62 protein-coding genes and 1 other annotated feature (1 of these 63 running past the window's edge) are annotated in these 57,671 nt (G+C 37.1%); of the genes, 55 read left to right on the top strand and 7 right to left on the bottom strand.

Annotated elements, in window-relative coordinates; genetic code table 11:
* The 6 genes from coxB to QBK89_RS10120 all read left to right on the top strand — a co-directional run.
* A protein-coding gene (gene coxB, locus QBK89_RS10145; RefSeq protein WP_284140932.1) for a cytochrome c oxidase subunit II crosses the window boundary here: on the top strand, positions 1-536 show its 3' portion. 517 nt of this gene lie to the left of the window's left edge; the window shows 536 of its 1,053 coding nt (coding positions 518-1,053); its start codon lies beyond the left edge, outside the window; the stop codon is at positions 534-536.
* A 51-nt stretch (positions 537-587) separates the two neighbouring features.
* Entirely contained in the window at positions 588-2,444 is a 1,857-nt protein-coding gene (gene ctaD, locus QBK89_RS10140; RefSeq protein WP_284140931.1) for a cytochrome c oxidase subunit I, read from the top strand.
* Positions 2,444-3,067, top strand: a complete 624-nt coding sequence (locus QBK89_RS10135; RefSeq protein WP_284140981.1) for a cytochrome c oxidase subunit 3 — start codon at positions 2,444-2,446, stop codon at positions 3,065-3,067. The genes ctaD and QBK89_RS10135 overlap by 1 nt, the downstream gene beginning before the upstream one ends.
* A 3-nt stretch (positions 3,068-3,070) precedes the next feature.
* On the top strand, positions 3,071-3,391 hold the full coding sequence (gene ctaF, locus QBK89_RS10130) for a cytochrome c oxidase subunit IVB (RefSeq protein ID WP_284140930.1): 321 nt from the start codon (positions 3,071-3,073) through the stop codon (positions 3,389-3,391).
* Between the two features lie 171 nt (positions 3,392-3,562).
* Entirely contained in the window at positions 3,563-4,474 is a 912-nt protein-coding gene (gene ctaG, locus QBK89_RS10125) for a cytochrome c oxidase assembly factor CtaG (RefSeq protein WP_284140929.1), read from the top strand.
* Between the two features lie 54 nt (positions 4,475-4,528).
* Positions 4,529-4,984: a DUF420 domain-containing protein gene (locus QBK89_RS10120; RefSeq protein WP_284140928.1), complete on the top strand. Its 456-nt coding sequence runs from the start codon at positions 4,529-4,531 to the stop codon at positions 4,982-4,984.
* Positions 4,985-5,101: 117 nt separating this feature from the next.
* Here the strand turns inward: QBK89_RS10120 and ytvI are convergent, their stop codons facing one another.
* Positions 5,102-6,160, bottom strand: coding sequence for a sporulation integral membrane protein YtvI (gene ytvI / locus QBK89_RS10115; protein ID WP_284140927.1), 1,059 nt, complete (start codon positions 6,158-6,160; stop codon positions 5,102-5,104).
* 226 nt (positions 6,161-6,386) lie between these two features.
* Entirely contained in the window at positions 6,387-6,755 is a 369-nt protein-coding gene (locus tag QBK89_RS10110; RefSeq protein ID WP_284140926.1) for a YugN family protein, read from the bottom strand.
* A gap of 249 nt (positions 6,756-7,004) precedes the next feature.
* On the opposite strand from QBK89_RS10110, the gene QBK89_RS10105 reads away from it, so the two are divergent.
* From QBK89_RS10105 to coaD, 7 genes are all read left to right on the top strand, one after another.
* Positions 7,005-8,069, top strand: coding sequence for a CAP domain-containing protein (locus QBK89_RS10105; protein ID WP_284140925.1), 1,065 nt, complete (start codon positions 7,005-7,007; stop codon positions 8,067-8,069).
* 207 nt (positions 8,070-8,276) lie between these two features.
* Entirely contained in the window at positions 8,277-8,663 is a 387-nt protein-coding gene (gene ylbD / locus QBK89_RS10100; RefSeq protein WP_284140924.1) for a spore coat protein YlbD, read from the top strand.
* 7 nt (positions 8,664-8,670) lie between these two features.
* Positions 8,671-8,904: a YlbE-like family protein gene (locus QBK89_RS10095; protein ID WP_284140923.1), complete on the top strand. Its 234-nt coding sequence runs from the start codon at positions 8,671-8,673 to the stop codon at positions 8,902-8,904.
* 60 nt (positions 8,905-8,964) lie between these two features.
* Positions 8,965-9,405 carry a YlbF/YmcA family competence regulator gene (locus QBK89_RS10090; protein ID WP_284140922.1) on the top strand — a complete coding sequence of 147 codons (441 nt, stop codon included), beginning with the start codon at positions 8,965-8,967 and terminating at the stop codon, positions 9,403-9,405.
* An 87-nt stretch (positions 9,406-9,492) separates the two neighbouring features.
* Positions 9,493-9,768 carry a YlbG family protein gene (locus QBK89_RS10085; RefSeq protein WP_284140921.1) on the top strand — a complete coding sequence of 92 codons (276 nt, stop codon included), beginning with the start codon at positions 9,493-9,495 and terminating at the stop codon, positions 9,766-9,768.
* 360 nt (positions 9,769-10,128) lie between these two features.
* Complete coding sequence (rsmD, locus tag QBK89_RS10080) at positions 10,129-10,710, top strand: 16S rRNA (guanine(966)-N(2))-methyltransferase RsmD (RefSeq protein ID WP_284140920.1); 582 nt, start codon at positions 10,129-10,131, stop codon at positions 10,708-10,710.
* Complete coding sequence (gene coaD / locus QBK89_RS10075; RefSeq protein WP_284140919.1) at positions 10,703-11,200, top strand: pantetheine-phosphate adenylyltransferase; 498 nt, start codon at positions 10,703-10,705, stop codon at positions 11,198-11,200. The genes rsmD and coaD overlap by 8 nt, the downstream gene beginning before the upstream one ends.
* A 55-nt stretch (positions 11,201-11,255) precedes the next feature.
* On the opposite strand, the gene ylbJ is transcribed toward coaD, so the two are convergent.
* The gene (gene ylbJ / locus QBK89_RS10070; protein ID WP_284140918.1) at positions 11,256-12,467 is read right to left on the bottom strand and encodes a sporulation integral membrane protein YlbJ; all 1,212 of its coding nucleotides are present in this window, start codon (positions 12,465-12,467) and stop codon (positions 11,256-11,258) included.
* 248 nt (positions 12,468-12,715) lie between these two features.
* On the opposite strand from ylbJ, the gene QBK89_RS10065 reads away from it, so the two are divergent.
* Entirely contained in the window at positions 12,716-13,741 is a 1,026-nt protein-coding gene (locus QBK89_RS10065; RefSeq protein WP_284140917.1) for a SepM family pheromone-processing serine protease, read from the top strand.
* Positions 13,742-13,824: 83 nt separating this feature from the next.
* Here the strand turns inward: QBK89_RS10065 and QBK89_RS10060 are convergent, their stop codons facing one another.
* Positions 13,825-15,033, bottom strand: coding sequence for a nucleotidyltransferase (locus QBK89_RS10060; protein ID WP_284140916.1), 1,209 nt, complete (start codon positions 15,031-15,033; stop codon positions 13,825-13,827).
* Between the two features lie 205 nt (positions 15,034-15,238).
* On the opposite strand from QBK89_RS10060, the gene QBK89_RS10055 reads away from it, so the two are divergent.
* The 4 genes from QBK89_RS10055 (at position 15,239) to QBK89_RS10040 (ending at position 17,475) form a co-directional block, all read left to right on the top strand.
* Complete coding sequence (locus QBK89_RS10055) at positions 15,239-15,766, top strand: YceD family protein (RefSeq protein ID WP_284140915.1); 528 nt, start codon at positions 15,239-15,241, stop codon at positions 15,764-15,766.
* A 33-nt stretch (positions 15,767-15,799) separates the two neighbouring features.
* Positions 15,800-15,973, top strand: coding sequence for a 50S ribosomal protein L32 (gene rpmF, locus QBK89_RS10050; protein ID WP_284140914.1), 174 nt, complete (start codon positions 15,800-15,802; stop codon positions 15,971-15,973).
* A gap of 169 nt (positions 15,974-16,142) precedes the next feature.
* Complete coding sequence (locus QBK89_RS10045) at positions 16,143-16,904, top strand: enoyl-CoA hydratase/isomerase family protein (RefSeq protein WP_284140913.1); 762 nt, start codon at positions 16,143-16,145, stop codon at positions 16,902-16,904.
* 97 nt (positions 16,905-17,001) lie between these two features.
* Positions 17,002-17,475: an RsfA family transcriptional regulator gene (locus QBK89_RS10040; RefSeq protein WP_284140912.1), complete on the top strand. Its 474-nt coding sequence runs from the start codon at positions 17,002-17,004 to the stop codon at positions 17,473-17,475.
* 73 nt (positions 17,476-17,548) lie between these two features.
* Here the strand turns inward: QBK89_RS10040 and QBK89_RS10035 are convergent, their stop codons facing one another.
* Entirely contained in the window at positions 17,549-18,028 is a 480-nt protein-coding gene (locus QBK89_RS10035) for an N-acetyltransferase (RefSeq protein ID WP_284140911.1), read from the bottom strand.
* A 154-nt stretch (positions 18,029-18,182) separates the two neighbouring features.
* Between QBK89_RS10035 and QBK89_RS10030 the strand changes: the two genes are divergently transcribed.
* The 36 genes from QBK89_RS10030 (at position 18,183) to pyrE (ending at position 55,663) form a co-directional block, all read left to right on the top strand.
* Positions 18,183-19,070, top strand: a complete 888-nt coding sequence (locus QBK89_RS10030) for a 2-dehydropantoate 2-reductase (protein ID WP_284140910.1) — start codon at positions 18,183-18,185, stop codon at positions 19,068-19,070.
* Entirely contained in the window at positions 19,067-19,447 is a 381-nt protein-coding gene (locus QBK89_RS10025; protein WP_284140909.1) for a DUF3397 domain-containing protein, read from the top strand. Before QBK89_RS10030 ends, QBK89_RS10025 begins: the two co-directional genes overlap by 4 nt.
* 218 nt (positions 19,448-19,665) lie before the next feature.
* The gene (gene bshC / locus QBK89_RS10020) at positions 19,666-21,288 is read left to right on the top strand and encodes a bacillithiol biosynthesis cysteine-adding enzyme BshC (RefSeq protein WP_284140908.1); all 1,623 of its coding nucleotides are present in this window, start codon (positions 19,666-19,668) and stop codon (positions 21,286-21,288) included.
* 273 nt (positions 21,289-21,561) lie between these two features.
* A complete protein-coding gene (mraZ, locus tag QBK89_RS10015; RefSeq protein ID WP_284140907.1) occupies positions 21,562-21,993 on the top strand; it encodes a division/cell wall cluster transcriptional repressor MraZ in 432 nt (143 codons plus the stop codon).
* A gap of 42 nt (positions 21,994-22,035) precedes the next feature.
* Complete coding sequence (gene rsmH, locus QBK89_RS10010) at positions 22,036-23,013, top strand: 16S rRNA (cytosine(1402)-N(4))-methyltransferase RsmH (RefSeq protein WP_284140906.1); 978 nt, start codon at positions 22,036-22,038, stop codon at positions 23,011-23,013.
* Positions 23,013-23,384 (top strand): cell division protein FtsL, encoded by a 372-nt coding sequence (ftsL, locus tag QBK89_RS10005; RefSeq protein ID WP_284140905.1) that lies wholly within the window; start codon positions 23,013-23,015, stop codon positions 23,382-23,384. Before rsmH ends, ftsL begins: the two co-directional genes overlap by 1 nt.
* Positions 23,385-23,398: 14 nt before the next feature.
* The gene (locus QBK89_RS10000) at positions 23,399-25,642 is read left to right on the top strand and encodes a penicillin-binding protein (protein WP_284140904.1); all 2,244 of its coding nucleotides are present in this window, start codon (positions 23,399-23,401) and stop codon (positions 25,640-25,642) included.
* A gap of 126 nt (positions 25,643-25,768) precedes the next feature.
* Positions 25,769-27,697: a stage V sporulation protein D gene (locus QBK89_RS09995; RefSeq protein ID WP_284140903.1), complete on the top strand. Its 1,929-nt coding sequence runs from the start codon at positions 25,769-25,771 to the stop codon at positions 27,695-27,697.
* Between the two features lie 138 nt (positions 27,698-27,835).
* Positions 27,836-29,311, top strand: a complete 1,476-nt coding sequence (locus QBK89_RS09990) for a UDP-N-acetylmuramoyl-L-alanyl-D-glutamate--2,6-diaminopimelate ligase (protein ID WP_284140902.1) — start codon at positions 27,836-27,838, stop codon at positions 29,309-29,311.
* Entirely contained in the window at positions 29,311-30,672 is a 1,362-nt protein-coding gene (locus QBK89_RS09985) for a UDP-N-acetylmuramoyl-tripeptide--D-alanyl-D-alanine ligase (protein ID WP_284140901.1), read from the top strand. Before QBK89_RS09990 ends, QBK89_RS09985 begins: the two co-directional genes overlap by 1 nt.
* 88 nt (positions 30,673-30,760) lie before the next feature.
* On the top strand, positions 30,761-31,735 hold the full coding sequence (gene mraY / locus QBK89_RS09980; protein WP_284140980.1) for a phospho-N-acetylmuramoyl-pentapeptide-transferase: 975 nt from the start codon (positions 30,761-30,763) through the stop codon (positions 31,733-31,735).
* Positions 31,732-33,081 carry a UDP-N-acetylmuramoyl-L-alanine--D-glutamate ligase gene (murD, locus tag QBK89_RS09975; RefSeq protein WP_284140900.1) on the top strand — a complete coding sequence of 450 codons (1,350 nt, stop codon included), beginning with the start codon at positions 31,732-31,734 and terminating at the stop codon, positions 33,079-33,081. Before mraY ends, murD begins: the two co-directional genes overlap by 4 nt.
* 80 nt (positions 33,082-33,161) lie before the next feature.
* Complete coding sequence (gene spoVE, locus QBK89_RS09970) at positions 33,162-34,271, top strand: stage V sporulation protein E (RefSeq protein ID WP_284140899.1); 1,110 nt, start codon at positions 33,162-33,164, stop codon at positions 34,269-34,271.
* A 165-nt stretch (positions 34,272-34,436) separates the two neighbouring features.
* Entirely contained in the window at positions 34,437-35,219 is a 783-nt protein-coding gene (locus tag QBK89_RS09965) for a cell division protein FtsQ/DivIB (protein ID WP_284140898.1), read from the top strand.
* Positions 35,220-35,438: 219 nt separating this feature from the next.
* Positions 35,439-36,722, top strand: a complete 1,284-nt coding sequence (gene ftsA, locus QBK89_RS09960) for a cell division protein FtsA (protein WP_284140897.1) — start codon at positions 35,439-35,441, stop codon at positions 36,720-36,722.
* Positions 36,723-36,843: 121 nt separating this feature from the next.
* Entirely contained in the window at positions 36,844-37,971 is a 1,128-nt protein-coding gene (gene ftsZ / locus QBK89_RS09955) for a cell division protein FtsZ (protein ID WP_284140896.1), read from the top strand.
* Between the two features lie 315 nt (positions 37,972-38,286).
* Entirely contained in the window at positions 38,287-39,207 is a 921-nt protein-coding gene (gene spoIIGA, locus QBK89_RS09950) for a sigma-E processing peptidase SpoIIGA (protein WP_284140895.1), read from the top strand.
* A gap of 23 nt (positions 39,208-39,230) precedes the next feature.
* A complete protein-coding gene (sigE, locus tag QBK89_RS09945) occupies positions 39,231-39,950 on the top strand; it encodes an RNA polymerase sporulation sigma factor SigE (protein ID WP_284140894.1) in 720 nt (239 codons plus the stop codon).
* Positions 39,951-40,071: 121 nt separating this feature from the next.
* A complete protein-coding gene (gene sigG, locus QBK89_RS09940; protein WP_284140893.1) occupies positions 40,072-40,851 on the top strand; it encodes an RNA polymerase sporulation sigma factor SigG in 780 nt (259 codons plus the stop codon).
* An 87-nt stretch (positions 40,852-40,938) separates the two neighbouring features.
* Positions 40,939-41,202 carry a YlmC/YmxH family sporulation protein gene (locus QBK89_RS09935; RefSeq protein WP_284140892.1) on the top strand — a complete coding sequence of 88 codons (264 nt, stop codon included), beginning with the start codon at positions 40,939-40,941 and terminating at the stop codon, positions 41,200-41,202.
* Between the two features lie 66 nt (positions 41,203-41,268).
* Positions 41,269-42,081, top strand: a complete 813-nt coding sequence (gene pgeF / locus QBK89_RS09930; RefSeq protein ID WP_284140891.1) for a peptidoglycan editing factor PgeF — start codon at positions 41,269-41,271, stop codon at positions 42,079-42,081.
* A gap of 21 nt (positions 42,082-42,102) precedes the next feature.
* The gene (locus tag QBK89_RS09925; protein WP_284140979.1) at positions 42,103-42,780 is read left to right on the top strand and encodes a YggS family pyridoxal phosphate-dependent enzyme; all 678 of its coding nucleotides are present in this window, start codon (positions 42,103-42,105) and stop codon (positions 42,778-42,780) included.
* A 45-nt stretch (positions 42,781-42,825) separates the two neighbouring features.
* Entirely contained in the window at positions 42,826-43,248 is a 423-nt protein-coding gene (locus tag QBK89_RS09920; protein WP_284140890.1) for a cell division protein SepF, read from the top strand.
* Between the two features lie 6 nt (positions 43,249-43,254).
* Positions 43,255-43,521, top strand: coding sequence for a YggT family protein (locus tag QBK89_RS09915; RefSeq protein ID WP_284140889.1), 267 nt, complete (start codon positions 43,255-43,257; stop codon positions 43,519-43,521).
* A gap of 11 nt (positions 43,522-43,532) precedes the next feature.
* A complete protein-coding gene (locus QBK89_RS09910; RefSeq protein ID WP_284140888.1) occupies positions 43,533-44,309 on the top strand; it encodes a YlmH family RNA-binding protein in 777 nt (258 codons plus the stop codon).
* A gap of 101 nt (positions 44,310-44,410) precedes the next feature.
* Complete coding sequence (locus QBK89_RS09905) at positions 44,411-44,914, top strand: DivIVA domain-containing protein (RefSeq protein ID WP_284140887.1); 504 nt, start codon at positions 44,411-44,413, stop codon at positions 44,912-44,914.
* Positions 44,915-44,983: 69 nt separating this feature from the next.
* Positions 44,984-45,221, top strand: a binding site (T-box leader).
* Positions 45,222-45,270: 49 nt separating this feature from the next.
* Entirely contained in the window at positions 45,271-48,030 is a 2,760-nt protein-coding gene (gene ileS / locus QBK89_RS09900; RefSeq protein ID WP_284140978.1) for an isoleucine--tRNA ligase, read from the top strand.
* Between the two features lie 126 nt (positions 48,031-48,156).
* Positions 48,157-48,630 carry a signal peptidase II gene (gene lspA / locus QBK89_RS09895; protein ID WP_284140977.1) on the top strand — a complete coding sequence of 158 codons (474 nt, stop codon included), beginning with the start codon at positions 48,157-48,159 and terminating at the stop codon, positions 48,628-48,630.
* Positions 48,627-49,535, top strand: a complete 909-nt coding sequence (locus tag QBK89_RS09890) for an RluA family pseudouridine synthase (protein ID WP_284140886.1) — start codon at positions 48,627-48,629, stop codon at positions 49,533-49,535. Before lspA ends, QBK89_RS09890 begins: the two co-directional genes overlap by 4 nt.
* 147 nt (positions 49,536-49,682) lie before the next feature.
* Positions 49,683-50,231 carry a bifunctional pyr operon transcriptional regulator/uracil phosphoribosyltransferase PyrR gene (pyrR, locus tag QBK89_RS09885; protein WP_284140885.1) on the top strand — a complete coding sequence of 183 codons (549 nt, stop codon included), beginning with the start codon at positions 49,683-49,685 and terminating at the stop codon, positions 50,229-50,231.
* 181 nt (positions 50,232-50,412) lie between these two features.
* The gene (locus QBK89_RS09880; RefSeq protein WP_284140884.1) at positions 50,413-51,336 is read left to right on the top strand and encodes an aspartate carbamoyltransferase catalytic subunit; all 924 of its coding nucleotides are present in this window, start codon (positions 50,413-50,415) and stop codon (positions 51,334-51,336) included.
* Positions 51,293-52,573 (top strand): dihydroorotase, encoded by a 1,281-nt coding sequence (locus QBK89_RS09875; RefSeq protein WP_284140883.1) that lies wholly within the window; start codon positions 51,293-51,295, stop codon positions 52,571-52,573. The genes QBK89_RS09880 and QBK89_RS09875 overlap by 44 nt, the downstream gene beginning before the upstream one ends.
* Positions 52,574-52,691: 118 nt before the next feature.
* The gene (locus QBK89_RS09870) at positions 52,692-53,444 is read left to right on the top strand and encodes a dihydroorotate dehydrogenase electron transfer subunit (protein WP_284140882.1); all 753 of its coding nucleotides are present in this window, start codon (positions 52,692-52,694) and stop codon (positions 53,442-53,444) included.
* Entirely contained in the window at positions 53,444-54,355 is a 912-nt protein-coding gene (locus tag QBK89_RS09865) for a dihydroorotate dehydrogenase (protein WP_284140976.1), read from the top strand. The genes QBK89_RS09870 and QBK89_RS09865 overlap by 1 nt, the downstream gene beginning before the upstream one ends.
* Complete coding sequence (gene pyrF / locus QBK89_RS09860; protein ID WP_284140881.1) at positions 54,352-55,059, top strand: orotidine-5'-phosphate decarboxylase; 708 nt, start codon at positions 54,352-54,354, stop codon at positions 55,057-55,059. The genes QBK89_RS09865 and pyrF overlap by 4 nt, the downstream gene beginning before the upstream one ends.
* A complete protein-coding gene (gene pyrE, locus QBK89_RS09855; RefSeq protein WP_284140880.1) occupies positions 55,049-55,663 on the top strand; it encodes an orotate phosphoribosyltransferase in 615 nt (204 codons plus the stop codon). Before pyrF ends, pyrE begins: the two co-directional genes overlap by 11 nt.
* 82 nt (positions 55,664-55,745) lie before the next feature.
* Here the strand turns inward: pyrE and QBK89_RS09850 are convergent, their stop codons facing one another.
* Complete coding sequence (locus QBK89_RS09850) at positions 55,746-56,522, bottom strand: class I SAM-dependent methyltransferase (RefSeq protein ID WP_284140879.1); 777 nt, start codon at positions 56,520-56,522, stop codon at positions 55,746-55,748.
* A 119-nt stretch (positions 56,523-56,641) separates the two neighbouring features.
* On the opposite strand from QBK89_RS09850, the gene QBK89_RS09845 reads away from it, so the two are divergent.
* A complete protein-coding gene (locus tag QBK89_RS09845; protein ID WP_284140878.1) occupies positions 56,642-57,508 on the top strand; it encodes a LysR family transcriptional regulator in 867 nt (288 codons plus the stop codon).
* 70 nt (positions 57,509-57,578) lie between these two features.
* Here QBK89_RS09845 and QBK89_RS09840 read toward each other — a convergent pair whose 3' ends face one another.
* The gene (locus QBK89_RS09840) at positions 57,579-57,671 is read right to left on the bottom strand and encodes an IS3 family transposase (protein WP_481937822.1); all 93 of its coding nucleotides are present in this window, start codon (positions 57,669-57,671) and stop codon (positions 57,579-57,581) included.

The raw sequence follows: 57,671 nt of genomic DNA, 5'->3' as shown, positions 1-57,671 counted from the left end.
CTTTTTGGGTACCTTCTATTTCAGGTAAAATGGATGTGAATCCGGATAATACAAATACCATGTATATCCAAGCCTATGAAGAAGGTGTTTATTGGGGTAAGTGTGCAGAGCTTTGCGGACCTTCGCATTCCTTAATGGATTTTAAAGTGATTGTTGTTAGTGAAGAAGAGTATGAACAATGGATAGCAGATATGAAAAGTGTAGATCCAAAAGCAAAGCCGGAAAATTCAGTTGCACAAGAAGGGCAAGAGCTTTTTGAAGCGAATAATTGTATGGCTTGTCATGCAATCGGCTCATCGCCAATTGCTACTGGTCCGAATTTAACTGATTTTGGTAATCGGACAAAGCTTGCTGGATACGTAGAGCCAACAAAAGAAAACTTAGTAGAGTGGATTGTTAATCCTGAAAAGATTAAGCCTGGTAACTTGATGACGGGTAAATATCCTGCTGTGAATAAAGAAGAAGCTGAAAAAATTGCAGAATATTTATTGCAACTAAAACCAAGTGAAATTGGTCCAGAAAGTGCAGGAAAATAGAGAGAATGTATTTAATAAATGGGATGAAAGAGAAAAAAGGAGGTTTAACCTGTGAGTATAGCAGCTACTCAGAAACAGGGCTTCGGCGCTGTAATATGGGATTATTTAACCACTGTCGACCATAAGAAAATTGCACATTTATACACATTTGGTGGTGGATTTTTCTTCATACTCGGTGGAATAGAAGCTTTAATCATACGGATTCAATTAATAAAGCCAGAAAATGACTTTGTCAGTGCAGGATTTTACAATGAAGTTATTACGATGCACGGAACGACAATGATATTTTTGGCAGCAATGCCTTTGTTATTGGGATTGATGAACGCCGCGGTCCCGTTACAAATTGGAGCAAGAGATGTGGCTTTTCCGTTTTTAAATTCTTTAGGTTTTTGGTTATTTATGTTTGGAGGTATTTTACTTAATTGTAGTTGGTTTTTAGGCGGTGCACCAGACGCAGGGTGGACATCGTATGCACCATTATCGACGACTTCTCCTGGACATGGTGTTGACTTTTATGTAATGGGACTGCAAATTGCCGGGGCAGGTACATTAATAGGTGGTATTAATTTTCTCGTTACGATCATTAATATGCGTGCTCCTGGTATGACTTATATGCGAATGCCTTTATTTACATGGGCTACATTTGTAACGAGTATTCTAATTTTGTTTGCATTTCCAGCATTAACGATTGGACTATTTTTGTTAATGTTTGATCGTATGTTTGATTCTGCATTCTTTGATGTTACTTTAGGTGGAAACACAATTATTTGGCAGCATCTATTCTGGATATTTGGTCATCCAGAAGTTTATATTTTGATATTGCCTGTATTTGGTTTGTTTAGTGACATTTTCTCAACTTTTTCTAAAAAGCGTTTATTCGGTTATACAGCAATGGTTTTCGCAACGATGCTAATTGCATTTTTAGGATTTATGGTATGGGCGCACCACATGTTTACTGTTGGTCTAGGGCCAGTAGCAAATACCATTTTCTCTATTGCAACGATGGCAATTGCTGTTCCAACTGGAATTAAGATATTTAACTGGCTTGCTACGATGTGGGGAGGAAGCATTACGATCAATTCAGCAATGCTTTGGAGTCTTGGTTTTATTCCTTCCTTTACTGTCGGTGGGATGACAGGGGTAATGGTTGCGACTGTAGCAGCGGATTACCAGTACCATGATACGTATTTTGTTATTGCACACTTCCACTATGTTATTGTTGGAGGAACCGTATTTGGTATCTTCGCTGGATTCCATTACTGGTGGCCGAAAATGTTTGGTCGTATTCTAAATGAAACGATGGGTAAAATTGCGTTCTGGACATTCTTTATTGGATTCCATCTAACGTTCTTTATTCAACATTTTCTCGGTTTAATGGGAATGCCGCGTCGTTACTGGGTGTTCTTAGAGGATCAAAATTTAGATCTTGGAAACTTTATTAGTACCATTGGAGCATTCTTCATGGCAATTGGAGTAATCGTCTTCTTTATTAATGCGATATATAGTCAAGTTAAAGGCGAAAAGGCACCAGCTGATCCATGGGATGGTCGTACATTAGAATGGTCCATTCCTTCACCACCGCCATATTATAACTTTAAGCAATTACCGTTAACACGTGGCTTAGATCCATTATGGGTGGAAAAAACAGAAGGAAATGGGAAAATGACACCGGCTGAGCCTTTAGGTGAGATTCATATGCCGAATAATTCATTTATTCCATTTGTAATGTCCCTTGGTTTATTTATTGCCGGATTTGGTTTTATTTATCAAACAGATAACAATGCATGGTTTATTGCTTTATTTGGTGGAATGGCAATTGCACTTGGTGCGATGATTGTACGTTCTGTGAAGGATGATCTTGGGTATCATATCTCAAAAGAAGAACTGGAAAGGGAGGCTGATGAATGATGAGTAACGATCACATTTTAAATCCAGAAACAATGCCGCAATCGCCAGAAAAGGCGACCCTTGAAGGTAAAAATAAATTTTTAGGCTTGTGGTTCTTCCTAGGAGGAGAAACGGTATTATTTGCTAGTTTATTTGGAACATACCTTTCCTTGAAAAATTCAACAGCAGGTGGTCCAACCTCAGAAGAACTTTTCGGATTAGAACTTGTATTTATTATGACAATCATGTTATTAACAAGTTCACTAACAAGTGTGTATGCAATGTACCATATGAAAAACAATGATTTTAAAAAGATGCAATTATGGCTAGGAATTACGGGCTTACTCGGAATTGGCTTTCTAGCAATGGAAATATATGAGTTTGCGCATTATATTACAGAATACGGCTTTACATTCCGTTCTTCTGCGTTTGGTTCTGCTTTTTATACATTAGTAGGTTTCCATGGAGGGCACGTTACATTTGGTATCCTTTGGTTAATTACACTAATGATTCGTAATGCAAAAAGAGGCTTAAACTTATATAATGCACCTAAATTCAATACATTTAGCTTGTATTGGCACTTTATTGATGTTGTATGGGTATTCGTATTCACAGTTGTTTATTTAATGGGAAAGGTGGGTTAAAGGATGGAAAACACCAATACCAATAAAATAACAGAGTATCAGAAGCAACGGAACAAGGAAGAAATGAAAAAACAGCTCATTTCGTTTGCGTTAATGATTGTCGTTACGCTTATCGCCTTTACAATCGTAGCAACGGGTGTCATGGAAAAAATGTTCGCTATTCCTGTTTTGTTAATTCTAGCTCTCATTCAAGTCGCCTTTCAATATTATTATTTCATGCATATGAAGGATAAGGGACATGAAATGCCATCCATTATGATTTATGGGGGAGCATGGGCTGCCATATTAACGATCGCAGGTCTTGCTGTCATTACTTGGTGGTAAAAATAAAAAGATCGGGACACTCCCGATCTTTTTATTTTGCAAGCAGGAAGAATAAACCTTCTTTGTATAATCTTTCATTTGTTCGGTTTTTGTCACATTCAAAAGATGAATAAATAAGTAGTGTACGTTATAATAAGCGGTAGCATCCGTTTAAACTGGAGATGAATAACTATGTGGTTGGAGTTACAGATATTTGGATTTCGTGCGTTATGGAGTCCTTACTTTTTACTATTTGTACTTTGTTTAGCTTTGATTTATTTTTTAGTAACCGGTCCGTATCGTCATAAGTTTGGAGGCGAAGAAAAGCCTACTCCAAAACAAAAGATAGCCTTTTATACGGGCATGTTTCTTCTTTATGTCGTGAAGGGTTCGCCAATTGATTTACTTACGCACATTATGCTATCAGCCCATATGGCGCAAATGGCGCTTTTTTATCTGCTGTTTCCAATCTTAATGATAAAAGGGATTCCGATCTGGATTTGGAAGAAGGTAGTTTTTAAGCCAGTCATCTTCCCTTTGTTACGATTTTTGTCTAAACCGTTAATATCCATCCTTCTTTTTAATGCGTTATTTTCGTTATACCATATACCAGCAGTATTTAATTTCGCAAAGTCATCACAGGTGGCACATACATCGATCTCGCTTGTTTTGCTATTTGCTGCTTTTATCATGTGGTTCCCGATACTAACAACGCTTAAGGAATTTAATGTAATGACGCCATTGATGAAAATATTTTATATTTTTGGGAATGGGGTGCTTATTACTCCTGCATGTGTATTAATCATTTTTGCAGATGTTCCTTTATTTGCAGCGTATAGCTCTGGAGGAGCATGGATTCAAGCAATGAGTCTTTGTGTGCCAGGAGATGTGCTGCAAAATTTACAAACTGAAATTTCGGGTCCAGAGATGTTTTCTCCGATGAATATCATGGAGGATCAGCAGCTTGGTGGAATCATTATGAAAATAATGCAAGAGATTACGTATGGTGTTGTTTTAGCGAGAATCTTTTTCGGTTGGTTTACAAAGGAAAGTTTAAAGGTCGATCCTGTACCAGAGAATACGACTGTCCAGAATTTACAATAATCTGTTTTACTAACTATTACATTTCACAATATATAGAGAAAGGGATTGGTTTAGATGCCAATTTTACCAACAATTAGTACTTTTTTTATTTTACTTAGCGCAATCTTAGTTGCTATTGGGTGGATATTAATTGTACGAGGTAAGAAAGCTGCACATAAAAAAACAATGCTCGCAGCAGCTATAAGTGCACTTTTGTTTTTAACGATTTATGTATCAAGAACAGTTTTTATTGGTAATACAAGCTTTGGGGGACCTGAGGATTTAAAAATTTATTACACGATTTTTTTAATTTTTCATATTGTTTTAGCTACGACTGGAGCTGTGTTTGGGATTGTTACGATTACATTAGCAATGAAACGAAAAATATCGAAGCACAGAAAGCTCGGACCGATTACGAGTATCATTTGGTTCTTTAGCGCACTTACTGGAATTATGGTATATTTATTGCTTTATGTATTTTATAAGGGTGGAGAAACAACGAGCATGATTAAAGCAATTTTAGGTTTTTAAGAAGAATGGACCACTGAATCTGTTAACGAAGTGGTGGGGAGATCTATATAAATAAAAGAAACGATCCGTAAAGTTTTAGATGACTTTCGAATCGTTTCTTTTATTTTACACTACGTATTAAATTTTAATGTTCCATTTAATGATTCCTGCTTCTTTCGCTGAATGGAATGCGATTACCAATAGTGGTCCAAGAATAAAACCTAATATACCGAGTAACTTCAACCCTAGAAACATAGCAATTAACGTAGCGAGTGGAGATAACCCGATATGTTTTCCCATTACCTTTGGTTCGACAACTCTGCGAATGGCTAAAAGAATAATTGCCAAGATGGCTAGTTGTACACCCATCGCTGTATCCCCTGATAAAAACATGAATAGAGACCACGGACCTAACACAATAATCGAACCAATAATCGGAATCAGATCAATGATCCAGATGAATATTGACATAATGATAGCAATGTCAGGAGCGATTAAGAATAACCCGACTAATGAAACAATAAAAATAATAATACTGACGAGAAATTGTGCTTTGAGAAAACCAAGAATGACATTTGATAGTCTAGCATTCATAAATGAAACCTTTTCTGCAGTTTCATGTGTTAACATTTCATAGGTTTTTGATTTTAAAATTGGTAACTCAAGCATGAATAAGAATAACGCGATTAAATAGACAAGAAAGCTAATTAAGTACTGTGGTACCTTTGCGAATAGCTGAGCAATGTAATCGATCGTAAATTTTTCCTTCGCAGTAGAGCTTAAGGAAGTTAAATTACTTTCAAGGCTATCTGTAATTTGATCTACGAATTCCTTTGGAAGATTTTTCGCATATTGCTGGAAGCTATCTTCCCAATCACGGTAAATTTGATTTAATTGATTAAAATGCTCGGGTACATCTTCGACAAAGTTAACAACCTGTGTGACTGCTTTTGTAACGATCAATGTACCAGTAATACCAACCAATATAAGAAATAGCAAAAAGACGATAATAACGGCATTTTTTCGGCTAATTTTAATATGGGTCTGGATAGATCGGATCACCGGATTCAGGATAAGTGCCGTAATAAAAGCAATAATTAACGGTACTGAAATAGGTAAAATAAAATAACCTAATAAAATGAGTAAGACAGTTAAAAAAATAAGCGTCCATTGACGTTTTGTTATATTACGCAACAAGATGAACCAATGTCTCCTTTCAAAAACCCATTATTCTCAATTTACATCTATAAAAAATATAGCATTTATATGATGTTTTGAACAGAATTAGTTTATTTGCGATATAAAAAGGGTCGGATTCCTCAAAGAGAGGGATCGACCCTAAATTTAATGAATCAAAAGCTAAAAATCGTACACCTTGAAGTTAGGATTCTTTGATGAAGTAAAATCAGTTGGTAATTTAAAGTTAGTTATTTTTTAATTCAGTTAGTTCTTCTTTAACCTTTATAATAAGATTTTTTGCTCGTTCAACTAAATTTTCTGGAAAGTTTTCTTCTTCTCCATATTCTACGCCATGTGGATAATAATGCTTACCGAGAAGCGGCGTCATAAGCTTAATGACTGCATTTCCTCGATCAACATCTCCTTCAACGGCATAGCCCTGAATTCGAACATAATATGTAATGTTTTTTTCATTTGACCCAATTTTATAGTCATAGGTTACTCGCTCATAATCCCATTGTCCGGCTCGGATAAACGCATGTTTCCCCATAACATGGTCCAATGGCTTTACATCAACAAGCATGTCTTCCACTTCTAAGTTTTCTAGTCTCATTTTAACCCCACCTCACAAATTTTCCTCTCAAAACTATAATAGTATGAAATGGAAGAAGTTGCAATCATAAAAGGGGTCTTATATGGGTAGCTAGCTTTAGATGAAAAGTATACAATGAAAAGGATAGCTTCGCTTAATATAGTAAGTAAATAAGCAGTTGCTATTCTTACAGTTAAAAACTATGATGCATAGAATTACGTTCTAGTTCATATAGTTACATTACTATATTCTAATTAAAGGGTGAAAAATATGCGCTTATTACGCCGTCTATTACTCGTTTTATTACTCATCGGAGCTCTATTTTATGTTGCTGACAAGTATGTGGTGGATTCTAATAGCCTTCACAAGATTAGTCAGGTAATAAAGGAAAAGAAGAATGTCATTCAGACCAAAACCGCTCCAGAAAAACAGCTACTTAGTGATAGGTATGGAGGAGACTTATTTCAGTGGATCGATAAAACGACGAAAGAATTAGAGGGAAAGTTAGGTACGCCAATTAGAAAGGACTTAAGCTCCTACGGGTATACATGGTGGGTTTATACCGATCAAAAAGAACAGTATATTCAATTTGGAATATTAAATGATAAAATTCAAACCGTCTTTGGTACGGGGAGCAAGCTATCGATTGACCCGCTTGTTATTGGTCAATCCTATGAGGAAGTAAACGAGGTATTTCCTTTTTCAGAGGAAATAACCTATAAAAAAGGAATCTCTTCATACACATTCCGATTAAATAACGATGATATGAAGAAGCGTCCATTAGCAAAGATAACGAATGATCTATTCATCCAATGCTATTTTGATACCTTTACAGACAAGCTTTCTTCGGTTCGTATTCTTTCTGGTGATTTATTATTACAACATCGACCATATGAGCTTCAATATCGTGGAGAGCTACCAGAGCAGCCTTCCTTATCGGATGATGAATGGTTACAGGTAGAGCATGGAATGGAGCAGCAAATATTTGATATTACGAATGTGATGCGACACAGTAATCAAAAATCGTCATTGAAATGGGAAGAGAAAGTAAGCGAGGTTGCTTTTTTACACAGTAAGGATATGTCTGTAAATAATTATTTTTCACATTATGCTCAAAATGGAGATGGATTAAAAGAAAGGTTGGCTGCAAAGGAAGTCTTTTACTTTTCGGCAGGTGAAAATATTGCAGCCCAATATCCAGATGCAGCAGCAGCGATGGAAGGATGGTTAAATAGCAAGGGGCATCGTGAAGCATTATTGAATGATGGATATACGCACTTAGGTGTCGGAGTGTATCGACTGTATTACACACAAAATTTTTTAGCAAAGCCTTAGTGGAGAAGAAATAAATATAAAAACGATTGAATCCAATCTAGATAGATTGGATTCAATCGTTTTATTTTAAAATACCTAACCGGGCACATTCCAACCTGTCATGCATAAATTATTTAATAGGTAGTGCATATCGCACTAAAAATCGAAGGAAGTAACGGCCTTCATAGACCCATTGATTAATTTAAATGGAATGATGGGGTGATATAGATGGATGAAAAAAAGCTACATCCAACTGTAAGAGAATTTAAGGAGTTTATTAATAAGCATCCTAAACTAATTGAAGAAATAAGGAAGAAGAGGAGGGGGTGGCAGGAATATTATGAAAAATGGGTGTTGCTAGGTGAAGATGATTCATTTTGGGAACAGTATCAGGATGAGGAAAATACAAAAAAGTCAACGGAGAAAAAAACGGAGCTTTTTAAACAAATAAAAAAATTGACAGAAAATGTGGATGTAAATAAGGTGCAAAGCCAAGCAAAACAATTAAACTCTACAATAGCTACGTTACAGGAATTACTTGGACAGTTTCAAAGCACGAATAAAAATCCTCCCCCACTACAAAACCAGCGCATTAATAACTGGCAAAGGGATTGAATCTTAAATGGATAAACGTGTAACAACCTTTTTGCAAACTCGACCAGACCTTCAGCAGTTTATACGAAGTAATCCAATATGGTATCGTTTTTTAGCTCGGGATCCAAATCAATTAGCGGAACTAGAAAAAGAGGCAAAGGTTTTCTATGGGAAAACGATGCCACAGCGGTTAGAAAAAGCGAATGATCGCGTACAGTTACTTGGAATGCTCTTGCAATTTGCAGAAACGATGAAAGACTAGTGTTAAATCATTTTCATAGACTAAATTAAATGATACTATAATAGTGGAGGTGGTAAGGTAGTGATCGCAACACTTGAATTTGTAGATGTTCTAGACCGTGCAGAGCAATTAGGAAAAATGGTAATGCAGTCGGAAGAAATGAAGGCTTACAAAAACGCACGTCGTGATATGGACGGTGACATAGAGACACAAAAGCTGATTACGGCTTTTAACAATATAAAGGGTGATTATGAGGATATCCAACGATTTGGGCGCTATCATCCAGATTATAATGAAATAATGAAAAAGGTAAGAGCTGCAAAACGAGCAGTGGATATGAATGACAAAGTTGCAGCATTTAAAGTGACAGAAAGAAATTTACAAAGATTATTAGATGAACTTAGTCAAATCATTGCCTTAGGTGTTAGTGAACAAATTAAAGTTCCAATCGATGGAGCAGCATTAACCGATAGTGGCTGTGGCTGTGGAAGTGGTGGAGGCTGTGGCTGTCAAGCTTCATAGTGAATTCAAATGCAAATAACTTATTGGATTGCTGAAAGATGCTCTTTTTGTTAAAATATGTTCAAAAGGATATAAGTGAGGATTACCATGAGAATGAATCGTCAAGGACTTGTCGTTTGGTTTCAGCATATGAAAAACATTAGACAATTAAAAAAATACGGTCATTTATTGTATGCGTCAAAGCGATTAAAGTATGCTGTTATTTATGTTGACCAGGATGAGCTAGAAAACGTGGAAACGAAAATATTAAAACATTCTTTTGTATCGCGTATCGATCGATCGTATAAACCATTTGTAAATACGATGTTTGAAAATGCAAAGCCAGATAAAGCAAAGCAATATGATTACAAAATGGGTATTTAAGCCTGCAGGATAGAAGCTTCTATCCGCAGGCTTTTTTAATTTTAAACAAAGAAAAAACCTGCAGAAACAATTTCTGCAGGTCCCTTTGTTTTCTTGTTGAAAACAAAAAGGCAAAGGGAGAGGAGAAACCGGAGGAGAACTTATGGGGAAGTGTAAGTCTCTTCTCCGTTTGAAACAACTAAGCTACGCAAGAGTCGTTTCGTTATTCTAGTATGATCAAATCGGTATTTTTTTATACATTTTTTCTTTATAATCAGGATATAAAATGAAAAATAGAGAAAAAACACTATTTGAAACTGCAATTTCTTTTTCTTTATGTTAGGATTAATTCGGATAAATGTTCTGTTTAAGGGTGATAAAATGCGAGTAGTAGCAGGAGTACATAAAGGAAGACAATTAAAAGCAGTTCCTGGAAAAGCAACGAGACCAACAACAGATAAAGTGAAAGAAGCAGTATTTCAGATAATGGGGCCTTTTTTTACAGGAGGAAGTTGTCTTGATTTGTTTGCCGGAAGTGGTTCATTAGGAATAGAAGCGTTGAGTAGAGGTATGGAGACCGCAATCTTTGTAGACAAGCAATCAAAAGCAATTCAAACTATAAAAGAGAATGTAAGAACACTAGGTTTACGTGATTATGTTGAAATATATCGAACAGATGCATATCGAGCCATTTATGCAGCTGCAAAAAGGAATCTACAATTTTCATTAATTCTACTTGATCCACCATATGGAAAATTAAATTATAAAGAATTTATTGAAAAAATACTCGAGTTAGAGCTATTAAAGGAAGATGGCTACATATATTGCGAGCATGATGCAAGCGAACGACTGCCGCATACGATTGCAGGGCTTGTGTGCATGAAAGAATACGATTATGGTGGAACAATTGGTGTGACCATCTATAAAAAAACAACGATTGTAGGAGGCGGTTATAATGAGTAGATTGGCAATATGTCCAGGAAGCTTTGATCCGATTACATATGGTCACTTAGATATTATTGAACGTGGAGCACGTATTTTTGATAATGTCATTGTAGCAGTATTTAATAATCAAGCAAAGTTTCCGTTGTTTACAGTTGAGGAAAGAATTCAATTAATCAAAGAATCTACAAAGCATCTTCCCAATGTATCAGTGGATGCAAGTGATGGTTTGTTAATCGACTATGCGGAAAAAATAAACGCACAGGTTATTCTTCGTGGATTACGAGCTGTGAGTGATTTTGAATATGAAATGCAAATCACTTCGATGAATAGAAAACTAAATAATGATATCGAAACATTGTTCATGATGACGAATAACCAATACTCATTTTTAAGCTCAAGTATTGTGAAAGAAGTAGCGAAATATGGTGCAGGCGTAGCTGACCTTGTTCCAAAACCAGTAGAAAAAGCATTGGCAAAAAAATTTAAAGATGTACCTATATCTGACTAAAGATAAAGATAAAGATGTTGCTAAATTAGCAGCATCTTTTTTACTTTATCATTAATCATCGATTATGAGACGCTCGTTGAAGTAATAGAATGGCACTAATACCGAGGAATAGTATTGTAATTGCTGGACCAAAATCCTGAATGAATTGCATCGTAGCACTCCAATGATTTTCGAAAACCATTTGGAAAGCCGGAACCGGATTAGATTGAAAAAATGCAGGTCGCTCAGTATATAATGGACGATACAATAGTACGGTTAACAGTGCAGCGATGAATCCGTGTAGTATTCTTCCAAAAAAATAAGGTAAAAATCGTATGTCCGTTTTAGCAAGGATGCTTGCAACTTGAGCTTGAATGGAAAGTCCATTAAATCCTAGAATAAAGCTAATAATAATGATGCTTGCTAGTAATGGCGCCTCCGTTGTATTGGAAATCATATTGGCACCAATCGTTATTTCAAACAGGCCTGAAATGAATGGTAACGTCAGTTCTCCTGGAATAGAAAAGAGCGATAAGATAGATTCGAAAAAAGTAGCAATCATTGGCGTAATTTTTACTAAATATAAAATTTTAGTAAGCACAGAAAACAAAATGATGAAGCCGCCGACCATTACTAATGTTTTAATGGAACTAAGCACTGCATCTCCTAATATTTCTCCAAATGGCCTCGGATCATGGATTCTCGTTTCGTGCATCGCTCGAAATGCTCTGAAAAAGGATACCTTTTCTTTTTGATTGTTTGTCGGTCTTTCCTGTGAACGACCGTAAAAGCGCATAAGGATACCGACAATCGCGTTACCAACATAATGGCAGGTGGCAATTAATAATCCGAGCTTCGGATCATAGAAAAAACCTACTGATACCGCACCAAATATAAATAATGGGCTAGAAGCGTTTGAGAATGCAACCAGACGTTCTGCTTCTATCCGTGTTAATTGCTTTTCTTCACGTAATCGAACAGTAATCTTAGCCCCAGTTGGATAGCCACTTGCCATTCCCATAATCCACGCAAAGCTTCCAGTGCCCGGAACATTAAAAAGAGGACGCATGATTGGTTCGAACAATACACCGAGAAATTTTACTACTCCAAAGCTTAATAAAAGCTCAGCAGTAATAAAAAATGGAAGCAGAGAAGGAAATACAATACCCCACCACATGTCAAGTCCATGTAGGCTGGCGTCGAATGCATCTTTGGGGAAAGTAACTAACGAGATTGCAATGAATATTGTAAAGCCAGATAATAGGATCGTTTTCATTAATTGCCTCATTGACTTCCTCCTAATTGGTGGTGTTGGTTCCTGTACTTCTCTTTTTGAACGTAGTAAAATAATAATGCTATCATGATGTTGTTTTAGCTAATATGTTATGGACAACCAAGGTTCTTTTATCAATATACGCATGTACCGTATCGGTTTATGCCATTCACTTTTTTAAAGATACATATCAAGAAGCTTCGTGAGCATGATCCGCGAAATATAGTAATAGATGAGAGCAAGAATTTGGAAGGGGTTAATCAATGAAATTCACAAAAAGGCAACTCGTAACACTCGTATTAATGTCAGCACTTGTACTATTTTTATCAATGTATAAATTACCGTTTTACATATATAAGCCTGGGGGTGCAGATGCACTTAATCCAATTGTAGAAGTAGAAGGTGGACATAAAAGTAAAGGCGATATGCACCTTGTAACTGTTCGAGGTGGTCAAGCGACACCAATGCAATTTATATTGGCAAAATTGTTACCACATCAAGAAGTGCTACCACTTCATGAGGTTCGGCCTGAAGGGGTATCTGAGGAGGCTTACTTTCAAGCGCAATTACAAATGATGGAAAGCTCACAGGAAGCGTCAACTGTTGTAGCATATAAAGCAGCTAATGAACAAATAAAAATAGAATATAATGGTGTCTATGTTGTTTCTGTTGTTGAAGGAATGCCCGCCGATGGGCAGTTAAAATCAGGTGATCGGATAATTGGTATTGATTCCAAAAAAATAACCGAAGCGAAAGACCTCATCGATTTTGTAGATGGCAAACAAGCTGGTGATTCTGTTCAGTTAAAAATAGTACGTGATGATAAAGAATTGACAAAAGAAGTTACGTTGGAGACCTTCCAAGATGATGAAGAAAAGGTTGGGTTGGGTATTCAGCTTGTTACTGATCGAAGTGTTGAGGTCAACCCTAACATTACCTTTGCTAGTGGAAGTATTGGCGGCCCTAGTGCAGGATTGATGTTTTCTTTAGAAATTTATGATCAATTAGTAGAAGAGGATATAACGAAGGGGTATCAGATTGCTGGAACGGGTGAAATCGACTATGATGGCCGTGTCTATCGAATTGGTGGTATTGATAAAAAAGTCATTGCTGCTGATAAAGAAGGTTGTGATATCTTTTTTGCTCCAAATGAAGGTGGAGCAGCAAACTCGAATTATGAAATTGCGATTGATACAGTAAATGAAATTGATTCAGATATGAAAATCGTTCCAGTAGATAGCTTTCAGGATGCCATTGATTATTTAGAAACGATTGATACGAAAAAATGAATTATCGAAAGTAATAAAAAAGCTACCTCATAAACGAAAAAGAGCTCGATTATCTTTTTTTGATAATCGAGCTTAATAACGTACTAAGCTTGTATTGGGGCTGATAGCTCTTTGCGAAACAATTCCTGTTTTTGTGCCGAAGAAAGAATACTATAATAAGCATGGGTAGCTCTTTCTTCGATTTGTAACATCGGATGCATGCTTCGTGAAAGCTTTGTCACAATAGGCACATCCATCTGTTTCTTTTTAATATTTAAATAGTGTTGTCCAGATGGACTCATCCCTAACAGCCTTACATATGGAATCCTTTCCATTAGGTTTAAAGAGGCTATTTCCGCTTTTTTTGTATTCGTTAAAATATGTACGAAGATACGTTGAATGCGCGTCCAAGTATACCGTTTTGACTTAATTAACTGCACCCATTCATGGAAGCTTGAAGCCTTTTTAGCTGTTTTATAGATCCGATATTCTAGTCCTTCGATGACACCTTCGATTAAGGCAAGTTCTTTACTCCCCATAGTAAGCACGCGATATTGAAGAAAAGGAAAATAGGCCTCCCATTGATGCCACTGTGAAGCCTTATCCTTATAAGCTTGTAAAACCTCAAAGGTTGGAGAAGGCATAGTTTGAGCTAAATCGTTTAACTGGGACTGCTTAACTAGAAGCTCACTTCGAATACTCGTAGCACTTGCAATCGTGTCAGAGATATCAACATCATGGTAGTTGTTTTTAATTCTTTTTATTGTTACTGGCTTGATTGGTAAATGCTGTTCAAGTATTTCTTTTACATAGCTAAAACCAAGTATATTATTTGGCTTGGAAAGGTCAAAATCCTTAGTAAGTCCAATATGCTCATAGGCAATTTTACTAGCTTCAGGGAAAGATAGTCCTTTATTTAGGTTTTCGTGTAACAGTGCTTTATATGTATTTAACTTATTTTTGAGGAGCTGATAGCTTGTCAAAAAATCGTGAATATCTCCAGATTCACTGCCAAAACAAACGGAGTCAACACCAATTTTTGATAATGTTTGAATCGATCCTTTGGCAAAAAGCTCACTGCTTTGTACAGAAAATGCGTAAGGCAATTCTAAAACTATATCGATGCCGCTTTTTAATGCAGCTTGTACACGATGGAATTTATCGATGATTGCCGGCTCTCCACGTTGGAGAAAAGAGCCACTCATAACAGCAATCATGATATCAGCATCAGTCGTTTTTTTTGCTTGTTGCAAATGATATAAATGCCCATTGTGAAAAGGATTGTATTCAACAACTAGTCCACATGCTCGCATAGTCCCATCTCCAAATATAAATTGATGGTTATAATTGTACCAAAGATTGTTGCTCGTTGCATCGCCTTCAACTTGCGCATGATTAATGCAATGCTAGAAGGGAATACTATTCGAAATGATAAATTTTTGCTTCTGTAAAGAGAATGATATTGACAAATACCGATTTTCATTTTAAAATTACTTTTGTTGCCTTGAGGTGAAGGAAATGAAATTTACATTAGGACAAATTAAAAAAAATGCACATTCAAAACCATTTTCCTTTGATGGAGAAGTAGATGTGTCTGAACTAGAAACGATGAATAATGACATTCGTCTTATTAAACCAGTTCATGTTTATGGTGATTGCACCATGAGCGGAGATCAGTTTATTTTTTCGTTTACGATTCAAGGAGAAATGGTATTACCATGTGCACGTACATTAGTCGATGTACCATATCCATTCGAAATAAAAACACAGGAAATTTTTTCTGCTTCACCATATTTAGAAAATGAAGATGAAGCAAATGAAATTCATCCGGTGAATGGAGAAGTGCTTGACTTAACTCCATTTATAAAGGAAAATATTCTATTGGAGATTCCTTTTCGTGTTTTTTCCGATGAAGCAAATACTGAGAACAATATCCCTATTAAAGGGAATGGATGGGAAGTACTTTCTGAGGAAATAAGTGAAAAGAAAATAGACCCTCGCTTGCAAAAGCTAGAGTCCTTATTAAAAGATAGTAAGCAAAAATAGTAAGATGCTTTTCATTTGAAGGAGGTGTAAGTCATGGCAGTACCGAAGCGAAGAACTTCTAAAAAGGTTAAAAATCAACGTCGTACGCATAAAAAGCTACATGTACCTGGCATGGTAGAATGTTCAAATTGTGGTGAGTTAACAAAGCCACACCATGTATGTAAATCATGTGGACATTACGATGGAAAAGAAGTAGTTAATAGCTAATGAACGTATAAAACAGATCACTATTTGAAGTGATCTGTTTTTTGTTTATAGAAAAAGAGATTCTTACATTGATTCTCTCGGTTTCGTAGTCATTGGACAGTAATCGCTATTCGGGCTATGATAAATATGATATTTTGTACGGAGCATGCTGAGAAAGGAATTGATGAAGGTGGCAGGCAATGTAACATTAGCGTTCGAAGCGGCAGGCTATGGAGTTATCACATTACATAGACCAGAAAAACATAATGCTATTTCGAAAAAGATGACACAGGACTTGAACGATTGTTTAGAAAAAGCGAAGCAAAAACCGTTAAAGTTTTTAGTTTTGACGGGATTCGGAGATAAGATGTTTTGTTCTGGTGGAGATTTATATGATTTACACGGGGATTTATCTCCTGATGAAGCATTTTCGATCTTGTATCCAATGAAAGAGGTATTATATAAAATTGTAGCTTTTCCAGTTCCAGTTATCTGCTTGTTGAATGGCAATGCGCTTGGAGGTGGTTGCGAAATAGCCACTGCATGTGATATTCGAATCGCAAAAGAATCTACTACATTTGGATTTGTACAAAGTACATTAGGCATTGTTCCTGGATGGGGTGGGGGGGTCTTGCTCTATGAAAAGGTGCATCATACATTCGCATTTCAATGGTTATTAGAAGGAGCTATCTATTCAACATCCTATTTAATGGAAAAGGGATGGATACAACAAGTAGTTGATAAATCTCAATGGTCTGATCCTAATGTTTTCCTTCAACCCTATATTTTAAAATCAGTTGATCAAATGAAACTATTGAAAGCGCAGTATAAGAAAAAACTATCCGCTCTAGCATTAAACGCTGAAATGAATGCAGAGGTTCGAAGCTGTGCAACGTTATGGGATAGTCCAGAGCATAAGCAAGCAGTCCACCGGTTTATGCATCGTAAATAGTACTTGATAGTGACTTTTTATATCGTTTTATGAAACAGTTATTCTATCATTCCTATTTTTTGCATACATTGTAAGCAAACATGTAAGGAGTGATGGTATGAATGTGACACGGCAGGATGCATGGACAGAAGAGGAAGATATGATACTTGCTGAAACAGTACTTCGCTATATTCGTGATGGGAAGACACAACTTGAAGCTTTTAAAGAAGTAGCAGAAAGGCTATCTCGAACGGCGGCTGCCTGTGGCTTTCGTTGGAATGCAACCATTCGAAAGCAATATGAAGATGCGATACAGCGTGCAAAAGAAGAGCGGAAGCGCGGGGGGACATATAGTGCAGAAGCTGTGAAAGATGATGTAGAAAAAGATACGATAGATTCCGCGATATTATTGTTGGAGAAAATGCGATCAGGATTTGCAATGGAGTTTAGCTCCAACAAGAAAAAACAAAAGCAGGCGGAGCTGTTAGAGGAAGAAAATAGAAGGTTAAAAGAACAACTCCTTCGATATGAGAATGCATGGCAAGAAATGGGGAAATTATGGAGCTGGGTAAACGATAAAGCACTTAAATAGCCTTACACGCTGAAATCATACTATACTTGGTTGCCGAAATGAAATAAAAGAGGCGTTGGCCTCTTTTATTACGTTATTCGACTCCTTTTTCGCTAACCCCTTGTGGTAACCAAATTAATGGGTTTTCTCCTAAATCACGCTGCATATCATAATGCGCTTTCTGAAATCCCATCTTTTCCCAAAAGCCATGTGAGTTAACCCTTGGATTCGTCTTAATTGGAAGTTCAAAGCTTTTTGCAAAATCAACCAATACCTTTCCATACCCTTTATTACGGTAGTGTGGGATTACCTCTAGCTTCCACAGTTCTAAATAATCATGTGCTGGTTCAAAATAAGCATCATATTTCTTATCTACTTTATATAAGCTCATTCGTGCAATTAACGTATCTCCATAATAAATTCCATAAAAAGGCGATTCACTGTTGTTCTCAACAATATTCGATTCTAGATCCTCTAGCATGGACAATTCCTGATGTCCGTATTCCTTAAATCGTTTAAACTCCTCTAATGTTTTGTAGTTGATTAAGAGACGCTCCACCTTGATCGTGTCCAATGCAACTTCCCCCTTCGTTGAAAATTGTTTTTGTTTTTACCCCTTTTATATTATTATAGTATAAAAAAATATAGAAAGAAATGACAGGGTAGCAAGTGTGGTGAAACATTTCCTTTTTCCCTGACTGAATATTACAATGGAGAGGCGTATAACCATGAAAATAGGAGTAATCGGCGGTGGCTCGATCGGTTTGTTAATTACAGGATTTCTAAACAATCTGCATGAGGTTACATTGTATGTACGAAGATTAGAGCAAAAGAACGACCTGATGCGCTTTGGATTAAAAAAAGCTAATTCTACGCAATCGCAGTATATTACTGTAAAGCTACTCGAAGAATTAGAGGAAGTAGATTATTTGTTTTTATGTGTGAAGCAATACCATTTGCCTAACGTTTTGTTAAGTATCCGACAGCATGTAAATCGTTCAACGCCTCTTATTTTTTTGCAAAACGGGATGGGGCATGTGAAATTGTTAGAATCGCTTGAATATCCTACAATTGTTGGGATTGTAGAGCATGGAGCTCTCAAACACAATGATTATACGTACCAGCACACAGGCCATGGATGTATTCGGTTAGCGACATATAAAGGAATCGATATAGAAAAATTAGCGAATGTCAAAAGGCAGCTTGAACAGTCAGATTTTCCAATTATAGTTGAAAACCGATGGGAACAGATGCTAGTAGAGAAATTAATTATAAATGTAGTAATTAATCCTTTAACTGCTTTGTTTCACGTTACGAATGGCCAGCTGAATGAGAATCCTTACCTTCATGCGATTGCCAAGGAAATTTGTTATGAGGCAGCTATGGTTTTAGGCGTTGATTTTTCAACGCATTGGCATCGGGTGCAACAAATCGCAGAAAAGACAAAAAATAATTATTCCTCCATGCTTATAGATATAATTGCGGGGAGACGTACAGAGATTTCTTCCATCACAGGATATATAATGGAAAGAGCAGAAAAGGCAATTCCGAATATAGCTTTTATTCATGATGCCGTGCTTGCGATGGAATGGAACAGGGGGAAACAAAATAAATGATCGATATGATGGCATATTTCATTGCGATTTTCGTAACCGTACCACCAATTACAACTTTTTTAATTTATCGATTGCTCCGTCTTAAATCGAATTATTCACGCAATGCATTTTTTAAGGCAGTGAATTGGACGACATTATTATACATAATTGCAGTATTTATTATTTTGAATAATTTGTTTGATCAATTTTTTATTGGTATTTTTCTACTTGTACTATTAATATTATTTACGGTTATCATTATCGTTCAATGGAAAACAAAAATAGAAATAAATTATCAAGCAGCATTTAAAGTGCTTTGGCGAAGCTGCTTTTTGCTTTTCTCATTTTTATATTTCGTATTAATATGCTATGGAATTTTAGGGAAGATCTTTGTTTAACGAATTCAGGAAGCCTCTTTGGCGGATACGATAAAAGTATACCTTCCATTGGGTCGATTAAACCCCTAAACAGAATACATGAAAAGAAAGGTAAACTTATGTAAAATACATAATGGAAGTATTTATCCTACATAAAACTGACAGCCCCAAATTGAGGGGACGTCGAGGAATGATTTATTAAAGTTTTACTTTATTAAAATAAAAGGAGTAAGTTATTTATGCATATAGACCCTATTCAATTGAATGGTCAGAACAAACTAATTCGAGATTACAGAAACAATGATGATGCAATTATGTCTTATTTTGATTATGCATTTTCACTAACAGATTTAAATAATAGGGTCCGTGATTTAAACAACCGTCAATTTAAACGTGAACAACTATCTGAATGCTTACTATCAATGAATAAAGCATGGGATGCTTCAAATAAAACAATTACGAACATCCATCGTTTAAAGGATGAAAATAGTGTCGTTATAATCGGTGGACAACAAGCTGGAATATTAACGGGGCCAATGTATACGATTAATAAAATAATTTCTATCCTGTACCATGCAAAGGAACAAGAAAAATCACTTGGAATACCGGTTATACCTGTGTTCTGGATTGCTGGGGAAGATCATGATTTCGATGAAATTAATCATGTATATTTACCAGGAAAGAAAGAAATGCAAAAACATAAGCTTCTTCAAAAAGTGATGTACAAATATCCGGTTTCTGATATTAAATTGGATAAACCCGTAGTGGAAGAATGGTTGTATCAAATATGTTCGCAGTTAAAGGAGACAGCTTATACGAACGATCTTTATCAGTCATTACAGAACTGTTTATTCCTTTCAGAAACGTATGTCGACTTTTTTGCTAGGATCATTCATCTGCTTTTCGCTGAAGAAGGTCTCGTTTTAGTTGATTCAGGAAATGAAGCGCTTCGTAAATTAGAAAGCGACTATTTTGTCCGGATGCTGGAGAAACAATCAGAGATTAGTTCAGGTGTTTATGAGACGATACGTCGTATCAAGGAAAAGGATTATCCAGTTTCTTTAGATTGTAATGAAAGGGATGCACATCTATTCTACCATTATAACAATGAGAGAATTTTATTGACTCGAGATCAAAATGGAGATTGGCTTGGAAAGCAAGACGAAGTAAAGCTTACTACTGAAGAAATATTACATATCGCAGAAAATTATCCTGAACAATTAAGTAACAATGTAGTAACACGGCCAGTAATGCAAGAACTCTTGTTTCCATCATTAGCTTTTATAGGTGGACCAGGAGAAATTGCATATTGGTCTGTCTTGAAGCCTGCATTTCATGCACTAGATATGAAGATGCCGCCAGTGCTGCCGCGATTGTCGTTTACGTATATTGATCGTCATATCGAAAAAATAGCACACAAATATAACATTTCGATTGAATCTGCAGTGAATGGTGGAATAGATCAGGTGAGGGCGGATTGGCTAGCAAGCCAGCATAACCCACAGGTTCATGCTGTTGTAGCGCAATTAAAACAAACATTAACAGAAGCACACAAGCCACTTCGCGAAATCGCAAAGAATCTTCGCGCAGATCTTGGAGAAATAGGAGAAAGAAACCTTTCCCATTTACATTCTGAAATTGCGTATTTTGAAAAACGAATTTTGCAAGCAATCGAGGAAAAATGTTCGAAAGAGCTAGAGGAATTTGACTTGCTACAAAAAGCACTTCATCCTGCTGGCGGACTTCAGGAAAGAATATGGAATCCGTTGCCGTTCATTAACGAGCATGGTGCATCATTTATTAGCCAATTATTAGATCAATCTTTTAGGATGGATGAGGACCATTATATTGTTTATTTATAATTTCCCCCACCATTCTCCACTTTTTTAATTATCATGATTTTGTTTCTGTTTATTCATACTAAATAATTGACCTGAATCTAGCATAAACCTTGTTTCAACAAGGTTTATGCTTTTTTTGCTTGATCATTTTTTAGAGGATAAGACGAGTGGCTTTTGATCATATCGAATACCAATAAAGCTTGTTTTTCTAAAAAAATATGCTTTTTTTAGAAAAAAAGTGGTGAAATGTGGGGTGTTGTGGTAATATGAAAATATGAAAGTGGGGCGGACTCTATGTTTATGGGAGAATACCAACATAGCATTGATACAAAGGGAAGAATAATTGTTCCCTCCAAGTTCCGTGATGGACTTGGAGATAGCTTTGTTGTGACCCGTGGACTAGATAAATGCTTGTTCGCCTATCCAATGCAAGAATGGAAGGCACTAGAAGACAAGTTAAAGCAGCTTCCATTAACAAAAAAAGATGCTAGAGCCTTCACTCGTTTTTTCTTTTCAGGCGCAGTAGAATGTGATGTTGATAAACAGGGAAGAATAAATATCCCGCAACCACTTCGAAAATATGCAGTTCTAGATAAGGATTGCATAGTCATTGGCGTATCTAACCGGATCGAATTCTGGGCGAAAGAGAACTGGGAGGATTATTTCAATGAATCAGAAGAGTCATTTGCGGAAATCGCCGAAAACCTAATGGATTTTGATATTTAGGAACATAAAGGTAGCGGTGGAATTTATAAAGAAGGTGAACCCATGTTTGAACATTATACCGTGTTAAAAAAGGAAGCCATTGAAGGGCTATCCATTAAGCCAAATGGTACATATATAGATTGTACAGTTGGTGGTGGAGGGCATTCAGAAGAAATAGCTTCTCGCTTAAATGAGAATGGATTGCTTATTGCATTTGATCAGGATCAAGATGCTTTAAAAGCAGCGAAAGAAAGATTAAAGCTCTATCAGGATCGAATATTATTTATACACAGTAACTTTAGTCAACTAACAGAACAATTAACCAAGCATGAGATAACTCATGTGGATGGCATATTATTTGATTTAGGGGTCTCTTCTCCTCAGTTAGACAGAGAGGATCGAGGGTTCAGTTATCAGCATGATGCACCGCTTGATATGCGGATGAATAGAGAACAAGATTTAACTGCATGGGATGTCGTTAATCATTGGGAATATAACGATTTAGTAGCAATTTTCTTTACATATGGCGAAGAAAAGTTTTCAAAGCAAATTGCGAGAAAAATTGAAGCATATCGTGAAAAACAACCCATCGATACAACGCACCAATTAGTAGATATCATTAAGGATGGAATTCCTGCACCCGCAAGGAGAAAGGGTGGACATCCAGCAAAACGAATTTTTCAAGCAATTCGCATAGCTGTAAACAATGAATTGCAAGTGTTTAATGATGCACTTCATCAAGCGGCGAAACTTGTTTCTGTGGATGGTCGTATCGTTGTGATTACCTTCCATTCATTAGAAGACAGACTATGTAAGCAAGCTTTTAAAAAATGGAGTACAAGAAAAGAAACGCCACGGAACTTACCGGTTATTCCAAAAGAAAATGAAGCACCATTTAAATTAGTGACTAGAAAACCAATCGTGGCAGAAGATAACGAACTTGATGAAAACCGTAGATCAAGATCAGCAAAACTAAGAATCGTGGAAAAAACAAAAGCGTGGAACGATGACTTTACTTATGAAGAAGGGTGGAAAAAATAATGGCAGCAAATCACGCAAGAAGCTGGGAACAATCTTATACTGTCCAGACGCCGCAACAGGATAAACAAAAAGTCATAATTCGTAAAGCGGGATGGATTACAAAGGGTGAAAAGATTTTGTATTCTGTGGTAGCAATCATCCTTGTTGTTGCTGCAACATTGGTTGTTTCTTTTTCTTCTTCAACGGACGCATTAAATAGAGAGTTGCAATCATTAGAAAAAACCGTTCAAACGCAACAGCTTAGCAATGAACACTTGCAATATGAAGTAAAAGAGTTAAGTGAGCCTGAACGAATTATTAAAATCGCAAAGGAAAATGGCTTGAAAATACAAAATGCTACTGTAAAACAAGCGGCTTCATTCCATAATTGATCGGGTGAAGGAAAATGAAAAAAAATAAAACAACGCATATGATGGCTGGTATCCTTATTGTTTGTTTTGTTGGTTTGTTTTTACTTTTAACTGGTCGTTTTTTGTACATTCAAGTAACTGGTGAAGTGGATAACGTATCATTAAAGGATTGGGCCAAGGAAAAAAGAACAGCCTCTTATTCGATCGAAGCGGAACGAGGAAAAATATATGATAGTAGCGGAATGCTACTGGCTTATGATCGACCAACTTTTCGACTTTATGCTATCGTCGATAAAGCCTATTCTAAAAATTTAAAGGAGCCTAAGCATGTCGAAGATCCGGAGAAAACTGCGGAAATGCTGGCTCCTTTATTAAATATGGACAAAACGTACATCGTAAAACGAATAAAAGATGGAATTGAAAAAGGTCGAACACAGGTGGAATTCGGTGCGAAGGGGAAACAACTTTCGCAAAAAAAGAAAGAAGAGATTGAAGCATTAAAGCTGCCTGGCATTAATTTTACGGAGGAAGCGATCCGATATTATCCGAATGGGAAATTTGCATCACATATCATTGGATTTGCACAAGAATCAGAAAAGAAAACGGACACAGGAGTGGAACAAAATATAACCGGTGTCACTGGGATTGAAAAAGAAATGAATGATTTATTAGCCGGAAAGGATGGCTATATTTCATTCGAGCGTGATCGGTTTAATAAGAAACTGCTTGATCCCAATGAAAAAATAAAGAAACCACATGATGGTGATGATATATACTTAACAATTGATCAAAAAATACAAACATTGCTAGAGGATGTAATGAGTCAGGTAGAGGATAAATATGAGCCAGAACGGCTAACGGCGATTGTTATGAATCCTAAAACTGGTGAAATTCTCGCAATGAGCAACCGGCCGAGCTATGATCCAAATAACCCAGCAGACGTAAAGAACTGGTACGATGATGCGATATCCACCCCGATAGAGCCAGGTTCTACAATGAAAATATTTACATGGGCTTCTGCTATCGAAGAAGGAGTCTACAACGGAGCGGATTTATATAAATCAGGAAAGTACAAGATTAATAAGCAAATTAGGGCAATCCCAGATCATAACTATGGAAAGGGATGGGGAACCATATCTTATGATGAAGGGTTCCAACGTTCCTCCAACGTTGCTGCTGCTAAACTTGCTTGGGAAAAGCTTGGTCCTGAGAAGTACCTAGAGTATTTAAAAGCATTTGATTTCGATAAAGAAACGAACATTGATTTACCGGGTGAAGTTAAAGGGAAGATTCTTTATAATTGGCCACTTGAAAAAGCTACTACAGCTTTTGGGCAAGGAAGTACGATCACACCAATCCAGCAAATGAAGGCTGCAACAGCCATTGCAAATAACGGAAAAATGATGCAGCCATTTGTTTTAAAGAAAATTGTTGATGCAAACAACGGTACAATTATTGAAGAAAGCAAGCCTAAGGTGGTAGGGGAGCCGATATCTCCAGAAACCTCGAAGCAAATGTTAAACTTGATGGAATCTGTTGTAAACGGAAAGTATGGTACAGGTAAAATGTACGCATTGGATGATTATTCCGTTGTTGGAAAAACAGGAACAGCACAAATTCCTGATCCAGAAACAGGTGGATATATGAGTGGAGTAGAAAATAACCTCTATTCTTTTCTTGGAATGGCTCCAAAGGATGATCCACAATTAATGATGTATGTATCGATTAAACAACCAAAATTATTCTTTGAAGAAGGCTATGAGCATGGAGCTACGCCAACATCATTTATTTTTAAAAATGTGATGCAAAACGGGCTACATTATATGGACATTAAGCCAGATAAAAGTGAGAACAATAAAACGCAGAAAGTTAAGGTTCCAGATCTGGTAGGAGAATCTGTGACTAAAGTAAAACAGGTATTAGCAGAAAAAGATATTCATGTTACTGTAATAGGTTCTGGAGATACGATAACTCGTGCTAACGTGGCAGTGGGTGATGATATTCTCCCGGGCAAACGTGTGCTTTTGTTGACAGAAAATCCTAGCATGCCATCGGTTATTGGCTGGTCGATGCGAGATGTACTTCAGCTGGCGCAATTAACCGAATTAAAGCTTGAAACAATTGGCAATGGATATGTTGTGAAGCAAAGCATTCAACAAGGGAAACCAATAAAAGAAAATGCATACCTTGGCGTGGAATTGAAGCCACCAAATAAGCTGAAACTAGAAAAAAACACGGAAGAAAAAGAAGCGCAACAAAGTGATGGTGACATAGAATAAAAATAGTGGAGCTGCTTGTAGCTAGTACTCCATATATGTGAATTATTTTCTCAGAAAAACAGTGTTCTAATCTATATTCTATCTCATATAGTTGATACAAGCATACCTATGAAAAGGGGTAAAAAGATGAAGCGAGTATCGACTGTGACCGTTAGAAAAAGATTAGTTACTGTTTTTCTTATTGGCATTTTATTCTTTGGAATCATTGACTTTCGTTTAGGTTATGTGCAATTTGTTATTGGAGATAAACTTATGGGGCTTGCTGATGAATCTTGGAGTAGAGATATTCTCTTTGAACCTGAGCGAGGTTTAATATTAGATGTAAATGGGGAAGTATTAGCAGAAAACGTAACAGCACCTTCTGTTGTAGTTGTACCCAGACAAATTAAAAATCCACAGGAAACAGCAGAGAAGCTGGCAGCTATTTTACATATATCTGTTGAAAAAGCGTACAAGCAAATAACAAAGTCAGCTATGTCCTCACAAATAAGACCAGAAGGGATAAAGATTTCTGAAGAGCAGGAAAAAGCAATCCGTACACTTGATATGGAAGGTGTGTATTTAGCAAAGGATTCAAAGCGACATTATCCGTTCGGAGATGATTTAGCTCATGTTCTTGGATTTACGGGTATAGATAATCAGGGCTTAATGGGTTTAGAACTTTATCATGATGAGAAATTAAGTGGTGAAAAAGGAAGTCTTTCATTTTATTCGGATGCAAAGGGAGGTAAGCTAAAGCAGCTTGCAGATGTATATAAAGCACCAGAGGATGGCTTAGATTTAAAAACTACGATCGATAGTAGAGTGCAAACAATTATTGAAAGAGAGCTTGACCTTGCTGTCGCAAAATATAATCCAGATGGCGCGTTAGCGATTGCCGTGAATCCGAAAAATGGTTCAGTATTAGGAATGGCAGCAAGACCAGCTTTCCATCCAGAAAAATATCAAGAAGTGGATGCTGATATTTATAATCGTAATTTACCGATTTGGAGTACCTATGAACCGGGCTCAACATTTAAAATTATTACATTAGCCGCAGCTTTAGAAGAAGGAGTCGTTGATTTACAAAAGGATCATTATCATGACTCAGGTTCGATTAAAGTTGGTGGTGCGAAGCTACGCTGCTGGAAAAGTGGAGGCCATGGTCATCAATCTTATTTGGAAGTTGTTGAAAACTCGTGCAACCCCGGATTCGTTAATCTTGGACAGAAATTGGGAAAAGAACGGTTATTTAGTTACATCCGAGATTTTGGGTTTGGAACGAAGACAGGGATTGATTTACAAGGAGAAGGTAATGGGATTCTCTTTAAGCCAGAAAATGTTGGGCCGGTCGAGTTAGCCACAACTGCTTTTGGACAAGGCGTATCTGTTACCCCTATACAGCAAGTAATGGCAGTATCAGCCGCAGTAAATGGCGGCTACTTGTATGAGCCGTTTGTTGCTAAAGAATGGATTGATCCACAAACAAATAGCACAGTAAAAGAACATCAACCAGTATTAAAGGAACGCATTATTTCTGACGCCACCTCAAAGGAAGTTCGGAATGCGTTAGAAAGTGTTGTAGCAAAAGGTACAGGTAGACCAGCTTATGTTGATGGTTATCGTGTCGGAGGGAAAACTGGAACTGCCCAAAAGGTTGGGCCAGATGGGAAATATATGTCGAACAACCATATTGTTTCTTTTATAGGATTTGCTCCTGCAGATGATCCAGAGATTGTTGTCTATGTAGCGGTTGATAATCCAAAAGGAACGGTTCAATTTGGTGGTGTTGTGACAGCCCCTATTGTTGGTACGATTATTGGTGATAGTCTTAACGCTTTAGGCGTTAAAAGACGAAAAGATGGACTAGAAAAAGAGTATAAATGGCCTGAACAGCCAAAGGTCGAGGTTCCCTCTTTAGTTGGATTGAAAAAAAAGGAGATTGTTGAATTTCAAACTAATTTAGCTATTGAAACAAGTGGTAAGGGAGACTATATTATTGATCAGTCACCAAAGCCAGGTGTGAAAGTAGAGCAAGGTTCTAAGATTCGGATTTATCTTTCAAATAAAAAATAATCGAGATTCAAGGTGAATTTTGCTATAATAAATGGGATATAAAATGAAGAGGGTGATCCACCCTCTTAAAAATTGTTTCGGTTTAGAATAATTATACTTAGGCATTGTTTCGAAAAAATAATAATGAGGATGTTTACAATGAAATTATTAGAATTACTTACACCCGTACCGTTCTATACTAGTTATAGTGAATTAGACAATATTGAAGTGCAATCGTTAAAGATAGACTCACGTGCAATCGAACAAGGTGATGTTTTTATTTGTATCACTGGTTTTTCGGTCGATGGACATAATTACATACCACAAGCAATCGAAAATGGTGCGGTTGCAATCATTGCTGAAAAGAAAGTAGAGGCAGCAGTTCCTGTGATTGTTGTATCGGATACAACACGCGCATTGGCTTTGCTTGCTTCTCATTTTTATAATTATCCTTCAAGTCAGCTCCCGCTCATTGGAATTACTGGGACGAATGGGAAAACGACTATAACATATCTTTTAGATTCAATCTATCGAGTAAATGGAAAGAAAACAGGTGTTATTGGTACGATTCAAATGAAAATTGGGGATGAGGCGTTTCCAATTCAAAACACAACGCCAGATGCACTTTTTCTCCAACGCACATTCCATCAGATGATAGAAGCAGGAGTGGAACAGGGGATAATGGAGGTTTCCTCGCATGCCTTAGATCAAGGAAGAGTTCATGGTACAGATTTTGATATAGCCATATTTACGAATTTATCTCAGGATCATCTTGATTATCATAAAGATTTAGATGATTATTTACGTGCGAAGAGTCTGCTTTTTGCCCAATTAGGAAATAGTTATATAAAAGCAGGAAGAAAATTTGCTATCTTAAATGCGGATGATTCCTCCATCGATCTCTTAAAACGAAGTACGGCACAGCATGTTTTAACATATGGTTGTCGTAATGATGCGGATGTATCGGCAACAGATATCCAGCTACACGCAGGGGAAACAACGTATACACTCGTAACACCTATCGGAACGATTAACGTGAAGAGTAGATTAATTGGCATGTTTAATGTGTATAATATGCTCGCAGCCGCAAGTGCTGCAATAGCAGATGGGGTTAACCTTCAAGTTATTAAGCAAGCTTTTGAAACGATTCCTGGAGTAAATGGTCGTTTTGAACCAGTAAAAGCTGGGCAAGATTTTGGTGTGATAGTGGATTATGCGCATACACCGGATTCATTAGAAAATGTATTACAAACAGTACAAGAGTTTGTGAAAGGAAAAATATATGCGATTGTTGGCTGCGGAGGAGACCGTGATCGAACGAAGCGTCCGCTGATGGCACAAATTGCTACAAAATATGCTGATCACGCCGTACTTACGTCTGATAATCCTAGAACAGAACAGCCTGAAGCAATTTTGCAAGACATGGTTAATGGGTTAACAAAAGAAACAAATTATGAGGTCATCGTTGATCGGAAGCAAGCAATACACCATGCTGTAGCACTTGCTAAAAACGATGATATCATTCTTATAGCTGGAAAGGGACATGAGACGTATCAACAAATCGGTCATGAAAAACTTCATTTTGATGATCGTGAGGTTGCTCAGGAAGCTATAGTAGCTAAGGAGAGAAAATAATGTTATTTACAACACAATGGATTGCTAGTGTGTTTGAAAATTATCGTGGAGAAGCACAGTCTGCAATTCCTATCAATGCGGTATCAACAGACAGCCGAGAAAATGCCTCCCACTCACTTTTTATCCCTTTAGTTGGTGAAAAGTTTGATGGTCATGATTATATAAAGCAAGCTTTTAATAATGGTGCTGTTGCAGCGATTTGGAATAAAGACAAAGCGTTACCCCGATTCCTACCGACTGACTTTCCAGTTTTTTTAGTTGAGGATACGGATCTCGCCCTGCAGAAGCTGGCAGCGGCATATCGAGATCTAGTTGACCCTGTTGTTATTGGCGTTACAGGCTCAAACGGGAAGACAACAACAAAGGAAATGGTCGCAGCTATTGCAAGCACAAGCTATAAGACCCATTTTACACAAGGAAACTTTAATAACCATATTGGACTGCCGTTAACAATATTATCAATGACACGCGATACAGAACTGCTTGTGCTGGAAATGGGAATGAACCATTTTGGTGAGATTGAACGTTTAACGAAAATTTCTAAGCCTGATTATGCAGTCATTACAAATATTGGGGAATCACATATTGAGTTTCTCGGTTCACGTGAAGGCATTGCCAAGGCAAAATTAGAAATTCGACTTGGATTAAAGCAAAATGGTTGCCTCATTATCGATGGCGATGAACCATTACTAAATCATGTTAAAAAGGATGATAATGTATTAACATGTGGGCTTGAATCTGAGAACGATGTTGTTTTGTCAGATGTTACCATTAGTAATACCCAAACAAGCTTTAAGCTCTCGGATAATTATTCATATTCTATTCCATTACTCGGAGTACATAATGCCAAAAATGCTTCGTATGCGATTGCGGTTGGAAGGAAACTAAATATTGGGCAGGAGCAAATAGAAAAGGCGCTAGCTACTTTGCCGCCAACTTCTATGCGTATGGAAATTACACGAGGAGCATCAGGTGTTGCAATCATCAATGATACGTATAATGCTTCGCCAACTTCTATGGTTGCTGCTATTGAAGTAATAAAACAAATGACAGGGTACAAGAACAAAGTGCTTGTACTGGGAGATATATTTGAGTTAGGGGATAAAGCTAAACAGTTACATCAGTCTGTAGCAGCAAGTATCGAGCCTCCAATTACTGTCTTGTATACGGTAGGCAAGGAAGCGGAAATCATTAGTAAGACTGTATGCAAACAGCAACCTAACATGCTATGTGCGCATTTTCAATCAAAAGAGGATTTATTGGGAGAATTGCACGAATATCTTATGCACGATACATTAGTATTATTCAAAGCCTCACGTGGAATGCAATTTGAAACAATGGTAAAAGCAATCCAATCATAATAATAAATGAACAACAATAGCGCAGTACGCAACAACGATTTCGTTTGGACGGTTTATACAAGGAGGAATTACAGTGAATATTTTCGTTATGACGATAACAATAGCAATTGCATTTTTAATTACCGTCCTCTTATCACCGATATTTATCCCATTTCTAAGAAGATTAAAGTTTGGACAAAGTATTCGCGAAGAGGGCCCAAAATCACATATGAAGAAAACAGGTACACCAACGATGGGTGGAATAATGATCGTATTCAGTATCGTTATAACTGCAATTATAATGGCAGGGAAATATACGGCGAGTGGCAATATTGGCTATGAGCTTTGGCTATTAATTTTTGTGCTTGTTGGCTATGGATTACTTGGTTTTTTAGATGACTTTATTAAAGTCGTAATGAAGCGAAATTTAGGGCTAACGTCAAAGCAAAAAATGCTTGGACAATTAGTGATCGCATTTATTTTTTACTTTATTTTACGTAGTAACGACTTTCCAACACATATTCAAATTCCTGGTACTACCATTCAGTGGGATTTAGGCTGGGGATACGCAATCCTAATCGTATTTATGCTTGTTGGAGCCTCAAACGCTGTTAATTTAACGGATGGGCTAGACGGTTTACTGGCGGGGACGGCAGCAATAGCGTTTGGAGCTTTTGGAATTCTTGCTTGGCACGGTTTCCCACAGCAGGAAATTGGGATTTTTGCTTTAGCCGTTGTTGGTGCGCTCCTTGGCTTCTTGGTATTTAACGCACATCCAGCAAAGGTATTTATGGGTGATACAGGTTCATTAGCACTCGGTGGTGCAATTGCGGCTATTGCTATCTTAATGAAGTTAGAAATATTATTAGTCATCGTTGGTGGTGTATTTGTAATTGAAACATTGTCGGTTATTATTCAAGTCATATCATTTAAAACGACTGGCAAACGTATTTTTAAAATGAGTCCATTACATCATCACTATGAGCTATTAGGTTGGTCAGAATGGCGTGTGGTAACTACTTTTTGGTTAGTAGGACTTATTTTCGCCGCTTTAGGAATATATATCGAGGTGTGGCTAGGGTGAAGAAATTAGCGGAATTCCCTTATAAACATATATTAGTACTCGGATTAGCGAAAAGTGGAACTGCGGCTGCGAAAGTTTTACTTCTAAATGATAAACAGGTACGTGTAAATGATATGAAAGCAAAGGGTCTAGATCCAGAAGTAGTGGAGCTGAAAAATATGGGAGCAGAGGTAATACTTGGCTCCCATCCATTATCGACGCTAACAGAGATTGACGTCGTTGTGAAAAATCCCGGAATTCCATATGATAATCCAATCGTTGCTGAGGCAGTGAAGCGCAATATTCCAATTATAACGGAAGTAGAGCTTGCGGGTTATATTGCAGAAGACCAGATTATTGGTATTACCGGATCTAATGGGAAAACAACGACTACGATGCTTATCACTGAAATGCTAAAGGCAAGCAATCAAGGTGTACAGGTAGCGGGAAATATTGGCTTTGTAGCAACAGAAGTTGCACAAGCACTTACGGATGAAGAAAAGCTTGTTCTTGAATTATCTTCCTTCCAGCTCCAAGGAACCTCTCAATTCAGACCTCATATCGCAGTATTATTAAATATTTTTGAAGCGCATTTGGATTATCATAAAACGATGGATGATTATGTAATGGCAAAATGTAATATTTATAAAAATCAACGTGATACGGATATGTTAGTTTATAATGCAGATGACCCTATCCTGTCTAAGAAGGTAGAGGAAGCAACTGCACAAAAGATTCCTTTTTCGGTTACAAGAAAGTTAGCTGATGGAGCTTGGATAGATGAAAACAGTATCTACTTTAAATCGGAGAAGGTAATGGATCGCCATTCAGTTGTTTTAGTTGGGGAGCATAATATGGAGAATATATTAGCTGCAGTTAGTGCAGCGAAGCTAGGAGGAGCAACGAACAAAGGTATTCAGAAGGTATTGCGTACTTTTTCGGGTGTAGAGCACCGGCTACAATTTGTGGACGTTATACAAGATCGTCAATTTTATAATGACTCCAAAGCAACCAATATGCTGGCAACAAAAAAAGCGTTAGCGTCATTTCAGCAGCCTGTAATTTTATTAGCGGGGGGACTAGATAGAGGAAATTCATTTGATGATTTAATCCCTTATTTAGAAAACGTGAAAGCGATGGTATTATTCGGGCAAACTGCAGCAAAACTTAGTCAAACAGCTCTAAAAGCAGGAATAGAGAAACAAATCGCTGTAAAAAACATGCAAGAAGCAGTGAAAGAAGCATATTCCTTGTCTGATCCAGGTGATGTAATCTTATTGTCTCCTGCCTGTGCAAGCTGGGATCAATATCGTACGTTTGAAGAAAGAGGAGACATGTTTATGCAAGCCGTGCATACATTAAAGTAGGGGCTTGTTTCAAAGAAAATGAATGATGTATATAATTGCTAGAAGCCCCTATTCCATCTTTGGAAAAAGGGGTGTTTTTTTTGTTTTCAAAATCAAAGCTCGGTGACAAACCAGACTATACACTATTAACAATCATTTTATTGCTTCTATTGATCGGTATTATTATGGTGCTAAGCTCTTCCTATGTGTGGGCAGAATATAAGTATAATGATAAGCTTTACTTCTTGAAACGGCAGCTCCTCTTCGCTGGTGCTGGTATTGCTGCTATGTTTACTACGATGAATATTCCGTACGGAACATGGCGAAAGTATGCGAAGGGAATTTTATTCGCTTGCTTTTGTTTATTACTACTCGTGTTAATTCCAGGTGTCGGTATGACAAGAGGTGGAGCTCAAAGCTGGATTGGAGTAGGAGCATTTAGTATACAACCCTCTGAATTTATGAAGTTAGGTTTGATTATTTATTTAGCTTTGTTTTTAGATCATAATCAGAAATATATTACTTCGTTTAAACAAGGATTTTTTCCGTCTTTACTGTTGGTTTTTACTGCCTTCGGACTTATCATGCTACAGCCAGATCTAGGAACAGGTGTTGTTCTTGTGCTTACATGTATGATTATGATTTTTGTATCTGGTGCACGACTGTCACATTTTTTTGGACTAGCCATATTAGGGCTAGCAGGTTTCGCTTTTTTAATATTATCTGCACCCTACCGAATTAGCAGAATTACTGCATTTTTAAATCCGTGGGAAGATCCACTTGGAGATGGCTTTCAAATTATCCAATCACTTTATGCCATTGGACCAGGTGGATTAATGGGTATGGGATTAGGGGAAAGTTTACAAAAGTATTTCTATCTTCCTGAACCACAGACAGATTTTATTTTTGCTATTCTTGGAGAAGAGCTTGGATTTATTGGTGGAACATTTGTAATTGGATTATTTGCATTTATGTTTTGGCGTGGGATACGGATCGCATTAGAAGCAGCTGATCAATATGGACGGTTACTGGCTTTAGGGATTGTCTCCATGCTAGCAATTCAAGTAATGATAAATATTAGTGTAGTTATTGGTTTAATTCCGGTTACAGGAATTACTTTGCCATTTCTTAGTTATGGTGGTTCGTCGTTAACTTTAACACTTTGTTCTGTAGGAATATTGCTTAATATAAGTAAATCTTCTCATTTATAAAAGGGGGAAAGAAATCGCGCTATTATTGTTTTACAAAAAAAGCTTGAAAACTACCATTGACTACTATCTGTTCTTTCCAATATTGTGTTATAATTCATTTAACTGGGGTAAATGGCATGATACATGCCATTTTCTTCTATTACTTTATTAAAAGGACGAAAATAGATGAGCAAAAAAAAAGTTGTTTCGATTGAGGATCGAATTCCAAAATTGAAGCAAGCCCGAAAGAAAAAAGCAAATCGGCGTCTTGTGTTTTACCTGTCTATTTTTTTCTTCTTACTTTCTATCATTGTTTATTTACAGTCTCCGTTAAGTGAGATTAAAAATATAACTATCCAGGGAAATGCGCTTCTGACTGATCAAGAAGTAATGGAAAAAAGTGGATTATTAAAACATATGAACATTTGGACGATAAATAAAGAGGAAGCAAAAACACAATTATTGAAAGACCCAATTGTAGAGAAAGTAGAAATTAGTAGACAACTACCATGGACAGTAGATATACGGATAGTAGAGCAAGATCGAGTTGGATACATAAAGAAAGAGAATAAGGTATATGCTGTGCTTGGTAATGGTACTATTCTAAAAGATGAAGTGCTTAATGGTATGCGTGGAGATGCTCCCATGTTATTAGACTTTGATAATAAAAAATTACTTGACCGCATGACAGATGAACTTTCGCAATTGCCAAAGAGTATTCTCGATATTATTTCAGAAGTATATTGGACACCATCAAAGGAAAATTCCAATAAGATAACTTTATACATGAATGATGGATATATCGTTTCCGGAACGATTCGCAATTTTGCAGATCGTATGCAGGTTTATCCATCTATTGTGTCGCAGCTCGATCCAAAAGAAAAAGGAATTATCCATATTGGTGTAGGTGCATATTTCGAGTCATTTAACAAGAAGGATAAGTTAAATGAAGAAACGGTTGGAGAATAAAGAACATTTGATCATTTTTTCGTGCAGTCAAATATGTAAAAGTCTTAACGAATAGTTTATAATGAAAAATAAGCATGGTTCTAAAGGAAATACTGAATATATATTTATTTTTTAGTGTAAGTCCGATAGAATAAGAGATTATAGTTAGATTATACAATTGGTAAATTTTGAAACAATCTACCATGTGAGTGGATGGTTTTAAACTGGAGGTGCCCTTCTTTGAACAACAGTGAAATACTGGTAAGCCTTGATATAGGTACATCAAAAACAAAAGTAATCATTGGTGAAGTTTTAAACGATTCGTTAAATGTAATTGGTGTTGGAACAGCGAAGTCCAATGGCATGAAAAAAGGAGCAATTGTTGACATTGATCAAACGGTACAGTCCATTCGAAATGCTGTCGAGCAAGCCGAAAGAATGGTTGGCATGCAAATTGATAGTGTGGTTGTAGGGATTAGTGGGAATCATATTCAATTGCAACCATGTCACGGCGTTGTTGCTGTTCAAAGTGAAAATCGTGAAATTGGCGATGAAGATGTAAAGAGAGTAATTGATGGAGCGCAAGTTATTTCTATTCCTCCAGAACGTGAAATCATTGATGTTATTCCAAAGCAATTTATTGTTGATGGTCTAGATGAAATAACGGATCCTAGAGGAATGATAGGTGTTCGTTTAGAAATGGAAGGTACGATTATTACCTGCTCCAAAACAGTATTACATAACACGTTGAAATGTGTGGAACGAGCAAATCTACAAATATCAGATATTTGTCTGCAGCCATTAGCTGCTGGAACTGTTGCCCTTTCTAAGGACGAAAGAAATCTTGGTGTCGCACTTATTGATGTGGGAGGCGGCTGTTCAACAGTTTCTATCTATGCAAATGATCATTTAGTTTCAACAAGTGTCGTTCCTCTCGGTGGCGATAATATTACAAAAGATTTATCTATTGGGTTGCGTACGACAACAGAAGAAGCAGAAGATATAAAAATTAATCATGGACATGCTTTTTATAATAATGCACTCGAAGATGAAATTTTTGAAGCCTCTATTATAGGTAGTAATAATAAGCAATCATATAATCAATTACAAATAGCAGATATGATTGAAGCTAGATTAGAAGAAATATATGCATATGCTGAACGAGAAATTCGTAAAATGGGCTTCAGAGAGTTGCCTGGAGGGTATGTGCTTACAGGTGGTTCTATGAAAATGCCTGGTGTATTAGAGTTAGCACAAGATATATTTCGTGCCAATGTGAGAATTGCTATTCCAGATTATATTGGTGTTCGAGAGCCTCAATTTACAGCAGGGGTAGGCATCTTGCAATTTGCTTATCATAATGCGAAAATACAAGGAAAAGAATTGTTTCCTTCGATTTCTCAGTCATATGAACAACAACCAAAGAAAATTAAAAAACAGCAAGTAAAAGTAAGTACGAAGGAATCAAAAGAAAGTAAGAAAGAATCTGGAATCGCTAATTTCTTTAAGTATTTCTTTGATTAATCGAGCGTTCCTTGTTAGCAGCTGTAGGTAAGATGATTTATTCAGAATCGGATTAGAAGCAACTGCTGACAAAGAGTTACTTGAAATTTTGTCATTTTGCATATTAGGAGGAACGAATAGTATGTTAGATTTTGATACAAATATGGATCAACTAGCGACAATTAAAGTCATCGGTGTTGGCGGTGGTGGAAATAATGCTGTTAACAGAATGATTGAGCATGGTGTAGAAGGTGTTGAATTTATCGCTGTCAACACGGATGCACAAGCTTTAAATTTATCAAAAGCAGAAGTGAAATTACAAATTGGTTCTAAGTTAACCCGTGGTTTGGGTGCTGGCGCTAATCCAGATGTTGGTAAAAAGGCAGCAGAAGAAAGCAGAGAGCAAATTGAAGAAGTGTTACAAGGTGCTGATATGATTTTTGTTACTGCTGGCATGGGAGGCGGTACAGGAACTGGTGCTGCACCTGTTATTGCTCAAATTTCAAAGGAGTTGGGTGCGTTAACTGTTGGTGTCGTGACACGCCCATTCTCATTTGAAGGAAGAAGAAGATCGACACAAGCTGTATCTGGAATTGATGCATTAAAAAGTAGTGTGGATACGCTAATCGTTATACCAAACGATCGTTTATTAGAGATTGTTGATAAGAACACTCCGATGCTAGAAGCGTTCCGTGAAGCAGATAATGTCCTACGTCAAGGAGTGCAAGGGATCTCCGATTTAATTGCAAAACCAGGATTGATTAATGTGGATTTCGCAGACGTTAAAACAATCATGTTTGATAAGGGATCTGCATTAATGGGTATTGGTGTTGCGACAGGTGAAAATAGAGCAACCGAAGCTGCTAAAAAGGCAATTTCCTCCCCATTATTAGAAACATCTATTGATGGTGCGCATGGAATTCTTATGAACATTACTGGCGGTACGAATTTAAGTCTTTATGAAGTGCAAGAAGCTGCAGATCTAGTAACTACAGCTGCGGATGATGAGGTAAATGTTATCTTTGGTTCTGTAATTAATGAAAGTTTGAAAGACGAAATTATTGTAACAGTAATTGCTACTGGGTTTGACGAATCAAAGCAGGTTGAACCACAGCCAAAGCAACGCCCTGTTATCCATCATCATCAACAGGCTGCCACGAGAGCGACAGAGGATTATTCAAGAGATGCTGGACAAGGACAGCATGTAAGGCAGGAAGATGATGCGCTTGATATTCCAACCTTTTTAAGAAACCGAAATCGTGATCGATAGGTTTTAATTTACAATTGAATTCGAATTTTACAAACAAACAGCTATTATAGCTGTTTGTTTTTTGTTTTTTAGATTATTCGTTCACTTATATACTCATAATATTTCTCCGACAAATAAGGTGATAACTAGTACAAAATAGTCTATTTTTGCATACAAGAATTGACAGACTTTGCAAGAAGCGTCAGCTATACTTTTCATAGTTTCTAAAAAATGAAACATTGCGTATTTGTCTTTAAACATTATCTAGTTTTTGTAAGTGAGAAGAACTGAAGGCGAAGTCTATTGAGCATTGGGGGTTTTGATGGGAGGGAAAGGATGACGATTTATCTTGATGTCGTTTGGGCGCTAAACTTTTTTCTTGATATGATGCTCTTAATGCTGACACAAGCAATAGCGAAAGAGAAAACTACGGTGAAAAGGCTTGTTGTTGGTGCTTTTATTGCATCGCTTCTTGTCCCGATTACACTCTATTATCCAAATTCATTTTCATCAACAGTCATTGGAAAAATTGCCTATTCCCTTCTTATTATTTGGTGTACGTTTCGTTGGTACTCGGTTAAACGATTTCTAAAATTACTCTTTTTGTTCTATTTTACAACCTTTTCAATTGGAGGAGGATTGATAGCTGTACATTATTTATTCCAACGTCCTATTGGCATCTCTGCTGAAGGATTATTTACATTTCAAAGTGGTTTTGGTGATCCAGTTAGCTGGACTTTTGTTATTTTAGGCTTCCCTATTTCATGGTTCTTTACGAAGTGGCGTATGGACAAGCACGCAATAGAGAAAATCCGATATGATCAGCTTTATTCAATTGATCTTACGATAAAGGGTGAAACTTATTCAACAACAGGATATATCGATAGTGGAAATCAGCTAGTTGACCCGTTAACAAAAAAACCAGTTGTTATTTGTGATGAACCATTTCTAAAAAATTGGTTTTCAGTAGACGACTGGACAACATTAAAATCTATTTATGAAACTTTGAATATAGCTAACATTCCATCTCGATGGGAAGATGTAATCCAGCTGATTCCATATCAAGGTGTTGCGGGAAAGAATAGCTTTATGCTAGCAATAAAGCCAGATCATTTAGTTATTCACTATCATAATCACTCGATAGAAACATCAAAGGTACTTGTTGGTATCCAATTTGCTACACTAACGGGTGATCAGATGTATCATTGCTTACTGCATCCACAAATTGTAAAGCTAGCAATAATGAATTCTGCATAATGAAAATGAAGGAGCGGATCGATATGAGAATTATGAGGTTACGTATACGTTTATGGTGGTATAAGGTATTAATTAAGTTGGGAATAAAGTCTGAGGAAATATATTATATTGGCGGGAGTGAAGCACTTCCACCTCCATTAAGTAAAGATGAAGAAAAAGAATTATTAGAGCTGCTTCCAAAAGGAGATAGATCAGCGCGAGCAGTTCTAATCGAGCGGAATTTACGACTTGTAGTGTATATTGCCCGCAAGTTTGAGAATACTGGAATAAATATTGAAGATTTGATAAGTATTGGAACAATCGGTCTCATTAAAGCAGTTAATACATTCAATCCTGAAAAAAAGATAAAGCTTGCTACATATGCGTCTCGATGCATTGAGAATGAAATTCTAATGTACTTGCGTCGGAATAATAAACTAAAATCAGAAATATCGTTTGATGAACCGTTAAATATTGATTGGGATGGGAATGAACTATTGTTGTCAGATGTCCTTGGTACAGATGATGACATTATTACAAAGGATTTAGAAACAAAAGTGGATAAACATCTTTTAAAGGATGCACTATCTCAATTAAACGCAAGAGAAAAACAGATAATGGAATTGCGTTTCGGATTAATAGGGGAAGAAGAAAAAACGCAAAAAGATGTTGCAGATATGCTGGGCATTTCCCAATCCTATATATCAAGGCTAGAAAAGAAAATTATCCGTCGTTTAAAAAAAGAATTTAACAAGATGGTTTAGCTAGAATACGCACTTTATTTCAGTAACTGAATAGATGAATTTATTTTTTATCTATTGCATAAAAAACTCCCGGGTCGGAGATACTGTCCATGAACAGCATCTCCAATCGGGAGGGTACAGAATGTCTAGACATAAAGTAGTGATTTGCGGAGTTGACACGTCTAAATTACCTGTGTTGACAAACAAGGAAATGCGTAAATTATTTGTAAAGATGCAAGAAGGTGATTTAACAGCACGAGAAGAACTTGTAAATGGAAACTTACGTTTAGTGTTAAGTGTTATTCAACGCTTTAACAATCGTGGAGAGTATGTAGATGACTTGTTTCAGGTTGGTTGTATTGGATTAATGAAATCAATTGATAATTTTGATTTAAGCCATAATGTACGATTTTCTACATATGCGGTTCCAATGATTATTGGTGAAATACGCAGATATTTAAGGGATAATAATCCAATTCGTGTGTCACGTTCTTTACGAGATATTGCTTATAAGGCACTACAAGTAAGAGAAAAGCTAATCAATAAAACCTCTAAAGAACCAACCCCAATGGAAATAGCCGAAGAAATGGGGATTCCTCATTCTGATATTATATTTGCAATGGATGCGATTCAGGACCCGGTTTCGTTATTTGAGCCAATATATAATGATGGAGGAGATCCAATATATGTGATGGATCAAATAAGTGACGATAAGGATAAAGATGAAGGTTGGGTAGACAAGCTTTCTTTGAAAGAAGGGATGTACCGATTGAATGAACGTGAAAAAATGATCTTAAATAAACGTTTTTTTCAAGGGAAAACCCAAATGGAAGTTGCAGAGGAAATTGGTATTTCTCAAGCACAAGTATCAAGACTTGAAAAAGCAGCGATCAGTCAAATGAATAAGCAAATGTTTGAATAAAAAAACGGAACAGGATGTGCCTGTTCCGTTTTTTTATGAAAAAATAGGCATTCGTTGCATATAAATAAAAGAAGGAAGGTGAGCGTAATGATAAAATTATCAGAACTTCAAGTAAAGGAAGTTATAGCTATTAATAGTGGGGAAAGAATCGGTCACATTTCTGATTTAGATATTGATCCAAGCCGTGGAAAAATTACAGCGATTATTATTTACTTACGTGAGAAAAAAGGACTATTCGGAAAAGCAGAAGAAATGATTATTTATTGGGAACAAATTGTAACAATAGGTTCGGATGTGATCCTAGTTAAACAAATAGAGGAGCCCATCCTATATGAGGAAACAAAGCAATGAATGTAGAACAACCTCGTTTCAAATATGGTAAAATAATACGAGTATTCTATATAGGGGTTGATCAATGTGAACGAACCATTTAATTTGGATGAGAATATCTTTGTTATAAAAAAATGGCAAGAAAGTAACCCAAATCTTCGTGTAGGCTTTACTACAAGAAGAGGTGGAGTAAGTGAAGAGCCATATAATCACTTTAATTTTGGACTTCATGTTGATGATTTACATGAAAATGTTATCGAAAACCGAAATCTACTTGCACAGAAGCTGCATTTTGCAGTCGAAAATTGGGTATGTGCAGAACAAGTGCATGGAGTGGAGATAAAAATCGTGGATGATGAGGATAAAGGAAAGGGAGCTAGCTCGATGAGCACTTCCATTAAAGGTACAGACGGTATAATTACAAATAAACCTGGGATTCTTTGTACCGCTTTTTTTGCAGATTGCGTACCTCTCTTTTTTTACGATCCAGAAACAGGTTATGTTGGAATCGCACATGCAGGATGGAAAGGTACTGTGAAAGGAATCGCTGCAGAAATGGTACACGCATTGATCGCATTGGGCGTTTCTGTTAATCAATTACAAGTTGCCATTGGTCCATCTATAAGTCAGCAATTTTATGAGGTAGATGATTATGTAATGAAGCAGATTCCTAAGCAGCACGTTGACAAAACTGTCACCTATCTTGAGAATGGTCGATATATGATTGATTTAAAGCAATTAAACGTCGAAATCCTTTTACAAAATGGTATATTACGTCATAATATAGAAAGAACAAACTTATGCACATTTCGCGACGAAGAACTCTTTTTCTCACATCGGCGCGATAATGGAAAGACTGGAAGAATGTTAGGATATATCGGCTTTGATGAGTGCTTATAATGAGGAGGAGACATGGCAATAATGGATGTAGCCGCAAATTTAGCAACAATTCAACAAGAAATAGATAATGTATGTATGCAAAAAAATCGAAATCCAAATGATATTACACTTATCGGCGTAACGAAATATGTTACAATAGAACGAACAAGAGAAGCAATTGATGCAGGAATTGTCAACTTAGGCGAAAATCGACTTGAAGGTTTTTTAGAGAAGTATGCGCATTTTACGAATAAAGCGAAATGGCATTTTATTGGAACATTGCAAACTCGTAAGGTAAGAGATGTGATAGATAAAATTGATGTGCTTCATTCATTAGATCGCATTTCTTTAGCAAAAGAAATTGAAAAAAGAGCAAATAAACCTGTGGATTGCTTTGTTCAAGTAAATGTAAGTGGAGAAGCGTCAAAGCATGGACTGGCTATGGAAGAAGTACTGCCCTTTATTGAGCAGCTAGCCTTGTTTCAAAAAATTAACGTAGTTGGATTAATGACAATGGCACCACATACAGATGATAAAGAGAAGATTAGATCGGTTTTTAAGCAACTTCATGCACTTCGTGTATCTGTTCAAAATAAAGGATATCCCTTTGCACCATGTAACTATTTATCAATGGGGATGAGTAATGATTATCAAATCGCTATTGAAGAAGGAGCTACCCATATACGGATTGGATCTAAGCTTGTTGGTTCCGACCACTAAATGAAAAATACATATATGTAAAAGCTTTTATAAGGTGGTGAAGATATGAGTATTAAACATAAGCTAAAATCATTTTTTACGATGGATGATGAATATGAATATGTAGAAGACGCGATGCCTACACCGGGGATGGATGATAAGCAGCGCAAGGATAATGTTGTTAACTTGACATCAATGCAACAAGCATCATCAAAAATGGTGCTTTGCGAGCCAAGGTCTTATAATGAAGTTCAGGAAATTGCTGATCATGTCGTTAATCGACGTTCTGTTGTAATTAATTTGCAACGTGTAGATCGTTATGAGGCAAAACGAATTGTTGATTTTTTAAGTGGTACAGTATATGCAATTAATGGTGATATCCAAAAGTTGGGTGCGGAAACTTTTCTATGTACACCAGATAATGTTGACGTTTCTGGCAAGATCACCGATGTTTTTGAAGAAGAGGATGAATTAGAAAAAGGATGGTAAGAGCCTATGTTTCAGTTGTTTAGATTGTTAGATTTTGTGTTATATGTTTATATATTCGCGATTATTATTTATATTTTTATGTCATGGTTCCCAGGAGCGCGAGAATCAACTGTTGGTGAATTTTTAGGGAAGATTGTTGAACCATATTTAGAACAATTCCGTAAAATAATTCCGCCATTAGGAATGATTGACTTTTCACCAATCGTAGCGATTATAGTGCTACAACTGGCAAAGGTTGGTGTATGGGAGCTTTATAAAATACTTGTGTATTAAGGGTTAAAGCTATGGAAATTTATCAGCACTTTCGGAAAGAGGAATACCCATTTATTGATCAAGTTTTATCTTGGAAAACCTTGGTTGAAACCCGTTTTCAATCAAGGCTCACTGATTTTTTAGACCCACGAGAACAACAGATTGTTCGGATGCTTGTCAATTCATCAGGCGATGATGTGACGTTAGATTTGTTTGGTGGCGGTAATTATTCTGAACGAAAACGAGCAGTGATTTCACCGTACTATGAAGAGATAACTGAAGAATCATTTGGGGTGGTCCTTTTAGAAGCGACGTATCCGGACAAGTTTATTCAAATTGAGCATCGAGATGTATTAGGAGCTTTCTTATCGCTTGGAGTGAAACGAGAAAAGCTTGGGGATATATATGTATCAAATGGCATCATTCAAATTGTTCTAGCTAAAGAAATTTCACCGTTTGTAATGACTCAGTTAACTGCTGTAAAACGAGCTAGTATACAATTACATGAGGTATCATTTAATCAACTTATTGAAGTAGCGCCTATATGGGAAGAAGTATCAAAGACGATTTCCTCTTTAAGGCTGGATAATATAGTTAAAGAAATATATAATATACCCAGAAAGCAAGCAAATGAATACATTAATAAGCAACAAGTAAAGGTTAATTTTCGTGTGGTGGATGATGCTAAATTCCTCGTGCAACCGGGAGATATTCTTTCCCTACGAGGAAACGGAAGAAGTAAGCTTATTGATGTCAATGGACGTACAAAAAAAGACAAAATTAGAATTACTGCCGCTTTATTAAAATAATGAACTGAAAATGCAGGAATCTGATGTTTTTTTGTCGAAATATAGGATAAACAATGTTCGTATTCAAGTTTTTTGGTAAATAAGATGAGGAGGTGGCCAATGTGCCATTAACACCATTAGATATTCATAATAAAGAATTTACAAAAGGCTTTCGAGGGTATGATGAAGATGAAGTAAATGAATTTCTTGATCAAGTAATTAAAGATTATGAAATCGTAATTCGAGAAAGAAAAGAATTAAAAGAGCAAGTAGCGCAAATGAAGGATCGTTTAAGTCACTTTACGAATATTGAAGGGACTTTAAATAAGTCGATATTAATTGCGCAGGAAACAGCGGAAGAGTTAAAGAGCAATGCAACAAAAGAATCAAAGCTTATCATTAAAGAAGCAGAAAAAAATGCGGATCGTATTATTAACGAAGCGTTGAGTAAGTCACGAAGAATTTCTATTGAAGTAGAAGAATTAAAAAAACAAGCAAAAGTCTTCCGAACAAGACTAAAAATGCTTGTTGAAGCGCAACTCGATATGATATCTACCAATGATTGGGAAGGCTTATTGGATACAGATGTGGAAGAAGAATTAGATCTTGTTGAAAATGAATCATAAAGCTTGACGTATATTGCAATTTTACATATAATTCATTATCATGTAATGAATGAAATCATTTTTTAATATGTAACTACGGTGAAAGAGAAAGTATAAAAGCAAAGGCTGTGAAGCGAGTCGGGAAATGGTGGGAGCCTGATTACAGTACTTCTTTTAGAAAATCACTCTGGAGTATCCTTACGAAAAATAGCATTACCGCTATTGAGTAGGAAAGGACGTTTATTCACGTTACGAATATCGAGTGAGTTTAAGTAGCTTTGCTATTTAAATTTATAAGGGTGGTACCGCGAGTCTTCTCGTCCCTTCTGGGATTAGAAGGCTTTTTATATTATTTTGGACTATAGGAGGAAATTATGATGGATTATAAAGAAACATTACTTATGCCTAAGACAGATTTTCCGATGCGTGGAAATTTACCGAATAAAGAACCATTAAGGCAACAAGAATGGGAAGCAAACAACTTATATGAAAAGGTTCAAGAACGAACAAAAGGAAGACCGTTATTTATTTTGCATGATGGTCCCCCATATGCGAATGGAGATCTGCACATTGGTCATGCCTTAAACAAAATATTAAAGGATTTTATCGTTCGTTATAAATCAATGACGGGTTTTCAAGCGCCATATGTCCCTGGGTGGGATACGCACGGACTACCGATTGAAGCTGCTTTAACAAAAAATAAAAAAGTCGATCGTAAAAAAATGAGTATTGCAGCGTTTAGACAAAAATGTGCTGACTATGCAATGAACCAAATTGATAATCAACGGATTCAATTTAAGCAACTCGGTGTTCGTGGTGATTGGGATAATCCTTACATTACATTAACAAAGGATTATGAGGCAGCTCAAATTAAAGTATTTGGTGAAATGGCTAAAAGAGGCTATATCTATAAAGGATTAAAGCCTGTTTATTGGTCACCATCATCTGAATCTGCTTTAGCAGAGGCAGAAATTGAATATCAAGATAAGCGATCTCCTTCCATTTATGTCGCGTTTGATGTAAAAGAAGGAAATGATGTATTGAAGAACGGAGAAAAAATTATTATTTGGACGACAACACCTTGGACTATTCCAGCGAATTTAGGAATTAGCTTACATCCGGAGCTTGAATATTCGGTTGTGAAGGTGGGTGCTAATCATTTTGTCGTAGCTACAGAATTATTGGAAACAGTTGCTGAAGAATTAGGCTGGGAAAACAGCGAAACGATTCGCACGTTTGTCGGAAAACAGGCAGATAAAGTTGTTGCCAAGCATCCGTTTTATGATCGTGATTCACTTGTGATGCTAGGAGATCATGTGACAACAGATGCTGGTACTGGCTGTGTACACACTGCACCTGGTCATGGGGAAGATGATTTTTACGTGTCGAAGCGCTATGGTATCGATGCATTGTGTCCTGTTGATGAAAAAGGAGTTATGACAAATGAAGCTCCTGGCTTTGAAGGATTATTTTATGATCAAGCGAATAAACCAATTACGGAAAAATTAGAAGAGGTCGGAGCGCTTCTAAAGCTTTCATTTATTACACACTCTTATCCACATGACTGGAGAACAAAAAAACCGACGATTTTCCGAGCAACATCGCAATGGTTTGCATCGATTAAGGATTTTCGTCAAAATATTTTAGATGAAATTAAAAAAGTAAATTGGTATCCTGCATGGGGAGAAACACGTCTCTATAATATGGTCCGTGATCGGGAGGATTGGTGTATTTCTCGTCAACGTACGTGGGGGGTTCCGATTCCTGTCTTTTATGGCGAGGATGGAACACCAATAATTACGGATGAAACCATCAATCATGTTTCTCAATTGTTTAAAGAGCATGGATCTAATATATGGTTTGAAAAAGAGGCAGAAGCATTACTTCCAGATGGATTTACATCGGAGCATAGTCCGAACGGAAAATTCACGAAAGAAACCGATATTATGGACGTATGGTTTGATTCGGGTTCATCGCATGAGGCAGTTCTTGAAGGACGAGACGATCATCAGCGACCTGCAGACTTGTATTTAGAAGGAAGTGACCAATATCGTGGTTGGTTTAATTCATCCTTATCAACTGCAGTTGCTGTTACCGGTAAGGCACCTTACAAAAATGTAGTAAGCCACGGATTTGTTATGGATGGAGATGGCCGTAAGATGAGTAAGTCATTAGGAAATGTGATTTTGCCATCTAAGGTTCTAAAGCAGCTTGGTGCCGATATTTTACGCTTGTGGGTTGCTTCCGTTGATTATCAGGCTGACGTTAGAATTTCGGACGATATTTTAAAGCAAACATCGGAGGCTTATCGTAAAATTAGAAATACCTTCCGCTTTATGCTTGCAAATTTAGCAGATTTTGATCCGAAGACAGATCGTGTAGCAGAGGAAAACCTAGAGGAAGTAGATCGTTTTATGATCTATCGATTACAGCAGCTAGTAAAAGATGTGCGTGCAAGCTATGATGCATTTGAATATTCGCCAATCTTTCATCGCATCCATAACTTCTGTGCGGATGATTTAAGCTCCTTCTATTTAGACTTTGCGAAGGATGTATTATACATTGAAGCAAAAGACAATCATAGAAGAAGAAGTATTCAAACCGGTTATTATGAAATTTTAACAACATTAGTGAAGCTGTTGACACCAATAATTCCACATACTGCTGATGAGGTATGGGAGTATATTCCAGGTGTTACGGAAGAAAGTGTTCAGCTAACTGATATTCCAGAGCCAAGAAAGATTGCACAGTTCGACGTTCAAGAGGAAACAAAATGGAACCACTTCATGCTCGTTCGTGACGATGTGCTTAAAGCGCTAGAGGAAGCAAGGAATGAAAAGGTTATCGGGAAATCGTTAGAGGCAAAAATTACGCTTGTGCCAAAAGACGAAGAAACGAAAGACATCTTATTGTCGATTCCGAATCTACACCAATTATTTATCGTGTCAGAGGCAGAAATTGTAGAGAAGGATGAAAATGCGAAACCTTTCCGCTATGTTGATATTGTAGTTCAAAAGCATACTGGAGAAAAATGTGAACGTTGCTGGGTTGCTTCCAATACAGTTGGAAAAGATCAGGAGCATCCAACCCTTTGTACGCGTTGTGCGGATATCGTAAAAACAAATTATTCGTCTTAATTACGGTGTAAGCTACTAGGCTGTCCCATGGAAAAGGTGCATAAACAAATCCATTGCGGACAGCCTTTTAATATGACACAGATGATTCGAAACGATGTACAAATTGAATATAACGGAGGATGGCGCATGATATGGTATTACCTTATTGCAGCAAGCATAATTGCCGTTGACCAGTTTACAAAATGGCTTGTTGTAAAAAATATGGAGTTGTATGAACAAATACCGATTATTGATGGTTTCTTTTATCTTACCTCCCACCGAAATAAAGGAGCAGCATGGGGAATCTTACAAGACCAGATGGTATTCTTTTATATCATTACGATTATTGTCGTTATAGCAGTAGTTTATTACCTTCAGAAGTTTGCAAGAGAAAGTAAGTTACTAGCAATTGCGCTGAGTTTTATTTTAGGCGGAGCAATAGGTAATTTTATTGATCGTTTGTTTCGGAAAGAGGTTGTCGATTTTTTTGATTTTATCCTATTTAATTATGACTACCCAATTTTTAATGTTGCCGATGCAGCATTAGTCGTTGGCGTAGGAATGGTAATTATTGCTACAATAATAGACGAAAAGAAACAACGGAAAGGAACAGCTAAATGAGCTTTCAGCATGTTGTCGCCGATACGGAGGCAAAAACAAGAATTGATAAATTAATGTCGTCGATAAACCCAGAAATATCACGTTCACAAATTAAAGCTTGGATTACAGACGGAAATGTTACAGTGAATGAAGAGATTGTCAAACCGAATTATAAATGCCAATCAGGGGATGTTATTCAGTGGCAAATTCCAGAAACAGTTCCTTTGAATTTAGAGCCAGAAAGCATCCCATTAGATATTATGTATGAGGATAGTGATTTATTAGTTGTAAATAAGCCAAAGGGTATGGTAGTTCATCCATCCGCTGGTCATCAAACTGGTACACTCGTTCATGCGTTATTGGCTCATTGTGATGACTTATCGGGGATTAACGGAGTCGAACGGCCTGGAATCGTTCATCGAATTGATAAAGATACAAGTGGCTTACTTGTTGTAGCAAAAAATGATCAGGCACATATTCATTTAGCAGAGCAATTAGCGGATAAACAAATGGAACGCAAATATGAAGCCCTTGTTCATGGGGTTATTCATCATGAACACGGAAAGATTGATGCCCCAATTGGCAGAGATCCGAATGATCGTCAAAGAATGGGAATTGTAGATAAGGGAAAACAAGCAGTTACCCATTTTCGGGTCATCCATCGATTTGAAAAATTTACACATATTGAGTGTCAGCTTGAAACAGGAAGAACCCATCAAATTCGGGTGCATATGCGGTATATAGGTTATCCACTCGTTGGAGACTTAAAGTATGGACCACGAAAAACCTTGCAAATCAACGGCCAAGCACTTCACGCCAAGGTGCTCGGCTTCCAGCATCCTAGAACTGGAGAGAGGATGCGATTTGAAGTCGATGCTCCAGCATATTTTAACCAATTATTAGACGATATGAAGAATATGTATTGACAACGGTTGTAGAGTTTGGAATAATAATAACAATGAATCGAACCTTTAATATAGTCCTGTGAGGCTACAAGGGAACGGATATCTTCGTTATTGTTTATCCCTTTTTCCTCGTGGAGAAAGGGAATTTTTTTTGGGAGGAGTGGTGGCATGCGAAAAAAAACCGATTTACTCGATCATTCGGCTATCCATCGTGCGCTGACTAGGATTTCACATGAAATTCTGGAGAAGAATAAGGGTGGAGAGGATATCATTTTAGTAGGAATTAAGACTCGTGGGGTCCCGCTTGCTAAAAGGTTACAGGATAATATTAAACGGATTGAGAGCTTGGAAGTACCTTTAGGAGAATTAGATATTACCTTGTATCGTGATGATTTAGAAATCGCGGTTGAGTCTAATGATCCAGAGTTAAAGGATACAAATATTCCGATCGACATTACTGGGAAGAAAGTAATTTTAGTTGATGACGTCCTTTATACAGGAAGAACAGTAAGAGCAGCAATGGATGCAGTAATGGATATTGGTAGACCTTCGCAAATTCAATTAGCAGTGCTTGTTGATCGAGGACATCGAGAGTTACCGATAAGAGCAGATTTTGCGGGGAAAAATATTCCAACATCGGATCAGGAGATTATCGTCGTTCAATTACAGGAAACTGATGAGCAGGATGATTCTGTTAGTCTATATGAAAAAGTTTAAATATCGAAAGACCTTTAAGAAAATCCAGCGAGATTTACAAGGTCGCACAGCTTACGTATTGCTAGATAAGGATACGTTCATCTCTTTGCGACTAAAATTCGCAAAGAGTTTTTTTATGGAGCTGAACAAAGACCAATAGGATTGTGGGATGAAATTTCATACTATTGTTAAGGAGGAAGCTATGAAACATTTTATTTCATTAGATCAATTATCTGTGGGGGAAATCATGTCGTTATTAGAAAGTGCAGAACAGCATCGGAAAAATGAAAGAAAAATAGATACTCCTTTATTTGCTGCGAATTTATTTTTTGAACCGAGTACGAGAACGAGCATGAGCTTTATCGTTTCCCAGAAAAAATTAGGAATGGAAGTCATCGATTTTCATGCAGATACGTCTAGTATAAAAAAAGGAGAATCATTGTACGATACAGCGAAAACGTTTGAGGCGATTGGAGCAAATCTTCTCGTTATTCGTCATCATGATGATAATTGGATAGAAGGGCTCGCGGATAAAATGGCAATTCCAGTTATTAATGCAGGTGCTGGAACGAAAGAGCATCCTACGCAATGCTTGCTTGATTTACTAACAATCTATCAAGAGTTTGGAGATTTTTCAAACTTGAATATCGCAATTGTTGGCGACATTAAGCACAGTAGAGTTGCACATTCCAATGCGCAAGCCTTGCAAAGGTTAGGGGCGAATGTATTCATTAGTGCTGCACCTGGATTTGAAGATCCTTGTTTAGAAATTCCAGCCTTAACGATTGATGAAGCAGTTGAACGCTGTGATGTGATTATGCTACTTCGTGTCCAGCATGAGCGTCATGCAAATAAAAAAGAATTACAAAACTATTTAGCGCATTATGGAATGACAAAAGCACGTGAACGTAAAATGAAACCGAATGCTATCATTATGCATCCCGCTCCAGTGAACAGAGGAGTTGAAATAGATGAATCCTTAGTAGAATGTAATCGCTCAAGAATTTTTAAGCAAATGGAGAATGGGGTTTATGCCAGGATGGCTGTAATAACACACTTATTAGAAGGATGGGGGATTACCAATGCGCATGCTGCTAAAGAACGCCAAGCGTTTATTGCCGGATAATACAACGGAAAACTGTGAGGTATTAATTGAAGACGATCGAATTATTTCGATTGGCGGAGCGCTTCATTCACAAGTAGATCAAGTCATCGATTGCGATAACCAGCTATTGTTGCCAGGTTTTATTGATGTTCATATTCATTTGCGTGAGCCGGGTGGCGAGCATAAAGAATCAATTGAAACAGGTACAAAAGCAGCAGCACGAGGTGGTTTTACAACCGTTTGTGCGATGCCTAATACAAATCCTGTTCCAGATAATGTAGAACAAATACGGTCTTTACAAAAAAAAATAAAAGAAAAGGCATGCGTTCGGGTGCTTCCATATGCAGCAATTACGGAAGGTTTGCAAGGTGAAAAACTAACAAAAATTAGAGCAGTTGCTGAGGAAGGGGCCTTTGCCTTCACAGACGATGGGATTGGGATTCAAACAGCGGATGTAATGCTACGTGCGATGAAGGAAGCGGCTGCTTGTGGAAAAGCGATTGTTGCCCATTGTGAGGATAACTCCATTGTGTATGGTGGCGTTGTGCATGATGGGCTTGTTAGTGAGCGATTAGAGCTACCGGGAATTCCGCAACTAAGTGAATCCGTACAAATTGCAAGAGACGTATTATTAGCAGAAGCAACAGGATGTCATTATCATGTTTGCCATGTTAGTTCAAAGGAATCTGTTCGTGTCATTCGAGATGCAAAAAAAGCAGGGATCCATGTAACTGCGGAGGTTACACCACATCATCTTCTATTAAATGAAACGGCAATCATTACAAAAGATACAAATTTTAAAATGAATCCACCCCTTCGAAGTAAAGCAGACCAACAAGCCTTATTAGAAGGTCTACTTGATGGGACAATTGATTTTATTGCAACGGATCATGCCCCACATGCTACTGATGAAAAAGCAAAAGGAATGCTCGATTCTCCATTTGGAATCGTTGGACTCGAAACAGCTTTTCCGTTGCTTTATACGTATCTTGTAAAAACAAAGCAAGTAACCTTACAGCAATTGGTAGAATGGCTAACGATAAAGCCTGCTCTTGTATTTAACCTTCCGTACGGCAAGCTCGAAGAAGGAGCTGTCGCGGATATGACCGTAGTAGATATAGAAGAAGTGTCTTTAATTGACCGAGCTCAATTTTTTTCGAAGGGAAAAAACACCCCATTTCATGGCTGGAAGGTGCAAGGTCAACCTACGTTAACAATCGTTGAAGGGAACATTGTTTTTAAAGCGTCCACTCGATGATAAAGCTTCAGATGGGACGCTTTCCGATCCGAAACGTTTTTTCATGTGGACTGCAACGTACTATATTAAAGGGATAATAAATTGATTTCTATAACGAATAAAGAGGCTGTGTAAAGAGATGAGAAAAGAACCATTACGAATTCAACAAAAGCACCAAATTGCAAAGGATACAATCGAAATGGTGCTACAAAATAATCGGGTAAGTAAGTGTGCAAAGCCAGGGCAATTTATCCATTTATCTGTGAATGGACATACACTAAGACGCCCAATTTCCATAGCAGATGTAAATAAGCAAGCAGGAACGGTTACGCTCCTATTTAAGGTTGTAGGCAAAGGGACTTCCGCGCTTGCAAATCTTCACGTAGATGAAGTGATTGATGGAATTGGTCCGATAGGGAATGGTTTTCCGATAGATAGAATGCAAGATTCAACGGTCTTATTAATTGGCGGTGGGATTGGCGTTCCACCACTTTATTATCTTGGAAAAGAATTGAGTAAGCAAGGCTGCCAAATAACAGCAGTATTAGGCTTTCAAAGCTTGAATTATGTGTTTTATGAGGAACAGTTTCGTCAATTAGGAGAGACGGTTATTGTGACAGAAGATGGTTCATATGGCTTAAAAGGGCTCGTTACAGCTGCACTTCCAGATAAGAAACAAGTCGATGTTTTTTGCACCTGTGGTCCTGTTCCCATGCTAAAAGCAGTTACATCCAACCTACAAGGTGTTCCAGGCTATATTTCGATGGAAGAACGGATGGGATGTGGAGTTGGTGCATGTTTTGCATGTATTGTTCCATCCAACAATGAAATTGGGTACAAAAAAATATGCAAGGATGGTCCAGTATTTGCAGTAGGGGAGGTTATTCTATGATAAACACGTCGATTGAATTACCAGGTTTATCACTGAAAAATCCAATAATGCCTGCTTCAGGGTGCTTTGGTTTTGGCAGAGAATATAGTCAATTTTATGATTTAGGAAAATTAGGTGCTGTTATGATGAAGGCAGCTACTGAAAATATGCGGCTAGGAAATCCAACTCCACGCGTTACGGAAACAGAAAGTGGCATGCTAAACGCAATTGGACTTCAAAATCCAGGTGTGCATACGATTATTGAGGAAGAGGTTCCTTTTCTTGCCCAATATGATACGTGTATCATTGCTAATATTGCGGGCAGCACGAAAGAGGAATATGAACGCGTTGCCTATGCCTTTAATGATGTAAAGACAGTTCATGCACTTGAGCTTAACATATCCTGTCCGAATGTAACGGCTGGCGGCGTTCAGTTTGGAACAGATCACAACATCGCAGCTCAAGTTACAATGGCTGTGAAAAAGGTTAGTAATAAACCAGTGTATGTAAAATTATCACCGAATGTATCGAATATCGTAGAAATGGCGAAAGCAGTGGAAGCGGCTGGTGCAGACGGGCTTAGTTTGATAAATACACTAACTGGGATGCAAATACATCTTCCTTCTAAAACACCAGTGCTCGCAAATAAAACAGGGGGGCTTTCAGGACCAGCCATTAAACCGGTAGCAATTCGCATGGTCTATGAGGTGTACGAGCATGTTTCTATACCAATCATTGGGATGGGTGGTGTTTCAACTGCAACCGATGTACTTGAATTTTTACTTGCTGGTGCTAGTGCAGTAGCAGTTGGAACAGCTAATTTTCAAAATCCGTATGTCTGTCCAGAAATTATTGACGCTTTGCCGACTGTCTTAAAGGAAAACGGATTCCGTTCGGTCGAGGATGCGATTGGAAAGGGGCATGGGATATGAGGGGTTCAATGTATCTTGCACTGGATTTTCCGAGCTGGGAGGAATCGAAGCACTTTTTAAAGGTGCATCGATTACAGCAAGTCCCTGTAAAAATAGGAATGGAGCTTTTTTATCGCGAAGGACCAAGTGTTGTAGAAAAATTAATCGCGGAAAACTATCCAGTGTTTTTAGATTTGAAATTGCATGATATTCCTAACACGGTGAAGCAGGCGATGATGAATCTGGCAAGGCTTAATATGGATATCGTTAATGTTCATGCGCTTGGTGGGGCGAAAATGATTGAACAAGCCAAAGAAGGACTATTACAAGGAAATCCAAATGGAAAGACAAAATTAATTGCCGTTACAATATTAACTTCTATGGATGAAGGTGTTGTGAAAAATGAATTGCACCTCCAAGGTGGAATGGAAGCAGAAGCGGTTCACCTTGCTAAGCTAGCAAAAAATAATGGGGCTGATGGTGTGGTATGTTCTGTTCATGAAGCGAAGCAGATTAAAGCAGCTTGTGGGGAGGGATTTTTAACCGTTACTCCTGGAATCCGATTGGCACAATCTCATCAGCATGATCAAATAAGAATCGCAACACCTGCGTATGCAAAAAAACAGCAAGCAGATATCCTCGTTATTGGACGAAGTATTACAAAAGCACTTGATCCTCATCAAGCTTATCAACAAGCATTAAAGGAGTGGAATAATGGCGAATGAATGGGAATTAGCACAAGATTTATTGCAGATCAAAGCAATTCAAATAAACGCAGAATCATATTTTACGTGGACCTCAGGGATTCAGTCGCCGATTTATTGTGATAATCGACTTACCATGTCTTATCCTGCTATTCGTAAGAAAATTACGGATGCATTTGAACATATGATTGTTGAAATGAATGTAAAGCCTGATATTATTGCTGGCTGTGCTACAGCAGGTATTCCACATGCGGCTTGGTTAGCAGATCGATTAGATCTTCCGATGGTATATGTAAGGTCAAAGCCGAAGGGACATGGGAAAGGAAATCAAGTAGAAGGGCGAATCACCCCTGGACAAAAGGCTATTGTGATCGAAGATTTAATCTCAACAGGTGGATCTGCGATTGAAACTGCGCAAGTATTGCAGCGAGCTGGAGTAGAGGTGATTGGTGTTCTAGCTATTTTTACATATGGGCTTCAAGTAGCTACTGAGCGCTTTTCTGCATTACAGCTTCCCCTTCAAACGATAACAAGCTTTGATCAGCTTGTTTCGATGATGGAGGCAAGAGGAGAGTTTAATCGTCATCAAAAGCAGAAATTATTCGAATGGCGACAAGCATTATAGTCGTTGCACATTGCAACAATCATAAAGAATTATGTATAAGGCCCCATCTAGTTGAAGATAAAACTAGATGGGATAATTTCTTTTAGGAATCGGGATTTTCTTTTATACACAATGTCATCCATTCGTCGATAGATATAGAATCAATGGAATTGTTTTTCATTTGGATTTGAAAATAACTTCGATATGCAGCTGGTGCTGCTAGCAAATAGTCTTCTAGCTTCTTCTTTACATCTTCCGCTAGTCCAGCTCGTGCTATCCATTCATTATAGGGCAATGTTTTCTTACGAGTATGTTCTTTGTGAATTTGCAGCTTATTTTGTTGGATGAAGCCTCTCCATTTCGAAACGTTATGTGCTTTAACATGGCTCTTGTCACGTATTTTTTCAAACGTATTATAAAATATATCTAGTTTTGTATCCTCAGGAGCAACATTGTCAATTAACAGGAATTTTCCGTTTGGTTTTAGCACCCGAGCAACTTCTAATATAAATTGATTCGGATTGGAAAAATGATGTGCGGCAATACGACATGTGACAATATCAAATTGACTGTCCAAAAACGGTAGCTGTTCTGCGTCTGCAACACAATAAAGAATGTTTGACTGGTCTTCTAGATGCTTTGCTGCTGCAAAAAGCATTTCCCGCGTAACGTCTAAAGCAATAACATGTTTTGTATGCATTGCCAGCTGTTTTGCAACATGACCACCCCCAGTAGCAATATCTAAGCATACCATGTTCGAAGCTGGCTTGAGCCATTCTATAATTGTTTTCAAGTCCTTTTCGTTTGCATGCGTACTACTAGTAATATATTCTTCTGTATTTCTAGCAAATATCGTTTCCGTCAGTTTACTATTATCCACGCTATCCCTTCTCTCCATGTTATTCCTTTCTCATTCTTAGTTTAAAAACAGTTGTGCAATAAGTAAAATACTAATATATAATAGAAAGTGATAATAATTTATTATATGGTGGTGAGAAGATGAAAATAGAAGACTATGAACTATTGTTAAAGCTGCAGGAAATTGGAACGATCCGTGGTACAGCAAAGGCGATTCTTATTTCACAGCCTGCTGTAACACAACGATTAAAATATATTGAAGCATACTTTGGACAAGCTATTTTTATTCGATCTCCGAAACGACTTATTTTGACCCCAGCAGGCGAGTTAATTCTTCAGCATGCTAAACAAGTTATCGATGGCGAAAGGGCGATTGTGAATAAACTTGCTAGTTCGAGTAGTGAAGTTCAAGGAACATTATCCATTGCGTGTTCTTCATTAATTAGTCAGCGTTTTTTACCCGCTATTCTAGGAGAGTACACAGCTCTTTATCCAAATGTAACAATTGATTTAGTAACAGGAATTAGTGAGGATATTCGAAAAAATCATAAAGATTTTCATGTTTGTATTATTCGCGGAGATAAGTTAAAGGAAAGTACATGTATCCGTCTGTTTCAGGATCCACTATATATTTTTGATACAGAACCGTTTCCATTAGGGAAGTTGAAGGAAAGACCATTAATCGCATTTAAGAGTGACGATAGTATGCACGAGCTTGTGGACAATTGGTTGTATCATCATCAACACGATATTAAACCGTTGAAAACAATCCGAGTAGATCAAATAGAGACGTGTAAGCAATTTATGAAGCAAGGAATTGGCATGGCAGTATTACCAGAAAGTGTTTCTGATTCCATGAAAGAAGAATATCCACACATTCCATTAATGCTAGCAGGGAAGAAGGTTACGCGTGATTCCTGGGTATGCTTTCAAGAAGGGATCCGTGATCTTCCACAAGTTCATGAATTTATATCCTTATTAACGAAAGAAACTTTTTTATCGCATTAAAGAAAGGAATGAGAAAAAAGGGCAATCGAATTTTTTCGATGTACTGAACCCATAAAGTTAGACTAAATTATTAAGCAGATAATTGGCTGGTTTGTTTCCGGTATTCAACTGGACTCATTCCAGTCAATTTTTCTTTAATCCGTTTATTATTGTAGTAATCAAT

It is taken from the genome of Virgibacillus sp. LDC-1 (assembly GCF_030137545.1).
Lineage (GTDB): Bacteria > Bacillota > Bacilli > Bacillales > Amphibacillaceae > LDC-1.
The sequence above is the reverse complement of the archived record's forward strand: the minus strand, read 5'-3'. Positions and strand labels throughout refer to the sequence as shown.

Bases quoted from the DNA above. Each gene is read 5' to 3' on its own strand.
- QBK89_RS10000 (WP_284140904.1), top strand. From the start codon at position 23,399: ATGAAAAAAAATAAAACAACGCATATGATGGCTGGTATCCTTATTGTT.
- mraZ (WP_284140907.1), top strand. From the start codon at position 21,562: ATGTTTATGGGAGAATACCAACATAGCATTGATACAAAGGGAAGAATA.
- QBK89_RS09995 (WP_284140903.1), top strand. From the start codon at position 25,769: ATGAAGCGAGTATCGACTGTGACCGTTAGAAAAAGATTAGTTACTGTT.
- mraY (WP_284140980.1), top strand. From the start codon at position 30,761: ATGACGATAACAATAGCAATTGCATTTTTAATTACCGTCCTCTTATCA.
- ylbJ (WP_284140918.1), bottom strand. From the start codon at position 12,467: ATGAGGCAATTAATGAAAACGATCCTATTATCTGGCTTTACAATATTC.
- QBK89_RS10065 (WP_284140917.1), top strand. From the start codon at position 12,716: ATGAAATTCACAAAAAGGCAACTCGTAACACTCGTATTAATGTCAGCA.
- sigE (WP_284140894.1), top strand. From the start codon at position 39,231: ATGAGAATTATGAGGTTACGTATACGTTTATGGTGGTATAAGGTATTA.
- QBK89_RS09845 (WP_284140878.1), top strand. From the start codon at position 56,642: ATGAAAATAGAAGACTATGAACTATTGTTAAAGCTGCAGGAAATTGGA.
- QBK89_RS09935 (WP_284140892.1), top strand. From the start codon at position 40,939: ATGATAAAATTATCAGAACTTCAAGTAAAGGAAGTTATAGCTATTAAT.
- ctaF (WP_284140930.1), top strand. From the start codon at position 3,071: ATGGAAAACACCAATACCAATAAAATAACAGAGTATCAGAAGCAACGG.
- QBK89_RS09910 (WP_284140888.1), top strand. From the start codon at position 43,533: ATGGAAATTTATCAGCACTTTCGGAAAGAGGAATACCCATTTATTGAT.
- QBK89_RS09880 (WP_284140884.1), top strand. From the start codon at position 50,413: ATGAAACATTTTATTTCATTAGATCAATTATCTGTGGGGGAAATCATG.
- QBK89_RS10105 (WP_284140925.1), top strand. From the start codon at position 7,005: ATGCGCTTATTACGCCGTCTATTACTCGTTTTATTACTCATCGGAGCT.
- QBK89_RS10135 (WP_284140981.1), top strand. From the start codon at position 2,444: ATGAGTAACGATCACATTTTAAATCCAGAAACAATGCCGCAATCGCCA.
- QBK89_RS10110 (WP_284140926.1), bottom strand. From the start codon at position 6,755: ATGAGACTAGAAAACTTAGAAGTGGAAGACATGCTTGTTGATGTAAAG.
- pyrR (WP_284140885.1), top strand. From the start codon at position 49,683: ATGCGAAAAAAAACCGATTTACTCGATCATTCGGCTATCCATCGTGCG.
- QBK89_RS10025 (WP_284140909.1), top strand. From the start codon at position 19,067: ATGATCGATATGATGGCATATTTCATTGCGATTTTCGTAACCGTACCA.
- rsmD (WP_284140920.1), top strand. From the start codon at position 10,129: ATGCGAGTAGTAGCAGGAGTACATAAAGGAAGACAATTAAAAGCAGTT.
- QBK89_RS09915 (WP_284140889.1), top strand. From the start codon at position 43,255: ATGTTTCAGTTGTTTAGATTGTTAGATTTTGTGTTATATGTTTATATA.
- QBK89_RS09985 (WP_284140901.1), top strand. From the start codon at position 29,311: ATGTTATTTACAACACAATGGATTGCTAGTGTGTTTGAAAATTATCGT.
- QBK89_RS10055 (WP_284140915.1), top strand. From the start codon at position 15,239: ATGAAATTTACATTAGGACAAATTAAAAAAAATGCACATTCAAAACCA.
- sigG (WP_284140893.1), top strand. From the start codon at position 40,072: ATGTCTAGACATAAAGTAGTGATTTGCGGAGTTGACACGTCTAAATTA.
- QBK89_RS10030 (WP_284140910.1), top strand. From the start codon at position 18,183: ATGAAAATAGGAGTAATCGGCGGTGGCTCGATCGGTTTGTTAATTACA.
- spoIIGA (WP_284140895.1), top strand. From the start codon at position 38,287: ATGACGATTTATCTTGATGTCGTTTGGGCGCTAAACTTTTTTCTTGAT.
- QBK89_RS09920 (WP_284140890.1), top strand. From the start codon at position 42,826: ATGAGTATTAAACATAAGCTAAAATCATTTTTTACGATGGATGATGAA.
- pyrF (WP_284140881.1), top strand. From the start codon at position 54,352: ATGAGGGGTTCAATGTATCTTGCACTGGATTTTCCGAGCTGGGAGGAA.
- ileS (WP_284140978.1), top strand. From the start codon at position 45,271: ATGGATTATAAAGAAACATTACTTATGCCTAAGACAGATTTTCCGATG.
- ctaG (WP_284140929.1), top strand. From the start codon at position 3,563: ATGTGGTTGGAGTTACAGATATTTGGATTTCGTGCGTTATGGAGTCCT.
- QBK89_RS10120 (WP_284140928.1), top strand. From the start codon at position 4,529: ATGCCAATTTTACCAACAATTAGTACTTTTTTTATTTTACTTAGCGCA.
- rsmH (WP_284140906.1), top strand. From the start codon at position 22,036: ATGTTTGAACATTATACCGTGTTAAAAAAGGAAGCCATTGAAGGGCTA.
- coaD (WP_284140919.1), top strand. From the start codon at position 10,703: ATGAGTAGATTGGCAATATGTCCAGGAAGCTTTGATCCGATTACATAT.
- QBK89_RS09875 (WP_284140883.1), top strand. From the start codon at position 51,293: ATGCGCATGCTGCTAAAGAACGCCAAGCGTTTATTGCCGGATAATACA.
- QBK89_RS09870 (WP_284140882.1), top strand. From the start codon at position 52,692: ATGAGAAAAGAACCATTACGAATTCAACAAAAGCACCAAATTGCAAAG.
- lspA (WP_284140977.1), top strand. From the start codon at position 48,157: ATGATATGGTATTACCTTATTGCAGCAAGCATAATTGCCGTTGACCAG.
- ftsZ (WP_284140896.1), top strand. From the start codon at position 36,844: ATGTTAGATTTTGATACAAATATGGATCAACTAGCGACAATTAAAGTC.
- QBK89_RS09890 (WP_284140886.1), top strand. From the start codon at position 48,627: ATGAGCTTTCAGCATGTTGTCGCCGATACGGAGGCAAAAACAAGAATT.
- QBK89_RS10060 (WP_284140916.1), bottom strand. From the start codon at position 15,033: ATGCGAGCATGTGGACTAGTTGTTGAATACAATCCTTTTCACAATGGG.
- QBK89_RS09925 (WP_284140979.1), top strand. From the start codon at position 42,103: ATGGATGTAGCCGCAAATTTAGCAACAATTCAACAAGAAATAGATAAT.
- ftsL (WP_284140905.1), top strand. From the start codon at position 23,013: ATGGCAGCAAATCACGCAAGAAGCTGGGAACAATCTTATACTGTCCAG.
- QBK89_RS10085 (WP_284140921.1), top strand. From the start codon at position 9,493: ATGAGAATGAATCGTCAAGGACTTGTCGTTTGGTTTCAGCATATGAAA.
- rpmF (WP_284140914.1), top strand. From the start codon at position 15,800: ATGGCAGTACCGAAGCGAAGAACTTCTAAAAAGGTTAAAAATCAACGT.
- bshC (WP_284140908.1), top strand. From the start codon at position 19,666: ATGCATATAGACCCTATTCAATTGAATGGTCAGAACAAACTAATTCGA.
- QBK89_RS09990 (WP_284140902.1), top strand. From the start codon at position 27,836: ATGAAATTATTAGAATTACTTACACCCGTACCGTTCTATACTAGTTAT.
- QBK89_RS10040 (WP_284140912.1), top strand. From the start codon at position 17,002: ATGAATGTGACACGGCAGGATGCATGGACAGAAGAGGAAGATATGATA.
- pyrE (WP_284140880.1), top strand. From the start codon at position 55,049: ATGGCGAATGAATGGGAATTAGCACAAGATTTATTGCAGATCAAAGCA.
- QBK89_RS09965 (WP_284140898.1), top strand. From the start codon at position 34,437: ATGAGCAAAAAAAAAGTTGTTTCGATTGAGGATCGAATTCCAAAATTG.
- ylbD (WP_284140924.1), top strand. From the start codon at position 8,277: ATGGATGAAAAAAAGCTACATCCAACTGTAAGAGAATTTAAGGAGTTT.
- QBK89_RS10095 (WP_284140923.1), top strand. From the start codon at position 8,671: ATGGATAAACGTGTAACAACCTTTTTGCAAACTCGACCAGACCTTCAG.